This window comes from Microbacterium sp. W4I20 (assembly GCF_030816505.1).
Taxonomy (GTDB): Bacteria; Actinomycetota; Actinomycetes; order Actinomycetales; family Microbacteriaceae; genus Microbacterium.
Map to the genome: position 1 here is coordinate 2318510 of NZ_JAUSYB010000001.1, position 55268 is coordinate 2373777.

57 protein-coding genes and 4 pseudogenes (2 of these 61 running past the window's edge) are annotated in these 55268 nt (G+C 66.6%); 33 read left to right on the forward strand and 28 right to left on the reverse strand.

Features of this window, described 5'->3' with window-relative positions; genetic code table 11:
- From QFZ21_RS11270 to QFZ21_RS11290, 5 genes and pseudogenes are all read left to right on the forward strand, one after another.
- On the forward strand, positions 1 to 1764 hold the 3' portion of the coding sequence (locus tag QFZ21_RS11270; protein ID WP_307377891.1) for an McrB family protein. It extends 432 nt beyond the left edge of the window; 1764 of the gene's 2196 nt are visible here — the last part of the coding sequence; its start codon lies off the left edge, out of view; it ends in the stop codon at positions 1762 to 1764.
- On the forward strand, positions 1761 to 2969 hold the full coding sequence (locus tag QFZ21_RS11275; RefSeq protein WP_307377892.1) for an McrC family protein: 1209 nt from the start codon (positions 1761 to 1763) through the stop codon (positions 2967 to 2969). Before QFZ21_RS11270 ends, QFZ21_RS11275 begins: the two co-directional genes overlap by 4 nt.
- A 26-nt stretch (positions 2970 to 2995) precedes the next feature.
- Positions 2996 to 3409, forward strand: a pseudogene (locus tag QFZ21_RS11280) (SulP family inorganic anion transporter); the annotation flags it as partial.
- Between the two features lie 218 nt (positions 3410 to 3627).
- Entirely contained in the window at positions 3628 to 6348 is a 2721-nt protein-coding gene (locus QFZ21_RS11285) for a DNA methyltransferase (protein ID WP_307377894.1), read from the forward strand.
- 120 nt (positions 6349 to 6468) lie between these two features.
- Entirely contained in the window at positions 6469 to 7530 is a 1062-nt protein-coding gene (locus QFZ21_RS11290; protein ID WP_307377896.1) for a pentapeptide repeat-containing protein, read from the forward strand.
- Between the two features lie 83 nt (positions 7531 to 7613).
- Here QFZ21_RS11290 and QFZ21_RS11295 read toward each other — a convergent pair whose 3' ends face one another.
- On the reverse strand, positions 7614 to 8216 hold the full coding sequence (locus QFZ21_RS11295) for a MerR family transcriptional regulator (protein WP_307377898.1): 603 nt from the start codon (positions 8214 to 8216) through the stop codon (positions 7614 to 7616).
- A gap of 70 nt (positions 8217 to 8286) precedes the next feature.
- Between QFZ21_RS11295 and QFZ21_RS11300 the strand changes: the two genes are divergently transcribed.
- Positions 8287 to 8811, forward strand: coding sequence for a DUF4188 domain-containing protein (locus tag QFZ21_RS11300; protein ID WP_307377900.1), 525 nt, complete (start codon positions 8287 to 8289; stop codon positions 8809 to 8811).
- 610 nt (positions 8812 to 9421) lie between these two features.
- On the opposite strand, the gene QFZ21_RS11305 is transcribed toward QFZ21_RS11300, so the two are convergent.
- Complete coding sequence (locus QFZ21_RS11305; protein ID WP_307377902.1) at positions 9422 to 10402, reverse strand: aldo/keto reductase; 981 nt, start codon at positions 10400 to 10402, stop codon at positions 9422 to 9424.
- Positions 10399 to 10842: a MerR family transcriptional regulator gene (locus QFZ21_RS11310; protein ID WP_307377904.1), complete on the reverse strand. Its 444-nt coding sequence runs from the start codon at positions 10840 to 10842 to the stop codon at positions 10399 to 10401. The genes QFZ21_RS11305 and QFZ21_RS11310 overlap by 4 nt, the downstream gene beginning before the upstream one ends.
- 152 nt (positions 10843 to 10994) lie before the next feature.
- Here QFZ21_RS11310 and QFZ21_RS11315 point away from each other — a divergent pair, with 152 nt between their 5' ends.
- From QFZ21_RS11315 to QFZ21_RS11325, 3 genes are all read left to right on the forward strand, one after another.
- Positions 10995 to 11966 (forward strand): hypothetical protein, encoded by a 972-nt coding sequence (locus QFZ21_RS11315; RefSeq protein WP_307377905.1) that lies wholly within the window; start codon positions 10995 to 10997, stop codon positions 11964 to 11966.
- Positions 11963 to 12307, forward strand: a complete 345-nt coding sequence (locus QFZ21_RS11320; RefSeq protein ID WP_307377907.1) for a hypothetical protein — start codon at positions 11963 to 11965, stop codon at positions 12305 to 12307. The genes QFZ21_RS11315 and QFZ21_RS11320 overlap by 4 nt, the downstream gene beginning before the upstream one ends.
- Positions 12308 to 12471: 164 nt before the next feature.
- A complete protein-coding gene (locus tag QFZ21_RS11325; protein ID WP_307377909.1) occupies positions 12472 to 12729 on the forward strand; it encodes a hypothetical protein in 258 nt (85 codons plus the stop codon).
- A 9-nt stretch (positions 12730 to 12738) separates the two neighbouring features.
- Here QFZ21_RS11325 and QFZ21_RS11330 read toward each other — a convergent pair whose 3' ends face one another.
- Positions 12739 to 13617, reverse strand: coding sequence for an NAD(P)H-binding protein (locus tag QFZ21_RS11330; RefSeq protein ID WP_307377911.1), 879 nt, complete (start codon positions 13615 to 13617; stop codon positions 12739 to 12741).
- An 82-nt stretch (positions 13618 to 13699) separates the two neighbouring features.
- Here QFZ21_RS11330 and QFZ21_RS11335 point away from each other — a divergent pair, with 82 nt between their 5' ends.
- Positions 13700 to 14410: a YafY family protein gene (locus QFZ21_RS11335; protein ID WP_307377914.1), complete on the forward strand. Its 711-nt coding sequence runs from the start codon at positions 13700 to 13702 to the stop codon at positions 14408 to 14410.
- 15 nt (positions 14411 to 14425) lie between these two features.
- On the opposite strand, the gene QFZ21_RS11340 is transcribed toward QFZ21_RS11335, so the two are convergent.
- Both QFZ21_RS11340 and QFZ21_RS11345 read right to left on the reverse strand, forming a co-directional pair.
- Complete coding sequence (locus QFZ21_RS11340) at positions 14426 to 14755, reverse strand: hypothetical protein (RefSeq protein ID WP_307377915.1); 330 nt, start codon at positions 14753 to 14755, stop codon at positions 14426 to 14428.
- Positions 14756 to 14840: 85 nt separating this feature from the next.
- Positions 14841 to 15374, reverse strand: a complete 534-nt coding sequence (locus QFZ21_RS11345) for a 2'-5' RNA ligase family protein (protein ID WP_307377916.1) — start codon at positions 15372 to 15374, stop codon at positions 14841 to 14843.
- A gap of 119 nt (positions 15375 to 15493) precedes the next feature.
- Here QFZ21_RS11345 and QFZ21_RS11350 point away from each other — a divergent pair, with 119 nt between their 5' ends.
- Positions 15494 to 16426, forward strand: coding sequence for an ABC transporter permease (locus QFZ21_RS11350; RefSeq protein ID WP_307377918.1), 933 nt, complete (start codon positions 15494 to 15496; stop codon positions 16424 to 16426).
- Between the two features lie 19 nt (positions 16427 to 16445).
- On the opposite strand, the gene QFZ21_RS11355 is transcribed toward QFZ21_RS11350, so the two are convergent.
- Positions 16446 to 16721, reverse strand: coding sequence for a hypothetical protein (locus QFZ21_RS11355; RefSeq protein ID WP_307377920.1), 276 nt, complete (start codon positions 16719 to 16721; stop codon positions 16446 to 16448).
- Positions 16722 to 16797: 76 nt separating this feature from the next.
- On the opposite strand from QFZ21_RS11355, the gene QFZ21_RS11360 reads away from it, so the two are divergent.
- From QFZ21_RS11360 to QFZ21_RS11375, 4 genes and pseudogenes are all read left to right on the forward strand, one after another.
- Entirely contained in the window at positions 16798 to 17226 is a 429-nt protein-coding gene (locus tag QFZ21_RS11360; protein WP_307377922.1) for a polynucleotide kinase, read from the forward strand.
- A 4-nt stretch (positions 17227 to 17230) separates the two neighbouring features.
- On the forward strand, positions 17231 to 18268 hold the full coding sequence (locus QFZ21_RS11365) for an AraC family transcriptional regulator (protein ID WP_307377923.1): 1038 nt from the start codon (positions 17231 to 17233) through the stop codon (positions 18266 to 18268).
- Positions 18154 to 18721 (forward strand): annotated as a pseudogene (locus QFZ21_RS11370) (dihydrofolate reductase family protein). Before QFZ21_RS11365 ends, QFZ21_RS11370 begins: the two are co-directional and overlap by 115 nt.
- Positions 18722 to 18916: 195 nt before the next feature.
- Complete coding sequence (locus QFZ21_RS11375; protein WP_307377925.1) at positions 18917 to 20077, forward strand: Cmx/CmrA family chloramphenicol efflux MFS transporter; 1161 nt, start codon at positions 18917 to 18919, stop codon at positions 20075 to 20077.
- A 9-nt stretch (positions 20078 to 20086) separates the two neighbouring features.
- On the opposite strand, the gene QFZ21_RS11380 is transcribed toward QFZ21_RS11375, so the two are convergent.
- From QFZ21_RS11380 to QFZ21_RS11390, 3 genes are all read right to left on the reverse strand, one after another.
- Positions 20087 to 20569 carry a hypothetical protein gene (locus tag QFZ21_RS11380; protein ID WP_307377926.1) on the reverse strand — a complete coding sequence of 161 codons (483 nt, stop codon included), beginning with the start codon at positions 20567 to 20569 and terminating at the stop codon, positions 20087 to 20089.
- A gap of 73 nt (positions 20570 to 20642) precedes the next feature.
- The gene (locus QFZ21_RS11385; RefSeq protein ID WP_307377928.1) at positions 20643 to 20930 is read right to left on the reverse strand and encodes a hypothetical protein; all 288 of its coding nucleotides are present in this window, start codon (positions 20928 to 20930) and stop codon (positions 20643 to 20645) included.
- A gap of 145 nt (positions 20931 to 21075) precedes the next feature.
- Positions 21076 to 21759, reverse strand: a complete 684-nt coding sequence (locus QFZ21_RS11390; protein WP_307377930.1) for an SDR family oxidoreductase — start codon at positions 21757 to 21759, stop codon at positions 21076 to 21078.
- A 93-nt stretch (positions 21760 to 21852) separates the two neighbouring features.
- Between QFZ21_RS11390 and QFZ21_RS11395 the strand changes: the two genes are divergently transcribed.
- Entirely contained in the window at positions 21853 to 22506 is a 654-nt protein-coding gene (locus tag QFZ21_RS11395) for a TetR/AcrR family transcriptional regulator (RefSeq protein WP_307377932.1), read from the forward strand.
- Entirely contained in the window at positions 22503 to 23150 is a 648-nt protein-coding gene (locus tag QFZ21_RS11400; protein WP_307377933.1) for a hypothetical protein, read from the forward strand. Before QFZ21_RS11395 ends, QFZ21_RS11400 begins: the two co-directional genes overlap by 4 nt.
- A gap of 67 nt (positions 23151 to 23217) precedes the next feature.
- Here the strand turns inward: QFZ21_RS11400 and QFZ21_RS11405 are convergent, their stop codons facing one another.
- Entirely contained in the window at positions 23218 to 23748 is a 531-nt protein-coding gene (locus tag QFZ21_RS11405; protein WP_307377935.1) for a TetR/AcrR family transcriptional regulator, read from the reverse strand.
- 123 nt (positions 23749 to 23871) lie between these two features.
- Here QFZ21_RS11405 and QFZ21_RS11410 point away from each other — a divergent pair, with 123 nt between their 5' ends.
- The 3 genes from QFZ21_RS11410 (at position 23872) to QFZ21_RS11420 (ending at position 25839) form a co-directional block, all read left to right on the forward strand.
- Positions 23872 to 24873 (forward strand): SDR family NAD(P)-dependent oxidoreductase, encoded by a 1002-nt coding sequence (locus QFZ21_RS11410; protein WP_307377937.1) that lies wholly within the window; start codon positions 23872 to 23874, stop codon positions 24871 to 24873.
- 23 nt (positions 24874 to 24896) lie between these two features.
- Positions 24897 to 25322 carry an N-acetyltransferase gene (locus tag QFZ21_RS11415; RefSeq protein ID WP_307377938.1) on the forward strand — a complete coding sequence of 142 codons (426 nt, stop codon included), beginning with the start codon at positions 24897 to 24899 and terminating at the stop codon, positions 25320 to 25322.
- A gap of 130 nt (positions 25323 to 25452) precedes the next feature.
- On the forward strand, positions 25453 to 25839 hold the full coding sequence (locus QFZ21_RS11420) for a VOC family protein (RefSeq protein WP_307377940.1): 387 nt from the start codon (positions 25453 to 25455) through the stop codon (positions 25837 to 25839).
- Positions 25840 to 25842: 3 nt separating this feature from the next.
- Here the strand turns inward: QFZ21_RS11420 and QFZ21_RS11425 are convergent, their stop codons facing one another.
- Positions 25843 to 25968 carry a hypothetical protein gene (locus tag QFZ21_RS11425; protein ID WP_307377942.1) on the reverse strand — a complete coding sequence of 42 codons (126 nt, stop codon included), beginning with the start codon at positions 25966 to 25968 and terminating at the stop codon, positions 25843 to 25845.
- Between the two features lie 137 nt (positions 25969 to 26105).
- On the opposite strand from QFZ21_RS11425, the pseudogene QFZ21_RS21075 reads away from it, so the two are divergent.
- Together QFZ21_RS21075 and QFZ21_RS11430 are read left to right on the forward strand one after the other, a co-directional pair.
- Positions 26106 to 26204, forward strand: a pseudogene (locus tag QFZ21_RS21075) (DUF2599 domain-containing protein); the annotation flags it as partial.
- Positions 26205 to 26212: 8 nt separating this feature from the next.
- Positions 26213 to 26422 carry a hypothetical protein gene (locus QFZ21_RS11430; RefSeq protein ID WP_307377943.1) on the forward strand — a complete coding sequence of 70 codons (210 nt, stop codon included), beginning with the start codon at positions 26213 to 26215 and terminating at the stop codon, positions 26420 to 26422.
- Positions 26423 to 26563: 141 nt separating this feature from the next.
- Here QFZ21_RS11430 and QFZ21_RS11435 read toward each other — a convergent pair whose 3' ends face one another.
- Entirely contained in the window at positions 26564 to 27025 is a 462-nt protein-coding gene (locus QFZ21_RS11435; protein WP_307377944.1) for a hemerythrin domain-containing protein, read from the reverse strand.
- Positions 27026 to 27145: 120 nt separating this feature from the next.
- Positions 27146 to 27412, reverse strand: a complete 267-nt coding sequence (locus tag QFZ21_RS11440; RefSeq protein ID WP_307377945.1) for a hypothetical protein — start codon at positions 27410 to 27412, stop codon at positions 27146 to 27148.
- A 191-nt stretch (positions 27413 to 27603) separates the two neighbouring features.
- Between QFZ21_RS11440 and QFZ21_RS11445 the strand changes: the two genes are divergently transcribed.
- The 6 genes from QFZ21_RS11445 (at position 27604) to QFZ21_RS11470 (ending at position 34527) form a co-directional block, all read left to right on the forward strand.
- Positions 27604 to 28404, forward strand: coding sequence for a hypothetical protein (locus QFZ21_RS11445; protein ID WP_307377947.1), 801 nt, complete (start codon positions 27604 to 27606; stop codon positions 28402 to 28404).
- Positions 28405 to 28779: 375 nt separating this feature from the next.
- On the forward strand, positions 28780 to 30105 hold the full coding sequence (locus QFZ21_RS11450; RefSeq protein ID WP_307377948.1) for a glycoside hydrolase family 125 protein: 1326 nt from the start codon (positions 28780 to 28782) through the stop codon (positions 30103 to 30105).
- A complete protein-coding gene (locus tag QFZ21_RS11455) occupies positions 30102 to 31055 on the forward strand; it encodes a carbohydrate ABC transporter permease (RefSeq protein ID WP_307377949.1) in 954 nt (317 codons plus the stop codon). The genes QFZ21_RS11450 and QFZ21_RS11455 overlap by 4 nt, the downstream gene beginning before the upstream one ends.
- Positions 31055 to 32008: a carbohydrate ABC transporter permease gene (locus tag QFZ21_RS11460; protein ID WP_307377951.1), complete on the forward strand. Its 954-nt coding sequence runs from the start codon at positions 31055 to 31057 to the stop codon at positions 32006 to 32008. Before QFZ21_RS11455 ends, QFZ21_RS11460 begins: the two co-directional genes overlap by 1 nt.
- 40 nt (positions 32009 to 32048) lie before the next feature.
- Positions 32049 to 33305 carry an ABC transporter substrate-binding protein gene (locus QFZ21_RS11465; protein WP_307377952.1) on the forward strand — a complete coding sequence of 419 codons (1257 nt, stop codon included), beginning with the start codon at positions 32049 to 32051 and terminating at the stop codon, positions 33303 to 33305.
- Between the two features lie 112 nt (positions 33306 to 33417).
- Entirely contained in the window at positions 33418 to 34527 is a 1110-nt protein-coding gene (locus QFZ21_RS11470) for a glycoside hydrolase family 76 protein (RefSeq protein ID WP_307377954.1), read from the forward strand.
- Between the two features lie 381 nt (positions 34528 to 34908).
- Here the strand turns inward: QFZ21_RS11470 and QFZ21_RS11475 are convergent, their stop codons facing one another.
- The 6 genes from QFZ21_RS11475 to QFZ21_RS11500 all read right to left on the reverse strand — a co-directional run bounded on the left by QFZ21_RS11475 (position 34909) and on the right by QFZ21_RS11500 (position 43417).
- Positions 34909 to 36018, reverse strand: a complete 1110-nt coding sequence (locus QFZ21_RS11475; RefSeq protein ID WP_307377955.1) for a GntR family transcriptional regulator — start codon at positions 36016 to 36018, stop codon at positions 34909 to 34911.
- An 82-nt stretch (positions 36019 to 36100) separates the two neighbouring features.
- A complete protein-coding gene (locus QFZ21_RS11480) occupies positions 36101 to 39214 on the reverse strand; it encodes a glycoside hydrolase family 38 C-terminal domain-containing protein (RefSeq protein ID WP_307377956.1) in 3114 nt (1037 codons plus the stop codon).
- Entirely contained in the window at positions 39211 to 40230 is a 1020-nt protein-coding gene (locus QFZ21_RS11485; RefSeq protein WP_307377957.1) for an ROK family protein, read from the reverse strand. The genes QFZ21_RS11480 and QFZ21_RS11485 overlap by 4 nt, the downstream gene beginning before the upstream one ends.
- A gap of 36 nt (positions 40231 to 40266) precedes the next feature.
- Positions 40267 to 41088, reverse strand: coding sequence for a carbohydrate ABC transporter permease (locus QFZ21_RS11490; protein WP_307377958.1), 822 nt, complete (start codon positions 41086 to 41088; stop codon positions 40267 to 40269).
- Positions 41085 to 42014, reverse strand: a complete 930-nt coding sequence (locus tag QFZ21_RS11495) for a carbohydrate ABC transporter permease (protein WP_307377960.1) — start codon at positions 42012 to 42014, stop codon at positions 41085 to 41087. The genes QFZ21_RS11490 and QFZ21_RS11495 overlap by 4 nt, the downstream gene beginning before the upstream one ends.
- Positions 42011 to 43417, reverse strand: coding sequence for an ABC transporter substrate-binding protein (locus QFZ21_RS11500; RefSeq protein ID WP_373426015.1), 1407 nt, complete (start codon positions 43415 to 43417; stop codon positions 42011 to 42013). The genes QFZ21_RS11495 and QFZ21_RS11500 overlap by 4 nt, the downstream gene beginning before the upstream one ends.
- A gap of 84 nt (positions 43418 to 43501) precedes the next feature.
- Here QFZ21_RS11500 and QFZ21_RS21080 point away from each other — a divergent pair.
- The 4 genes and pseudogenes from QFZ21_RS21080 to QFZ21_RS11515 form a co-directional block, all read left to right on the forward strand.
- Positions 43502 to 43921: pseudogene (locus QFZ21_RS21080) on the forward strand (LacI family DNA-binding transcriptional regulator); the annotation flags it as partial.
- Between the two features lie 100 nt (positions 43922 to 44021).
- Positions 44022 to 44453 carry a substrate-binding domain-containing protein gene (locus QFZ21_RS11505; protein WP_307377964.1) on the forward strand — a complete coding sequence of 144 codons (432 nt, stop codon included), beginning with the start codon at positions 44022 to 44024 and terminating at the stop codon, positions 44451 to 44453.
- 110 nt (positions 44454 to 44563) lie between these two features.
- On the forward strand, positions 44564 to 46342 hold the full coding sequence (locus tag QFZ21_RS11510) for a class I mannose-6-phosphate isomerase (RefSeq protein ID WP_307377966.1): 1779 nt from the start codon (positions 44564 to 44566) through the stop codon (positions 46340 to 46342).
- Positions 46343 to 46434: 92 nt separating this feature from the next.
- Complete coding sequence (locus tag QFZ21_RS11515) at positions 46435 to 47649, forward strand: glycoside hydrolase family 76 protein (RefSeq protein ID WP_307377967.1); 1215 nt, start codon at positions 46435 to 46437, stop codon at positions 47647 to 47649.
- 170 nt (positions 47650 to 47819) lie between these two features.
- Here the strand turns inward: QFZ21_RS11515 and gnd are convergent, their stop codons facing one another.
- From gnd to QFZ21_RS11550, 7 genes are all read right to left on the reverse strand, one after another.
- Complete coding sequence (gnd, locus tag QFZ21_RS11520) at positions 47820 to 48881, reverse strand: phosphogluconate dehydrogenase (NAD(+)-dependent, decarboxylating) (protein WP_307377969.1); 1062 nt, start codon at positions 48879 to 48881, stop codon at positions 47820 to 47822.
- 145 nt (positions 48882 to 49026) lie between these two features.
- The gene (locus QFZ21_RS11525; protein WP_307377971.1) at positions 49027 to 49650 is read right to left on the reverse strand and encodes a dihydrofolate reductase family protein; all 624 of its coding nucleotides are present in this window, start codon (positions 49648 to 49650) and stop codon (positions 49027 to 49029) included.
- Complete coding sequence (locus QFZ21_RS11530) at positions 49647 to 50138, reverse strand: SRPBCC domain-containing protein (protein ID WP_307377972.1); 492 nt, start codon at positions 50136 to 50138, stop codon at positions 49647 to 49649. Before QFZ21_RS11530 ends, QFZ21_RS11525 begins: the two co-directional genes overlap by 4 nt.
- Entirely contained in the window at positions 50135 to 50470 is a 336-nt protein-coding gene (locus tag QFZ21_RS11535; RefSeq protein WP_307377974.1) for a helix-turn-helix transcriptional regulator, read from the reverse strand. The genes QFZ21_RS11530 and QFZ21_RS11535 overlap by 4 nt, the downstream gene beginning before the upstream one ends.
- A gap of 46 nt (positions 50471 to 50516) precedes the next feature.
- A complete protein-coding gene (locus QFZ21_RS11540) occupies positions 50517 to 51239 on the reverse strand; it encodes a 3-keto-5-aminohexanoate cleavage protein (RefSeq protein WP_307377977.1) in 723 nt (240 codons plus the stop codon).
- A 44-nt stretch (positions 51240 to 51283) separates the two neighbouring features.
- Positions 51284 to 51511: a hypothetical protein gene (locus tag QFZ21_RS11545; protein ID WP_307377982.1), complete on the reverse strand. Its 228-nt coding sequence runs from the start codon at positions 51509 to 51511 to the stop codon at positions 51284 to 51286.
- Positions 51512 to 51608: 97 nt separating this feature from the next.
- Positions 51609 to 52805, reverse strand: a complete 1197-nt coding sequence (locus QFZ21_RS11550; RefSeq protein ID WP_307377984.1) for a MalY/PatB family protein — start codon at positions 52803 to 52805, stop codon at positions 51609 to 51611.
- A 234-nt stretch (positions 52806 to 53039) separates the two neighbouring features.
- Here QFZ21_RS11550 and QFZ21_RS11555 point away from each other — a divergent pair, with 234 nt between their 5' ends.
- Positions 53040 to 54458 carry a serine/threonine-protein kinase gene (locus tag QFZ21_RS11555; protein WP_307377986.1) on the forward strand — a complete coding sequence of 473 codons (1419 nt, stop codon included), beginning with the start codon at positions 53040 to 53042 and terminating at the stop codon, positions 54456 to 54458.
- Between the two features lie 103 nt (positions 54459 to 54561).
- Here the strand turns inward: QFZ21_RS11555 and QFZ21_RS11560 are convergent, their stop codons facing one another.
- Positions 54562 to 55268, reverse strand: partial view of an NAD-dependent succinate-semialdehyde dehydrogenase gene (locus QFZ21_RS11560; RefSeq protein ID WP_307377988.1) — the 3' portion only. Its footprint extends 658 nt past the window's final position; 707 of the gene's 1365 nt are visible here — the last part of the coding sequence; its start codon lies off the right edge, out of view; it ends in the stop codon at positions 54562 to 54564.

A 55268-nucleotide genomic window follows, 5' to 3' on the forward strand; every position in this document is an offset into this window, starting at 1 on the left:
CTGTCAGAGCGCTGGGTCAGCACCGACCCTGCTCAACGAAAACTACTAGCGGCCGCCGACGTGATCGTCCAAGAAGGATTCCGAAAGGGCCTCTCCGCTTTCGCCCCCGGCCGAGAGGTGTGGACGCCCAACAACATCCGCGAGCTGCACGAACTCTGGACCACCGCAGAGAAGACGGACGGCAAGGGCTTCACGGGTAACCTCACATTGCAATTCGCACACGCAACCGACGATCAGCGCCTCCTGATGGCCGAGGTGATCGCACTTCAACTGTTGCCGATCGGCTGGATCATCGGACATGCGAAGAAGCGAGAGCGTGTGCAGTCCCTACTCGACAGCATGTCTCATCCAGTCGAGATTCCGCGCCTCTTCGACGAGGCGTTTGGCGGTGGCGCCTTCAACCCCGGGCAAGGGATGCAGACTCACATCAACAACGCGATCACGATCATCCTTGACCTCCTTCTCGCGTGGAGCGCGCTCTCGGAGGATCAGCAGCAAGAGGCCCTCGACGAACCGTTGAAGTGGCGCGAACTCGTTGTGGGTGACAAATCCGGCTTCCCCACGCAGCGCTACGCACTTCTCTACTTGGTGCATCCAGGATTCTTCGGGCCCATCGTCTCTGCCGACCACCGTCAGCGCATTCGCCAGACTTTTGTTGGCGAGATCGGCGGTGAGTTCTCTGAGGACCCGGATGCCGACTTGCAGCGGATCCAGATCGCGCTGCAGGTGAAGGAACGCAAGCCTGTCAACTTCTACGACGAGCCGCTGCGAAGCCGCTGGTTGACCAGCGACGACAAGAGTCCGAGTGAAGAGCTGCAGCAGGAAACGAGTGATGAAGTCCTTCACGACGGAGACCCACGAGGCTTCGTACCGAGCCACGTGAACCTGGCCGGGCTGGAGTCTGCGACCCATCTCGACGCCGCCTGGCTCGGCAGGATCGTAAGTGCGCTGCATCGTCGTGGACAGGTCATCCTCTACGGACCGCCGGGGACGGGCAAGACCTATGTGGCGCGCGCTCTCGCGGATGAGCTGGCTAAGCCAGGGAGTGTGGTGAAGCGGATCCAATTCCACCCGTCATACACCTATGAAGACTTCTTCGCCGGCTACCGACCAGTGACGGATGCCGCGGGGCAGCTGTCATTCTCACTGGCGCGCGGCCCGCTCCGCGAGATCGCGGATGAGGCACGAAAGAACCCGGACGTCCCGCATGTCCTGATGATCGATGAGATCAATCGGGCGAACCTCAGCAAGGTGTTCGGCGAGCTGTATTACCTGCTCGAGTACCGAAACGACGCCATCGACGTCCTCTATGCAGGGTCGGGAGATGATGGCGGCAAGTCCTTCACCCTGCCGGCGAACGTCCTGATTATCGGCACGATGAACACAGCCGACCGGTCGATCGCACTGCTGGACTCGGCGATGCGCCGCCGATTCTCGTTCTTCGAGCTCCACCCCGATGTGGAGCCGGTGAAGGATATTCTCGTGCGCTGGTCTAAGAAGCACCCGCAGAGCTTGCCGGTGGCCGCGCTGTTCAATCGCCTGAACGCGAGCATTCGCGACCGTGAAGATCGCATCGGCCCCAGCCATCTCCTGCATCACCGCGACCTGAGCAAAGACGACCTGCGCGCGGTATGGGAGGAGAGCATTCTGCCTTTACTCGAAGAGCGGCACGTCGGGACCGGGGTCGACGTGCACGTGAAGTACGGCCTCGATGCGCTACTCGCGGTCGAGAGCGAAACGTCAGATTCTCCCTCGGCGTCATGACCTCCTCGGCCACCGTGCCGCGGGTCGTGGACATCGCTGAGAAGGGCGAGTCGCTGGTCTCCTTGACCGCGTCGCAGGCCGCGCAGCTTCAGGAACTGAAGTGGTGTCGGGTCTCGCCAACGCTCGATTCCAGTATCTGGCGAGTCACAGACGTCACCCGCGTCGGTGTTGTGGCGCTCGACGATGTGAGGCTGATCGTTCGTCCGAAGACGCCGCTTCGCAGTCTGATCTACATGGCCTCATACTCAGGGCTGCAAGCTGACATGAGTGATTCGTCTTTTTCGTATGAGGCGGATCACGAACTGCCGTCGGCCTTGGCAGCGGCTTTCGTCCGCGCTGTCTCGACAGCTACGAATCGCGGGCTACTCAAGGGGTATGTTCCCATCGAAGAGACCGGTACGGTGATCCGCGGGCGATGGGACATTGCTCGCCAGCTGAAGACTCGGCCCGGTATTCCTGTGCCCGTCGAACTCACTTACGACGACTACACGGAGGATGTCGCTGAGAACCGAGTTTTGAAGGCTGCGACGCGTGCGCTCGTTCGCTTGGAGCAGTTGCCGCCGACAGTCGTGAACGAGCTCGGACCGCTACTTGGTCTGTTCTCTGACGTATCTGACCTACGCGGGCGTGCTCCGGTAATCGCGGAATCGAGATTGAATGCACACTATCAGCCGGCACTTCGCCTCGCGCGCTGGATCCTCGAAGCGACATCGTGGGCCCACCGAGAGGGCAAGAATACGGGCTCGACGTTCCTGCTGAACGTTGCCAGAGTGTTCGAAGACTTCGTCGGACACGTGTTCCAGGCAACGCTTAGGTCGGACGGCTTCGAGGTCGATCTGCAAGTGTCCGACTGGCGGCTCGACATCGACGGGAAGATCCGGATGCGGCCAGACATCGTGATCTCCCGCTCTGGTCACGTAATCGCAGTCGCGGATACGAAGTACAAGGTGTGGGGCGAGAGCGATGGGTCGCCACCGAATGCGGACGTATACCAAGGGCTGGCGTACGCGGTGACGGCAGGGGTTCCTGAAGTGCACCTTCTGTACGTATCCGGGGATGTGCTGCCGCGACGATACGAGATCGCGACGACCGGCACGACGGTGGTGGCGCATGCTTTGGACGTGAGCGGGAGACCGCAGGAGTTGGTGGAGCGGGTGAGGCAACTCGGCGCAGCGCTCGTGACTGCATCTCACTCGGCACGCTGACTCGACTGAAGTCGCGGTTGACCCAAATCGCGTCGCTGCTTACCGCGAAGCTCGTCGACGAGATCACCGACACCCACTCGCGCAAGGGACGCGAGGCGTGGGCGCAGGGAGTGTCGAACGTGCTGTCGGGGATCTTCGGCGGCATGGGCGGCTGCGCGGTGATCGGTCAGACGATGATTAACGTGAAGGCGTCCGGCGCACGCACCCGTATCTCGACGTTCTGTGCCGGGATCTTCCTGTTTCTGCTCGTCGTGTTCGGTGACTTCGTCGGGACGATCCCGATGGCAGCGCTGGTGGCCGTGATGATCATGGTCGCGATCGGCGCGTTCGACTGGCACAGCGTGCGTCCGTCGACGTTGAAGCGGATGCCGAAGAGCGAGACGTTCGTGATGGTCTCGACGGTCGTGCTGGTGCTGCTGACGCACAACCTGGTGCCAGGATCGGGTCGACGGTCGCACTGGGCTTCCCGGCGGAGCTCCTCTGGTAGGCGCCACCTTCCACGGTAGCCGCAGTCGGGCCCAACCCTTTGCCCGGCCCCGTTTGCAGCCGTCGACGCTAGGCGGGGCAAGCCGAGGGGTGAACCGCTGCGCCACCTGCGGCCCAAAATGGCACAGGCTAGGAGAACCCTCGCTGCGGCGCGAAACACTACGCTAGAGCCGTGACGCGCCCCACCTGGAATGAGATCACCGCTCGCGCCGCTCGCTTCGCGGCAGATTGGAAAGACGAGTGGTACGAAAAAGGTGAAGCCCAATCGTTCTGGACCGAACTCCTCGCCGTGTTCGGAATCGACCGCCGGCGCGCGGGAGGATACTTCGAGTACGCCGTGAAGTTGGCCGGGAATAGGCATGGCTACGTCGACATGTTCCTACCTGGGAAGCTCTTGGTCGAGCAAAAGAGTGCAGGCCGTGATCTCGGAGCGGCTCAGACACAAGCATTGGGGTACCTCGACGGTGTCCCTGATATCGATCTGCCAATCGCGATTGTGGCCAGCGACTTCCAGACATTCCAGTTACTCGACTTGGATTCGCGACAGGTTTGGTCGTTCCGACTGGAAGAACTAGCTGAGCACGTTCGGCTCTTCGGGTTTCTCGTCGACGAGGCTGCCCGCATGCCGGAGGAACAATCTCCAGTCAACAGAGACGCAGCCGAACGAATGGCCGCGCTCCACGAAGCGCTATACGAATCAGGGTTCACCGGACGTCGCCTCGAACTATTCCTCATGCGGCTCGTGTTCTGCCAGTTTGCCGATGACGCCAATATCTTCGAAAAGGGTGAATTTGAGGCCTATCTTCAGAACCGTACTTCTTATGACGGATCAGATCTTGGCCCGAGACTTTCGAAACTTTTCGAGGTTCTAAACACGCCACCCGAAGAGCGGTCCACGATGCTCGACGAAGATCTCAAGGTATTCCCATACATCAATGGTGGCCTCTTTTCTGAAACGACAACGGTGCCTGATTTTGACTCCAGCCTGCGTCACCAACTCCTACTGACGTGCCGGCCGGATTGGTCGAAGGTATCGCCAGCGATTTTCGGATCTATGTTTCAAGGGGTGATGGATGTAAATGAGCGACACAGCATCGGAGCACATTACACAAGTGAAGAAAACATACTCCGACTGATACAGCCTCTCTTTTTGGATAGCCTCTACGCCGAGTATGAAGCGATACCCAAGAACAAGAACCGCATCAAGGCGCTGAACCAACTACACGACAAAATTGCGAGACTTGGCTTCCTCGACCCAGCGTGCGGTTGCGGGAACTTCTTGGTGATCGCCTATCGAGAGCTCCGAAAACTCGAACATCGAATCGTCGCCGACATCCAGGGCGACCGTGTGATACTGACTGATGTCGGGGACCTTCTCAAGGTACGCGTCGAGCAGTTCAGTGGTATCGAACTTCTCGAATTTCCGGCCATGATCGCCCGGACTGCGCTGTGGCTTACCGATCATCAGATGAATCTCGAAGCTTCACATCGGTTCGGCCGACACTACTCGCGAATTCCACTAACAGACGGCGCTCACATCGTTCGGGGAAATGCGCTCACTCTTGATTGGCAAGAGGCGCGTTCACCCGAAAACACTGACTATATCCTCGGTAACCCTCCGTTTCTTGGTTCGAGATCAATGAGCGTTGAGCAAAAGTCGGAGCTCAGGACGGTTGGCTCAGATATACGCGAGTCTGGCTTTCTAGACTTCGTCGCCGCCTGGTATATCCTGGCCGGCAGATTTGCTGACCTCAATCCGAACATCGAGATCGGATTCGTATCCACTAACTCGATCGCGCAAGGCGAGCAACCGGGCATATTTTGGCCTCCCCTGTTTGCGGATGGCTTCCACATCAACTTCGCTCACCAGACGTTCGTGTGGACCAACGAAGCCCGCGGAGTGGCGCACGTCCACTGCGTCATCATTGGGTTTTCGCAAAAGGATCGGCCACAAAAGGAAATATATTCGTACGAGGGAAAACGGGGGGAGCCAATTCTCGAAGTTGTCGACAAGATCAGCCCTTATCTAGTGCGGGGAACCGAAATCGTCGTCCGAAATAGGCAGACTCAGATCAGCGATCGAAAGCTGATGTCTTTCGGGAACATGCCAGCTGACGGAGGAAACCTTCTTCTAACTCCGGAAGAGCGCGACGAGCTGATCCGTGCCGATCCCGCGGCCGAACGCTGGATCCTTCCTTACGTTGGCGCAAGAGAGTTCATCAGCGGACAGGAGCGGTACTGTCTTTGGCTCGACGGGATCTCGGCTACCGAACTTCGTGGGATGCCTCAGATCTATCAACGCGTCGCCGCCGTGCGGAAGGTTCGCGAGAAGTCCGCTAGGCCGCGTCTCGCAGACACCCCCCATCTGTTCGCTCAAATTACGCAGCGACCGAACCGTCCATTTCTTCTAATTCCCGGCGTATCGTCGGAACGACGCAAGTATGTTCCTATGGGCTTTTATACCGGGGGCGTGATCGCGTCAAACGCATGTTTCGCATTGCACGACGCCTCACTCACTGATTTTGCCCTGCTAACTAGTCAGATGCATATGGATTGGTTGCGCGCCGTCGGAGGTCGACTCAAGAGCGACCTCCGCTATTCGAAGGACGTGGTATACAACAACTTCGTATTTCCGGACCTCCGACCGAGCGACGACGAACGGCTCACTAGCCTCGGTCAGGCCGTACTCGATCAGCGCGCGCAGCACCCGACTGAAACGATGGCCGCGCTCTATGACCCAATGGTGATGCCAATTGGGCTGGCGCGCGCGCACCAGGCACTTGATGCGTTCGTCGACCGTTTGTATGCGGAGAAGCCGTTCGAAGATTCTTCGTCTCGTGTGTCTTATCTGTTAGATCTGGTCGCGCGAGTCGACGCGAGCAAGGCAATCTGAATGTCTGTGTCGCCACTCGGCAGGCGTGCAGGCGAGCCCCGTCGTCGAGGTTCGTTGCGGTTCGTCCGAAGACATCAAGGTGCGCTCCTGTTATCGATGCTTTGCGCGTTTGCCGCTGGCATGTTGATTGTCATTTGGCTCGTCCCCCCGATGATGGCTGAGTATGACTCGCAGCCAATCGTTGGCAACCCGAAGGACATGGACGCCGTGAGCGCCGCTCGCCAAGCGCTGCTATGGATTGCCGGAGGGCTTATCGCGGTAGCAACACTAGTCTTTACCTACCGGCGTGATGCGATCGCGCAGAACAGCGCTGACCTGGATCGCGACGCGAACTACACGACTCGGTACACAGAGGCGATCAAACAGTTGGGCGACCTCAGTGTGCCGATTAAGCTTGGGGGCGTTTACGCCTTGGAGCGAGTAGCTCACGACTCCTCGCGAGACAGAGAAACAACATGCGCTGTGCTTGCAGCCTTCCTCCGGCACGAGTCTTCCGTTCAAGCCTTAAGATCAGGGACGGACTCGCGCCTCCCGGTTCACCTAGAGGCCGCTGCCGCGGTCCTTGGTCGGATCACGCAAAACCATGGTTTGGCCAGCGCCATGGTGATCGACCTGCGCGCCACTTACCTGCCGGGAGCAAACCTCGAGGCCGCAAATCTCGAGAAGGCCATGCTTAGCCAATCCGTCCTCGAGAGTGCGCTGCTATCGGCTGCTAACCTCGCCGGTGCACAATTTGACGGCGCTACGCTAGACGGCGCTGACCTCACTGGCGCCGTCCTGCATCGATCGGACCTATCGTTCGCGGTTATGCGCCGGATCATACTCGCCGATACCGTCGGTCACTCAGCGACGCTGTCTAATGCTGATCTCACGGACAGCATCCTGATTGGCGCTGATTTTTCAGGCTCGAACTTCGCCGGAGCTACCTTTGTCCGAGCTGATCTGACGCGCGCCTCTTTCGTTGGTGCTAGTTTTCATGATGCAAATCTGAGTGGGGCCGACCTACAGGGTGCCGATTTTTCGAACGCCGACCTAAGCGGTTGCGTCTTCGACGATGCCATTTTGTCGGACGAGACTAAGTGGCCGAGCGGCTTCGATGTGGATGCCAGCAAATCCGAATTGCCAGACAACTCTGCGTACGAGGCGGAGTGGGACGATGACTTCCACGACAAGCTGGCTTGACCGGTATACGTTGTGTCGATCAGTGCTTCACTTTGCGTATCACTTAATACGCAACGCTCTTGACGTGCGAGGTTAAAGATCCTCTACGCGAACGTCTCCCCCGAGCTAACCTGCTGCGCCACTCGCCGCAACGCCAACAACAACGGCTCCACCAGCACCGACCCCAGCACGACGTACCGCACCGCAGCCTCCGCGGATTCCGTCGGTACCCCGGCGATCTCGGCATCTGCGATCCGTCGCATACTCGCGAGGTATTCCGCCATCGCCGCATCCGGCACGACGAACCCTGCGTTCTCCAACCCCTGCAGCGCCCGGGCCACCGCGCTCAGCACCGCCGGATCACACATCCCCGGCTTCCACCCGAGCCCTTCGACGAGCCGCTCGGCCTTGGTCAGATCGAGCGCTTCATCCACCGGTGGAGTGATCGCCGCGTGCGCCGTTCCCAGCAGGTCGTGCGGCCTCTCCGGCGGATCATCCAGCGTCGCCAGCACCCGCCGCGTCTCGGCGATACTCACCCCCGCATCAAGCAGCGCCCGGATCACCCGCAGCCGCTCCACGTGCTTCTCGCCGTAGGCAGCCTGAGTCGGCGCGCTGCGCTCACCCTCGGGTAGCAACCCTTCGCGCAGGTAGTACTTGATCGTCGGCACGGTCACGCCCGTCTGGGCTGACAGTTCGGAAATTCTCATGGCCACCTCTTGACTTCGATAGTAGCGCTATCCATTATGGATAGTAGAACTATCCAACCAAGGAGACATCATGTCGAGAGTCATCAAGGGACGCATGACGCATCGCCACGAGGGCGAGCTCGTCGTGTTCCACATCGGGATGCAGATCAACCGCTGGTGGCGACCCGACCTGTGGCTGCCGACCTTCTTCGCCATGCCACCGATGCTCCGCGAACTGTCCACTGACCCCGACTCGGGCATGCTCGGCTACCAGCTGCTGTTCGGATCCGGCGGACCCTACGTCGTGCAGTACTGGTCGTCCGTCGACAAGCTCTACGCCTACGCGTCCAGCCCGTCGCAGGAGCATCGCCCCGCCTGGACCCGCTTCAACAAGATGGCGCGCAAGGCTCCAGGAGCGGTCGGCATCTGGCACGAGACCTTTCTCGTCGACCGCGCCGAGAGTGTTTACGTGTCGACCAAGCCGATGGGGTTGCCGAAGGCCACGGAGATGGTCGAGGTGGGGAAGCGGCAGGACCGGGCACAGGCGCGGTTCGCGGAGGGGCGGAGCGACCCTCGCCAGAAGGCCTCAGTGACTGACGAACGCGGCGGGATCTGAGTTCGGACCCACTGATTGCCGAGCGGCGGAAGGCGGAGCTCTCAGCCCAAGTCCTCATCGTGTCTTCCCTCGGCCCGTCATGCGGGAGCACGACCACCGACCCTTGACCGCTCGAGGTTGCTGCTGGAAGAATAGGCCTTGCAATCCAACTCACAGGAGGAATCATCTCGAAGCAATTCTGTAATTGACGCCATTTGACCGACACCCGGGAAGTACCTGGGCGGTTGGCGTTGGAGTTTGCTATGCGAGATGTACTGCCCCTCCTTGCGGAGGTCCTTCCTTCAGCCCCTTGGGCAATCGTTGCAGTGATGATTACGCGAACGCTCGTGATTCATCTTCGAGCGCACCTGCTGATCGAAGGACTGATCCAAGAGGTTCGACTCAGCCTTGCGGTCCGACGCCTTCGGGCCAATGGTGGAAAGCCTAAGCACATCCGTCGGCTGATCGAAGAAGATCAGAAGCGTCGTGATCGGCCCTCGGGCTAAAGGCTCCGTCGACGATCCGGTCGCGGCCGACCTTATCTCCGACGTCCCACTCTCCAGATGAGCCCATGCGTGCGTCCAGCAGCAGCTCGCGATGCTAAACACGCTTCCCTCTCATCGACCGTGCATTACCGGTCCACCCCCACCCCCACATCGATCCCATCCCGCGACCCCACGACCTCCGCCACCGGCACAGCATCCGCCAACCGCATCCGCTCCTCATCGCTCAACGAGATCTCGGCCGCCCCCGCATTCTCGTCCAGCCGAGCCCTCCTCCGCGTCCCCGGAATCGGCACCACGCCTTCCGACAGCACCCACGCGAGCGCCACCTGAGCGATCGTCGCCCCGCGCTCCCGCGCTACCTCCTCGACCCGCTCTACCAGCCGACGGTTCGCCGCGAAGGCCTCGGGTTGGAAGCGCGGCAGTCCGCGCCGAGCATCCTCGGGCGCCAGCTCGTCCAGCGAACGGATGCCCGACGTCAGCGTCCCACGCCCGAGCGGAGAGAACGCCACCACGCCGATGCCGAGCTCATCCGCAGTCGCCTTCTCGTCGTTGTGCAGCATGTCTCGGGCGAAGAGCGAGAACTCCGACTGCACCGCCCCGATCGGATGCACCGCGTGCGCCCGCCGCAGCGTGGGACCCGACGCCTCGGACAGCCCGATGTGCCGCACCTTACCCTCGCGCACGAGGTCGGCCAGCGCGCCGACGCTCTCCTCGATCGGCACGTTCGGATCGACCCGGTGCAGGTAGTAGAGGTCGATCACGTCCATCCCGAGGTGCCGCAGCGACCGCTCGCACGCCCGCCGGATGTACTCCGGACTGCCGTTGCGTCCGTGGACCGTGCCGTCGTCATCCGTCTCGGCCGACGCCTTCGTCGCGATCGTGATCTCGTCGCGCCGGGAGCCGAGCGCCCGCCCGATGAGCTTCTCGTTCTCGAACGGACCGTACGCCTCCGCGGTGTCGATGAACGTCACACCGATGTCGACCGCGTGCTGCAGGGTGGCGATCGCCTCCGCCTCGTCGGTCGGACCGTAGAAGGCGCTCATGCCCATCGCTCCGAGTCCGATCGATGAGACGGCGAGTCCGTCGCCGAGTGCCGAGTGCTTCATGAGTCCTCTCCTTCTGCGCGAGCTTCCTGCCCGCGCGACGCGACCACCTCGCGGTACGCGTCGATCTTGGTGTCCAATGCTTCGAGGTGCCGGCGCGTGCGCTCCATCTCTTCGAGCACGCGCTCGCGATGCGCCTGCAGGATGCTGAGCCTCCCGCCCTCCGTGCCCTCCTCGCGCGACAGGTCGGCGAGCGCCCGCATGTCGGCAACCGACATCCCCGTCGCGCGGAGCATTAGTAGCCCGCCGATCCAGGCCAAGTCGTGCTCGTCGTAGCGCCGGCGTCCGGAGACATCGCGGGGCGTCGGATCGAGCATCAACCCCTCACGCTCATAGAAGCGGAGGGTCGAGATCTTCAGTCCGGTGGCGTGCGCGACCTCACCGATTGTGAGGCCCTGCGGCGGCACGTCGACGTCGAGCGGGGGAAGGGTGATTCCGTCCATGGGTACAGCTTGCGACCTGAAGTGCGGTGCAGGTCAAGTGGGGGCGTGCGGGCGGGCAACGAGCACCCGTAGCCGAATATATTGCTTATGTCCTCATATGTGAGCTTTCATAGCCAAATGAATCAATCAAGCTCGAACAGGCGAGCGGATTCATGAACATCGAAGCCCTAACAGCAGCCCTCGTCGCACCGTCGGTGCCGCGGTGGCGGCCTACCGTAATCGGAAAGAGGAAGTACATGCCATCTCCAATCAGTCATACCTCTGCAAATCCGAACGCGTTCCTGCGTTTCGGTCGTCGCACGGTCGCCAGCACAGCCGCCGTGGCCACGATCATCGCGGGAAGCCTGCTGTGGGCAGGGCCTTCGGCCTACGCCGAGGAGGGCAGCGACGGAGTGACCGTGCAGGAAGCAGCCGTCGCTCTGGACAGCGTGAGCAGCGGGCTTGTGAAAGACGCAGTGGCGACTCAGGCCGGGCCGAGTGCAGAGACCACGCTTCAGGTCCAGGTGCCGGCGACAGCGTCGGAAGGCGTCTCCATGTCTGTGGGTGATTTCGAACTGAATATCTCCCTTCCGCATGCGACCACGGCAGACAGCGGGCAGCTTCTCGAGGATGGAACGACCGTTTACCCCTCCGATGGCGCGAGCAGCAATGCCGTCGTCCCCACAGCAGGCGGTGTCCAGCTGCTCTCGGTCCTCGAAGGCCGCGAGGCCTCGGAGAGCTATTCGTACGATCTGAACATCTCGAGCGGTCACCGGCTTGAGGCCACGGCGAACGGCGGCGCCCGGATCGTAGACGGACAGGGCACCGTGAAGGTCGAGTTCGAAGCGGCATGGGCCGAGGACGCGTCCGGAGCTGCCGTGCCCACGCATTACTCCGTCGAGGGGAACACGCTCACCCAGGTCGTGGAACACAAAGACCTGGACAATGTTTCCTATCCGATCGTGGCAGACCCGCTCCCCGTGGTCGTGTTCGTCGTCACCGGCCTAGCCTTGGTTGCCGTTGCGGCGCTCGCACTGGGCGTCGCGACGTGGCTAGTCGTCAGCTGGTGGAACACCTGCCAGGCGAGGGGCATGTACCCGGAGCTGTCCACCAGAAACGGCTTCACCGCCAGGTGCGTGCGATGAGCCAACCGCGCACCTTCAACGCCGGCGTCTCCGGAACTCCAAACGAGATCGCCGGGCGGCTCTTCATCATTGTTTGCTCCCTCGGGATAGCGATCGGAGTCGTCGCGACCGCTGGGATGCTGCTCGCGGCCAGCGCCTTCGCAACCGCCAGCACGTTCGTCGTCCCGCTCGTAGCCACATTCGAAGGCTTCCGCGACGCGGGGGGCACGAACGCGGTCACTGTCACCGGGTCCTGGACGATGACAGGTGTTGTGACGATCATCGGCGCGTTCCTCCTGTCATTCTTCCTACTTCGAAGCTCCGGATCATCGGCAGACAACAACGCGATCGTGGATCACTGACAGGAAAGGTGCCTGCAGAGCGAAGGGGCCAACTCTTAGTTGGCCCCTTCGTCGTGCGCGAAACTTCCCACAGCACACCGCCCCACTGCGCCTCGTTTACGCGCAAGGCCCGCGCGTCCGAGACCGCACCAGGAGGCGCATTCTCCTTAGTAAGGAACCCACGCATGGAAGTGAACCCACACTCCTACACGAACTCCTTCCGCAAACGGATGCGGATCCTGTTCTCGCCCCTACGCCTCGCACTCTTCATCGCCGCACTCGTCATCGCGATCGTCGGAAACGTGGTCTACATCAACAACGGCGCCGGGCCGGAATGGCTCGGCCCGGCATCGGTGATTCCGTTCTGGTCCTGCGTGATCGGGGTGTTCGTCACCGACATGAAGATGAGGCGGCTCGATCGAAAGCGCACCAACCCGCAGTGACGAATACGCTCACCGACCGGACACCACCCCCACGACTTCCTCCCGCACCCACCCACGCAGCCCGGTCGGCGTGGTCGTCGCGACGGTCCGCTCCTGCTCCGGCACGAACCCCTCGCGCATGCCGGTCGACATGCCGAGCACGGCATGCGCCATCGCCTCCGGCATCCCCGCCGCCCGCAGGCCGTCGAGCATCGCGGCATCCGACACCCGCTCGACGACGACGTGCCGCCCGAGCTCCTCCGTCAGGATCGCCCCGACCTCGGTCCACGTCAGATCCTCCGGTCCGTGCACGGCATGCACCCGGCGTCCACTCCACTCGCGGTTCAGCAGCGTCAGCGCCGCGACCTCGGCGATGTCGCGCGGAGCGACCCACGCCATCGGCGCATCCAACGGCAGAACCGTCGTCAGCCTGCCGGCCCGCAACGCCTCCACATCGAGGAGCAGGTTCGAGAAGAAGAACCCGCACCGCAGATGCGTGACGTCGATTCCGAGAGCATCCAGCGCCACCTCGGCCGCAGCGAGCCCATCGATCTCGCCGACACCGTGCCGTTTCTCGGCGCCGATGCTGCTCTGGAACACCACCCGTCCGATGCCGTTCTCGGTGACCGCCGCGACGAGCGCTTCGGTCGCCCGCGCATAGTCGGCCAGCGGATCCTCCGACATCACCGACGGATCCACCCAATACAGCGCGTCGACACCCTGCGTCGCCGCCACGACCTGCGCGGCATCCTGCGAATCCGCCTGCGCGACATCGACGTACTCGCGCAGCTCCGCATCGATGCTGTCGGGATTCCTGCTCAACAGCAGCGGACGGATGCCGGCGCGCACCAGCATCCGCGTCAGGTGGTGGCCGACATTGCCGTTCGGGGTGGTGATGGCGATGCGCATGATCGTCCTTTCGTCACGAATCCGAACACGCTAGACGCAGATGCGGCCGGATTCTGGCCGCATCTTGCGCGACTATGGAACCGTGGAATCGCCATCGAACCGCACCCTGCACCTGCTGTCGCTGCTCCAGACCGGCGGCGAATGGAACGTCGACGCCCTGGCCGACCGCCTCGAAGCCAGTCGCCGCACGGTCCGTCGCGATGCGCAACGACTCCGCGACCTCGGCTACGACGTGCGATCCCGCCCCGGTCCCGGAGCCGCGTACCGGCTGCATCCGAGCACGAAGATCCCGCCGCTGCTACTCGACGCCGACGAGGTCGCGACGATCATCACCGGCCTGCTGGTGCTCGAGACCTGGACGCCGGACGATCCCGCAGCATCCGTCGCCCGCGCGAAGCTCGAGCAGACCCTTCCCCCCGCCCTTCGCCGGCGCGCGGCCGCCACGGCACTCTCGACACAGATCCTGCAGACCGACCCGGCACCGGTCGACTTCGCCCTCGTCGGAACCCTGTCGGATGCCGTCGCCCACAGCTCCCGCGTCGCCTTCGACTACACAGACCAGCACGGCCGAGAGACCCGACGCACCGTCGAGCCGTACCGGCACTTCCTGCGCCAGCGACAGTGGTACGTCGTCGCGTACGACGTCGACCGCGAGGACTGGAGGCTGTTCCGACTCGACCGGATGCGGGAGGCGCGGATGCTGCCCGGCGTGCACGCCGGACGGGAGTTTCCGTTCGACTCGATCGAAGGATGGTTGACGAGCGACTTCGGGCGGAGCGGAGGCGCGGGGTGAGCGTGTCGACGTCTCTCAACGACCCTCCTCGTCGATGACCTCAACGGCATTGCCCCACACCCAGCAGCGGAATCGCTGATCGACGGCGCGGAACTCGATGCCTGCCGCTTTCGGCGTGGACCGCACCAGGACGGCATCCACTCGGATCGATTCCGGGCCGAACCTCACCCATGCCCGCACGCGACGCTGCAGTCGATACGGGTACACCGTGAGCGGCTGGTCGGCCATGGCGAGCTCACGATCGGTCAGGGACTGCAGCGGTCCGTGCTTCGACGCGGCGACGATCGACTGCGCCTGCGACCGCAGATCGTAGTGCGCCGCCAGCGACGGACCGGGGTTCCCCATGCCGGCGTTCCTTTCTCCGGCCGAGGTGGTCAGCCTACGGCGAGGCACCGACGGACCGAGTGCGCGGGTCAGTCGCGGCTCTGGGTCAGGCGAAGGTCCCCAGATCTGTGACGGTCGCGGTCGTGGGGTCCCAGAGCCGCAGGCCCGTCGCGCGTCCGTGGATCTCACCTCCCACGTGCTCGAGCGCTGCCGGGAGGTCGACGACTCGCAGTCGGCGGGCGAGGGTGACGTGCGGGGTCCAGTTGCCCGGAGTCGTGTGCGGGGCATCGTCCCCGGTGCCGGCAACGGCGTGCACGGCCGCGTGGATGTCGAGGAGTTCGGCGGTCGGGACGATGCTGCGGGCCAGCACCCGGCGCTCGCCCGTGCCGAACAGCAGGGGTGCGCTGAGCGTGACCTCGATCGGCGAGCGCTGGAGGAGCGCGTGCGCGTCGAACGGGTCCAGCTCGGTACGCACGAGGAGGGTCACGTGGGGGCGGTTGCTCGTCGACGTGTGGTGAGCGAGGCTCGACACCCCGAGTGCGGCGAGCGCATCCCACTCGGCGCGGACAGCCGCCTCCGTTGCTCTATCGAGGAGCAACTCGATCGACAGGAAGGAGCGCTTCGGCTCGGGATCTCGCACGCTCCGATTATGTCGCCCTGAGTCTCAGCATCCGCCTCCCTGTCCTCATTCGTCGACAGTCGATTCCCAGCCTCGACCTCCTAGAGTGAGACGTCGCCGACAGCGGAGGAGCCCGTCAGTTGAGTCAGGACTTGTTCGCCGGCCTCCCGCGAACCGCCTTTCAGGAGCCGGGATCTTCCCGCGGCCTCATCGACGTCTTCCACTGGCGCTACCTGCTGCGCCTCCTCGTGCGCACGGGTGTGACGACCCGCTACCGTAACTCGGTGCTCGGATGGACCTGGTCGTACGTGCGGCCGGCGGCGCAGTTCCTGGTGTTCTGGATCGTCCTCGGAGTCTTCGTCGGCGCGGCCGGCGCGATCCCGAACTACGCGGTCTATCTCTTCTCGGGGATCGTCGTCATCAACCTGTTCTCCGAGGGGTTCAAGAACGCGACGACATCGATCGTCGGGAACGCCGCCCTGGTGCGAAAGGTCTTCCTCCCGCGGCAGCTGTTCGCCGTGTCCTCCGTGATCGTCGCGTTCGTGCACTTCCTCCCCCAGGTCGCCCTGCTGCTCATCGCGTGCCTGTTCCTTGGCTGGGTCACGCACACCACGCTTCTGTCGGTGCTGGCGATCTTCGCGGGCATCATCATCGTCCTGGTTTTCAGCCTCGGACTCGGACTGTTCTTCGGCGCGGTCAACGTGCGATTCCGTGACGCCGAGAACATCGTCGAGCTGATGCTGCTCCTCGCCACCTGGGCGTCGCCGGTGCTCTACTCCTGGACGATGGTGCAGACTGCGGTCGAGAAGACCCTCGAGTGGCCGTCGTGGATCGTCGACCTCTACCTGCTCAACCCGATCACCCAAGCGGTTGAGCTGTTCCACTACGCGTTCTGGCGTCCGGCATCCGAGGGCATGACGTCCGCCGCCGACTACTCCGGCGACGCCATGATCGCCCTGCCGCCGGGTCTGGCGTGGAACACGCTCTGGACGTTCCTGATCGCCGTCGCGACCCTGCTGGTCGGGCAGCTGGTGTTCCGTCGGCTCGAGGGGCGCTTCGCGCAAGACCTCTGAGATCGGCGGCGGCGGAACGTCAGCGCTTGGTCGTCACCATTGCCGCGGCGATGGCGGCCGCCGTCACCCCGAGGAGTCCGACAGCAAGCAGAGCAAGGCCGGCGGGCCAGACCGCGAGATAGGTCACTTCGAACTGGCCTTCGCCGATCGGTGTCCATTGCTCGACTGTCCCCGCGACGGTGAGAGACACACCCGTGATGAGGGCGATCACCGGAACCACCCACGCGATCGACCAGCACGTTCGACGGATGATCGCCTGACGACCGGGCTCGGATTCGGTCTCCACATCGATCATGAAAGCACACGCACGAGGACAAGTCGATATTTCGGTGATTGCGTTCCCCGCACCTCGAACCCACTACTCTCACACCATGCCCCGTGTCCTCCCGCGCGCCTGGATCTTCGACGTCGACGGCACCCTCGCGCTCATCGGCGACCGCTCTCCGTACGACATGCGGAACGTCTCGATCGATACCCCGCACCACCCGGTCGTCCTCGCCGCCCAGGCCTTCGCCGCCCACCCGGATGTCGATCAGCTCATCGTCGTCTCGGGCCGCGACGAGACCGCCCGCCGCGCGACGGAAGCGTGGCTGACGTTCAACGGCATCCCGTTCGACCGACTGCTGCTGCGCCGCAAGGGCGACCAGCGCGCCGACCACCTCGTCAAGGCCGAGATCTACGACGCCTACATCGCTCCGCACTTCGAGGTCATCGGTGTCGTCGACGACCGCCGCAGCGTGGTCGAGATGTGGCGTTCGCGCGGACTCGTCTGCTTCCAGGTCGCAGAAGGCGACTTCTGACGCCGTGGACTACGTATCCGTCGTCCCCCGGCCGCCTCTCGACGGACTGATCGACGACCTCTACTTCCTCGAGGGCGCACCGCCCTACCCGCGGCTCACCCTCCCGCCGATGCCCGGCTCGTTCCTCATCATCAACCTCGGGGATCCGTTCCGCATCCGCGCCGGCGAAGAGACCGCAGCATCCGATTGCGCCGACGGCTGCGTCATCAGCACGCCCACCCGCGCCATCGAGTTCGGCTACCCGCCCTCGACCCGGTCGGTCGGAGTGCACTTCACGGCTTGGGGCCTTGCGCCGTTCCTCACGGTGTCGGCCGAAGAGTTGTGCGACCGTCCGATGACCATCGAACAGGTGTGGGGCCGCGACACCGCCATCGAACTCCACAAGCGATTGGATGCTGCCGCCGAACCACCCGCCATGCTCGAGATCCTCGAGCACGAACTGACGCGACGGCGACGCGACCTCCCCGGCCTCGACCTGGTTCGCGACGCGGCGAGCGCCATCATCGACACCCAGGGCGCCGTGCCGATCGGCGACCTGGCCGCGGCATCCAGCGTCAGCAGCACCCACCTCACCCAGCGCTTCAAGGAGATCGTCGGCGTCACCCCCAAGCGCTTCGCCCGCACCCGCCGCTTCGCCGCCACCCTGTTCGCCATCGACTTCGCTGCACCGATCGATTGGGCGGATGTCGCGACTCGCGCCGGCTACTTCGATCAGGCGCATTTCGGTCACGAGTTCCGGGCGTTCACCGGCCTCACCCCCCACCCGATACGTCGAGGTGAGGCAGCGGTTTCTGCGCGAGCATCCGGATCATGCTCTGGACAACTGGTCGCTGCCCACCGATTGATTTCTTACAAGATCGGCGCCGCGCGAACTTCTAGCCTGAGGGCATCCCGCAAGCAGAGGAGCATCCCATGGGCAAAGTGGTCATGTACGCATCGGTGTCGGTCGACGGCTTCATCGCCGACGAGAACGATCAGCCGGGACCGCTCTTCGACTGGTTGGTCAGCGGCGACGTACCGCTGGATGACAGCGGAGTGCTGAAGGTGTCGCAGACGTCGTTCGACTACATCCGCCCGTACTGGGACGAGATCGGCGTGACCATCGCCGGCCGCCACGTGTTCGACATGACCGACGGCTGGGACGGCGTGCCTCCCGGCGGAGTCGACCACGTCGTCGTGGTGTCGCACCCGGCCGAAGCCCGAGGGGTGGCATCCGGATGCTCCGTACCACTTCGTCGCTGGAGTCGAGGCAGCGGTGGCAAAGGCGCGGGAGCTCGCGGGCGACCGGACCGTCGAAGTCGCGGCCGGCGATATCGGCGGTCAGGCGTTCGCCGCGGGACTGGTCGACGAGGTGCGGATGGACGTGGTGCCCGTCGTCCTCGGGTCGGGCAGGCGGTTCTTCGGGGCGGTGGACGGACAGCGGATGCTGAACGACGCGGTCGACGTCATCCAGGGCGAGCGGGTGCTGCACCTGCGGTATCTCGTGACGCGGTGATCCGTACCCAGCGGTAGAGTCGACCCCATGTCGAGTCCTGAGTCAGACAGGTCAGGGGCTGCCGGTCACACCGCCAGCCCCCGGATCCGCTGAAGCCGACGTCCGCCTCCGCGCGGGCGTCGATCCGCCGTACTCGGGCGATGGCCGTGGTGATCAAGAAGCTCCCTTTCTTGACCTCTCACCTCGGAGTACTCGATGCCTTTCTCTCTCTATCTGCTTGCCCTGGCGGTCTTCGTCATGGGCACCTCGGAATTCATGCTCGCTGGACTACTGCCCGCCATCGCGAGCGACCTCGACGTCTCGGTCGGCACGGCGGGCCTGCTGACCTCGGCGTTCGCCGTCGGCATGGTCGTCGGCGCGCCTTTGATGGCGGCATTCGCCCGCCGCTGGCCGCCACGCCTCACGCTGATCGTCTGCCTGATCGTGTTCGCCGGATGCCACATCGTCGGAGCACTCACGCCGACGTTCTCGGTGCTGCTCGTCACCCGCGTGCTCAGCGCGCTCGCGAACGCGGGCTTCCTGGCCGTCGCGCTCACCACGGCCACCGCACTTGTCCCCGCCGACCGGAAGGGACGCGCACTTGCGGTGCTGTTGTCGGGCGCGACCATCGCCACCGTCGCCGGCGTTCCTGCGGGAGCGCTGTTCGGCACCGCGCTGGGATGGCGGTCGACGTTCTGGGCGATCGCGGCCCTCTGCGTTCCGGCCGTGATCGGGGTGCTGCGCGGGATTCCGCGTGCGCCTTCGCAGGCCGGGTTGGCGGGGCTTTCGTTGAGGCGAGAACTGCGCGAGCTGGGGTCGTCGCGGCTCCTCCTCGCTATGACCCTCGGAGCGTTGGTCAACGGCGGGACGTTCGCCGCGTTCACCTTCCTGGCACCGGTCGTCACGGATATCGCAGGACTGGATGCCGGATGGGTGTCGGTCGCGCTGGTGCTGTTCGGTGTCGGTTCGTTCCTGGGGGTGACGCTTGCGGGGCGGCTGTCGGATCGGCATCCCGGGCTCGTGCTCGGCATCGGTGGACCGCTGCTTCTCGCCGGCTGGGTTCTGACGGCGCTGGTCGCCGCGGAGCCTGCCGCGCTGCTGGCGCTGATCTTCGTGCAGGGAGTGCTGTCGTTCGGCGTCGGCAGCACCCTGATCGCGCGGGTGCTCTACGCAGCATCCGGTGCACCGACGATGGGCGGGTCGTATGCGACCGCCGCGTTGAACATCGGGGCTGCGGTCGGGCCGGTGCTCGGCGGGATCTGGCTGGGAGCCGGGCTCGTCGCGCCGGTGTGGGTGGCGGCCGGGATGACGGGGGTGGCGCTGGTGGTCGCGGCGGTGTTCCGGCGCGCGGTCGTGGGATCGAGCGGGGGTCGGTAGCGCGACCCCCTACGAGGTGTGGTCGTCCTTCGACCGCACCTCGATGTGCGGGTCGCCGATGCGGGTGAAGAGCACGAGCATCCAGTCGATCCAGGTGCCGTCAGGCTGGCGCATCTCCCACCGGGCGCGCATCTGGCCGCCGCCCTCGAACGTCAGGGTCGCGCGGATCCCTTCGCCCTCGTTGCGATACCGGCCCTCGGAATCGAACCGACCGATCGCCCGCTCGACCGTGCCGTCGGCGTTGAAGGAGGTCTGATCGAACTCCGTCGAAGAACCCTCGCGTGGAGTGAAGATCTCGATGGCCTCCTTCCGACCGCCGAAGATCTCGACATCCACCCGGTGCACCATCTGGCGTTCCCCCGGGAACCACTCGTAGATGTCGTGACCCGACCACTCCTCGCCCGCCTGCTCCCCGGCGAGCAGCCGACCCGCAGATCGCCACGTCCCGACAAGCCGACTCATCTTCTCGCGCAGTTCTTCGTCGTCGCTCATCACTCCAGGGAACCCCGAGAGAGGGTTGGGCGCAAGCACCTTCGGGGCGAGCGGATGCTGCGGTAGCGGCTTATTACTCCGCTTCGCGCGTTCGGCGCCAGGCCCGCAACCAGGCGAAGCGGCCCTCGGTGAGGTTCGATCCGGCGAGGAATGCGAGCAGACCGATCAGGAGCCCGGCGCCGAAGTCGGCACTCGCCGCAGAACTCAGTTCACCATCCGACTGGAGGTTCACCAGCACAGCAAAGAGCAGCAGCACGGGGACACACGCGAGCACGGTCCCGAGCTTCGGACCGACCCAGCCGACAACGAGTCCGTACGCGAACAGCGCGATACCGATGACGAGGAAGATCATCTCGCGCACCCCTCACATCTCCGGATCGAAGCCACCGCGACCTGAAAGCTGCGGCACCTGCCGAACCCATGCAAGCACACATATGAGGACGCCCGCAGTATTCTGCGCGACGATCAGTCCGGACTCACCCCGCGCCTCTCCGGGAACCTCGGCTCTAGGCGAACGTCCGCACGCTGCTCCGCTCCCGGAACATCGTCCACAGTCGCTCAGCGACGTCAGCGGGGTCGATGGCGTCCGGCCCCGAATACGGAGAGCCCTTCACCGCACGGGTGATGACTATCTCGCCGACGTACACGTCGTCGCCGCGGAGCCTCTCAGCCAGGAGCCCGACGAGTTTGGACTTCGCGGCGCACTCCAGTGCAACGCCGTCGCCACCGAACGAGACAGCGCCGCGATCGATCTCCTCGCCGGACACCCCGAGGCCGCCGTTGACCACGAGCACCGCTGCATCCGAAGCAGACCGCAGGTCGTCGACGCTCGCCTGCACGAGTGCGGCCAACCCGCCCACCCCGATCGAGAACACCCGCTCGATCTGCTCGGGCGGGTCGGTGAGTACATCCGACACCTCGACGTGGCGGTATGCCGTGAGCGCGAGCGCCGAGATCGGTCCGAGTTCCGACCGCACGGCGGCGACGACGGCGGGCACCGAGTCGACGTCCGAGACATCGCCGACGAACGCGCGAGCCTCGACGCCCTGGGCAGCGAGGAGCTCGACTCCGGCGCCCAGTCGCTCCTCGCTCCGCCCCACGAGTGCGATAGTCCAGCCTTGCCCGCCGAAACGCGCGGCGATCGAATGGGCGTTTCCTGGGCCGTACCCGGCCAGAAGAAGAAGAGGCATGATTCGTGTTCCTGTCGAAGGATGAAGGGTGGGATTGTCGAAACAGCTAAACGGATATGGAACCTCCGTATCCGGTTAAGGTAGCATGCTCCTATGGCCCCCGACACCGTCTCTCCTATCCGTCGATCCCGAGCGGACGCCGAGCGCAATCGGCGCACCATCCTCGACGCAGCCACTCGTGTCTTCGCCGAGCATGGTCCCCGCGCCACCCTCAATGACGTCGCGCGGGAAGCATCCGTGGGCATCGGAACCGTGTACCGCAAGTACCCCGACAAGGAGGCGCTGCTCGACGCCCTATTCGACGACAAGATCGGCGCGATCCTCCAGGTCGTGCGCGCTGCGGCGGCGATCGAAGATGCCGGCGAGGCCTTCCGCACCTACCTCGGGGGCATCATCGAGCTGCACGCTGGCGACCGCAGCCTCGCGACCGTCCTCTTCGGCCCCGGACGCTACGAGCGCCTGGCAGGGGATCGGTTCACGGAGCTGGCCACGACGGCCGACGCACTCATCGACGCGGCAGTCGCCGCAGGGGAGCTGCGCGACGGCTTCACCCGGCAGGACACGACCGTGCTCGCCGTCATGGTCGCCTCCGTCGCCGGCGCCACCCGCGACGCCGACCCGTCCGCGTGGCGGCGATACAGCGAGTTCGTGGTCGACGGCACGCGCGGGAGGGCGAATCCCGCAGCGATCACCCATCCGCCGCTGCCCTTCGCCGAGACGGCACGCGCGCTGGGCGGGATGCTGTGAGCACCCTCGAGCAGGTCCACCCGCGGCTCTACACGACCCCGACCGCACCGCTGCCGTTCCTCGCCGGTGTGGTCGTGCGCTCGTTCCTCCTCGAGCGCGAGGCGGGCAACGTGCTCGTGTACAACTCCCCCGGCATCGACGCGGCACACGAGGAGATCACTCGACTGAGTGCACCCGAACGCCTGCTGATCAACCACTGGCACGAGGCCACCTATCCGGCGCCGCGCCTGGAGGTTCCGACATGGGTGCATATCGCCGACAAGGCTCGAACAGCAGGCACGCTCGCCGTTGCGGGAACCTTCGACGGCCGCGAGCGCATCGACGACGATCTGGAAATCATCCCGACCTCCGGGCACACCGCCGGCACCACGACGTTCCTCTGGGACAGCGGCCAGCACCGTTTCCTGTTCGTCGGCGACTCCCTCTGGCGTCACAGAGGACGCTGGCAGGTCGTGCTCCTCGGCGAGAGCCTGCGCGCGGAGTACCTCGCCTCCCTCCGGCTGCTCCTCAACCTCGACTTCGACGTTCTCGTGCCGTGGGGGACGGATGCCGGCGACCCGGCCACCTTCCCGATGACACGATCCGACGCTCGGCGCGAGATCGAGGAGCTCATCCGTCGCGTGGAGTCCGGTGCGGATGAGTGAGTTCGGTCGAGACGCGGTCTGAACGGCGAGGGATCTCGGCGCGCGGGCGGTTCTTCCCGTGCGTCACTCAGCTCCCGGGAACCACGATCCCCCGCAGCAGCACACCCACTGTCGCATCCACCCGCTCGTCCCCAAGCGGACGCCCGAGCAGCGCGGCGTAGCTCGCCATGGCGACGAACTGGTCCGCGATGGCGGCAGCATCCGCATCCGCCCTCACATCGCCGGCGTCGACGGCGAGCGCCATCCGCGACGACACCCACTCGCGGATCGGCGCCGCCAGCTTCTCATTCAGAGCGAGCCCGAGTTCGGGATCGGATGCCGTGATCACGATCAGCGCCCGCGCGATCGCGACTCCGTCGGCATCCGCCAGCGATGCGCTCATCGCGGAGAACCAGGAGCGCAGATCGGCGGCGAGGTCGGACGTGAAGGGCACGGCGACATCCGCGCCCGGCAGTCCTCCCTCGAGCAGCGCCTCACCGAGGATCGCGGCCTTCGACGGCCACCACCGGTAGATCGTCTGCTTCGAGACCTCGGCCTCGGCGGCGAGTCCCTCGATCGTCACTGCCTCGTATCCGCCGGTCGTCAGAGCAGCACGCATCGCGTCGAGCACAGACTGGCGAGCTTTTTCACTGCGAGGACGAGGCACCATCCGAGCGTACTCAGGCGTACACTCGATCATAAGTAGACGCACCGTTGCGAAACTCGAACAAGGAGAACGAGCATGGCCCTCACCGCACACTCCACCATCGGCGACTGGCTGGACGACCCGACCGGCGGGCCGCTCATCCGCAGCCTCTTCGAGAAGACCGGCGCCGACCCCTCGCTGCTCACCCCGGTGCTCGGCCTGCCGCTGCAGCAGCTCGTCGCGATGAGCCAGGGCGCGATGCCGCAGTCGATCGTCGACGACCTGGTGCGCGCGGCCAACGGCGGCGAGATCCCGGAGGACGCGGAGGACAGCGGGTGGACCGAGAAGCCCACCGCGGGCCGCTTCGCCGGCAAGACCGTGATCGTAACCGGCGCAGCATCCGGAATCGGCAAGGCCACGGCATCCCGCATCGCGCGCGAGGGCGGTCGCGTGATCGCCAGCGACATCGCCGCAGAGAAGCTCGACGCGCTGAAGGCTTCGTTGCCGGATGCTGACATCGTCACGGTCCCCGGCGACCTCACGAAGCAGGATGCGATCGACGCCGTCCTCGCGGCCGCGGGCGACCGCATCGACGGCCTCGCGAACGTCGCCGGCATCAACGACGACTTCTCCCCCGCGGGCGAGACGACGGATGCTGTCTGGGATCGGGTCATCGCGATCAACCTCACCGCTCCGTTCAAGCTCATGCGCGCGGTGCTGCCGGTGATGGAGGCGGCGGGCCGCGGGGCGATCCTCAACGTGTCGAGCGAGGCGGGCCTGCGCGGCAACGCCTCGGGCAACGCCTACACGGCGAGCAAGCACGGCATCATCGGCGTGACCAAGTCGGCGGCGTTCATGTACGGCCCGAAGGGCATCCGCGTGAACTCGGTCGCGCCGGGCGGCGTGGCCACCGGCATCCCGATGCCTCCGAACATGTCGGAGTACGGATCGGGCCGGCTGGCCCCGTTCCAGCAGGCGATCCCGACGGTCGCGACGGCGGAGCACTTGGCCGCGTCGATCACGTTCCTGCTGTCGGATGACGCGGTGAACATCAACGGGGCCGTGCTCGCGAGCGATGGGGGCTGGTCGGTGCAGTAGAGCGCTGGCCTAGTCTGAACCGCATGGTTCGGATCACTGAGGTTTTCACCGCCGACAACGACGCTCTCACCGCACTGAACCGACTGTTGCCTCAGCTCTCCTCAACAGCGAAATCGTTGGAGATCGGCGACCTCGAGGACATCATCGCCGCAGACACGACCCTGTTCCTGGCATATGTGGACGAGGTCGCCGTCGGCACGCTCTCGCTGATCTTCTATCGCACGCCCTCGGGGCTGCGGTCACGAATCGAGGATGTCGTCGTCGACGAATCCGCGCGCGGTCACGGCGTCGGACGGGCGCTGACTCGAGCGGCGGTCGAGTCTGCTCGCGGACGCGAAGCACGCGGGATCGATCTCACGTCGCGTCCGTCGCGCGTCGCCGCGAACGAGCTCTACAAGTCGGAAGGCTTCGAGCTGCGAGAATCGGCGACGTACCGGCTTTCGCTTTAGGCCGGGACGGATGCTGGATCAGAAACGCACCTCCCCCCGGCAGCTGAGCCGCATTTCTGACCCACGCTGACGTCGACCGGCACAGCGCAAGGGGGTGTCTGACTCGATAACGGCTTCCTAGACTCGCCGCATGCTCGCCATCGTCTCGATCGTCATCCGCGTGAACGACCTCGCCGCACAGGCAGAGTTCTGGAAGGCCGCTCTCGACTACATCGAGCGCGATCCGGCCGACGACGACTGGATCGTCCTCAAGCCGCGCTACGCCGACGCCCCCTGCATCGCGCTTGACGCGCACCACTCCGAGCGAGTGCTGCCGCCGCGCATCCATCTCGATATCTATGCCGAGGACCAGGCCGCCGAAGTCCGCCGGCTGGCCGAGCTCGGCGCCCGCCAGGTGCACTGGGACGGCCGCCCCGACGACGCCGACTACGTGATCATGGAAGACCCCGAGGGCAACCGCTTCTGCATCGTCGACCGGCCGCACTGGCCGGGCTGGCAGCGCATCCCTACCCGCTGAGCGTCACAGCGGCCCGAGCACCCTGCCCGGATCGGCATCCAGCTCCAGCGTCTCGAGCACCGACAGCAGCTGCCGTTCCTCGTATCGGGAGTGGCTCTCCATGATCGCCGCGATTGCGCCGCGGTTCATCGAAGACGCCTGCTCGCCTTGCATGAAGAGTGTGGCGAGACAAATCGACTCATCGCGCAAAAGCATCCCCGACTGTGCCGAAATATTGCTGACGAAGCCCAAGCTGACTAGCTTGAGCAGACGTTCAGCTTCGATGCCATGTGGACATCGCTCCGTTCAAGACGCCGTGGAACCTCGACTCCTGGCGGCCGAACGTGAGCTACAGCGATACTCTGGCCGCGGCATGCAACCCCTAGGAGCGACAGTGAAGAAGCGCACCCGAGCCGTGATGCTCAGCATCGGAGTCATCGGGGCCGCTGTCATCGTCCTGGCGATCGCTTTGGCAATTGTCGAGGGGTATGTTTCGGACGCGACACACCGTGTCGGCAGTCTTGCGCCATATGCCTTGATGTTCCTGGTCGGAGCGTGCATAGCCCTTCTTGGATTCGGCAGCCTCCTTTTCCGTCGCGAGTGATTACGATTCGCGGCGCTAGGTTTCCGCTGGCGCCGCGGTGCCGCTCCGCTGACGATCGCCGCCGCGCCTGCACAGAACCGCTTCTGCATCGTCGATCGGCCGCATTGGCCCGGCTGGCAGCGCATCCCCGCCCGCTGACCGTCACAGCGGCCCGAGCACCCTGCCCGGATCGGCATCCAGTTCCAGCGTCTCGAGCACCGACAGCAGCTGTCGTTCCTCGTACCGGAAGTGGCTCTCCATGATCGCCGCGATGCCCTCCAGATGCCGCGCCAACTCGTCCGTCCCGGCCGACGAATCGACGGCGAGCTGCAGCCCGCCGATCAGGTGTCCGATCATCGAATGATCCTGCTCGAGCTTGCGCAGTGTGTCCCGCAATTCCGGATGCTCCGCGGCGATCGCCGGGAACAGCTCGCGATCCTCGCCCTCGTGATGTCCGGTCAGCGCCGCGCAGAAGCCATGGCAGAACAGCAGCAGGTCACGCCCCGGCGGCTCGCCGGACGCGGCGGCTTCCTGCGCGATCAGCAGTGCGTTGCGCAGGCGCTCGTGCACACTCCGCAGTTCCCTGCTCCAGGCGACGAGCCTGATCTTCTCGCCCTCAGTCACGCGAGGGCGAAGGGGTCGACGTGTTCATCGTCGTGCTCCTTCGGATCCCACGCCTCCATGTCTGACACAGCCTGCCACCGACACGCGACGCTCCCGAGAAACTAGCACGACCCGACGACGTCAGCGAGGGAGCTCATCTTCGTCCTCGTTTTCGTCGGGGACCACGTACCACTGGAACTTCTCCCGCGCCCGGCGGTTGTTCAGATACCAGAGCAGCCATATCGACAAGGCGATGACCCCGCTGCCGCCCGCGATGAACGGCCAACCCTCATCCGAGCTCGGCGACAGGGCAGCCAGGCCGTAGATCAGGACCACGGCGCCGCCGAGGAGCGTCCACGCCGGCATCGCGATCCGAACGAAGATCAGACCGAGACGATGGAACCACATGATCAGCCCCGGATCCGACCGCGGGACGGCGCGGCAACCCGCGGGACGGATGCTTCGATCATGGGAACACGCTGACACATCGACGCCCGGTCTTGATCGCGCCCGCACGGGGAGTCATGATTGCCAGACGCGAACGCCCACGTCTGCTGCTTCTCGGATCGCGTGTCGGCATCACCGATTGCGAGTTCCTCATGAAGATCCGCACTGCCATCGCGACCTCCGTCGTCGCGAGCGTGCTCACGGTCGGGGCGCTCTCCGGATGCTCGGCATCCGACACACCGGACGCGAGCGAGACCGAAACCGTCCTCATCGACCAGGTCTCGCTTGACGTCGCCACCACCACGCCCGACGACGCCGCCTTCGATCAGGCGATGACCTACCTCGAGGCCCGGCTGAGCACGGTCGACGCCGTCTGGTGGGACGAGCAGCTGAGCGAAGCCCTGCCGAACGTGAAGTTCTCTGTGGATGGCGCATCCGCGCGACCGGCCTATGCCGCTGCCGTCGAGGGAACGGTCGTCGCCGTATCCGAGGAAGCGAGCTACCGCTCCTCGATCGACGACGACGTCTTCAGCATCGAGGAACTTCCGTTCGACTCGTCTAAGGCGCAGTGGCGGGTGATGGTTCTGACGCTGCAGGTCGCGGATGACTTCGGCACGGCCGGCGAGCTGCCCGAGCGGATCGAGTTCGGCATCTCGATCAGCCCGGACTTCGATCCCGAGGTCATCCGGCGAGGGTTCGAGGGCCGGCACATCTTCGCGATCCTCGAGGAGCGGGACGACATTTCTGCCGGCGACGTGCAGTACAGCATCGGGCGGGCGCAGACTCTCATCGGCTCGATCGACGCGGACGGAACCTTCTCGTTCCCGGCCCTCGGCGAAGCGGAGAGCCAGTACCTGGACGGGCTGACGACGCTCGACGCGGTGCGGGATGCTGCAGCCGAGGCGCCCACGATCGTCGAGCTCACGGCACTCGGGACCCGCCCGGGCGGTTAGGCGGCGGCCGGGGGCGCGCTTCGTCTCGCTCCGCTCGCTCAGCAACCGGGGTGCCGGCGAGGCGCGCTTCGTCTCGCTCCGCTCGCTCAGCGGCCGGGGCGGCAGCATCCGTCCCGATCTGCGCACGGTGTCCCGATTCGCTCAGCGTTCGCCTGAATCGGTGTGCGAATCGGGACAGGGTACGCAGATCGGGACGGGACACCCCACCCCCGACCCAATTACATATACTTATTCCTCGTCACCAGACCCCGTATTCCCGCTCGCCCCAACCAGCATCCATATATTTAAAGATATAAATAGACTTATTCCGGATTCCGTCCTACACTCGGTCTCGTCGCCCAACGCGGGGCGGCCAGAACCAGACCGAGGAGCATCGTGGCTCAGACCCATTCGGCCTTCATCCAGTCCGTCGTGGAGCGCGTGCGCGAACGCACCGACGAGGCCACCACCGAGATGTTCGCGCGCTGCTTCGAGAACACCCTCGGCACCACGCTCCGCGAGATGCCCGACGGCACGCTCTTCATGCTCACGGGCGATATCCCCGCGATGTGGCTCCGCGACTCGACCGCGCAACTCGCCCCCTACCTGCACTTCGCCGCCGAAGACCAGACGATCAGCGACATGATCGCCGCGGTCTCGCGCCGGCAGATCGAGTACGTGCTGCTCGACCCCTACGCCAACGCGTTCAACTCCGAGGCGAACGGCGCCGGCCACCAGAGCGACCGCACGGACCAGTCGCCCTGGGTGTGGGAGCGCAAGTACGAGGTCGACTCGCTCTGCTACCCGATCCAGCTCGCCCACGACCTCTGGACCCTCACCGGACGCGCCGACCACCTCGGCGACTCCTTCGCCCGCGCGGCCCGCACGATCATCGCCCTCTGGCGCACCGAGCAGAACCACGAGACCGAGTCGACCTACCGCTTCGAGCGCTTCGACTGCCCGCCCAGCGACACCCTCGTGCGCGACGGACGCGGCAGCGAGACCGCCCCCACCGGCCTCACCTGGTCGGCCTTCCGCCCCAGCGACGACGCCTGCGAGTTCGGCTACAACGTGCCGGGCAACATGTTCGCGGCCGTCGAGCTGCAGCACATCGAGACCATCGCCACCGAGGTCCTGGGCGACGACGACCTCGCGGCGAGCGCCCGCGCGCTCCGCGCCGACATCCAGCGCGGCATCGCCGACCACACGGTCGTCTCGACCCCCTCCGGCGAAGACGCCTACGCCTACGAGGTCGACGGACGCGGCGGCATCCTGCTCCTCGACGACGCCAACGTGCCGAGCCTGCTCTCGATGCCGATGTTCGGATGGTGCCGCACCGACGATCCGCTCTACCTCGCGACCCGCGCCTTCGTGCTGAGCACTGAGAACCCGACCTTCTTCGCCGGCTCGCTCGCCTCGGGAACCGACTCGAGCGGACTCGGCAGCCCGCACACCCCCACCGGCCACGTCTGGCCGATCGGCCTCTGCATCGAGGGCCTCACCACCGACGATCCCGCCGAGAAGGACCGCATCCGTCGCCTTCTTCTCGAGACGGATGCCGGCACCGGCCTCATGCACGAATCGTTCCTGGTGACCGACCCCACGACCTTCACCCGCGAATGGTTCTCCTGGGCGAACGCGATGTTCTGCGAACTCGTGCTCGACATCACCGGGTTGCGAACGCTCGAGCGGGCTCCCCTCACGGAAGCGCGACCGGCATGAGCGCCCCGACGCTCGAGCGTCCGGCATCCGACGCCTCGCAGACGGATGCCGCGAAGCCGGGCCGCGCCCGCAAGTCACGCAACCCGTCGGCTCGCCAGATGACCTGGAACGCCTGGCTGTTCCTGCTCGTGCCGGGCGTGCTGTTCGTCGTCTTCATGGCGTTGCCGATCGTGATGGCCCTGGTGATCAGCTTCACCGACTACGCGATCGTGGGCGACTTTGAGTGGCTCGGACTCGAGAACTACTTCCAGATCGCGGTCGACCCGTTCTTCTGGATCGCGCTCCGCAACACCGCGTACTACACAATCCTCTACGTGCCGGCGGGGCTACTCGTCGCCCTCGGCACCGCCCTGCTGCTGAACCGGCGGCACCGCGCGGTGCGCCTGTTCCGCACCTTCTTCTACATCCCCGTCGTCGCCTCGACCGTCGCCACCGCCACGATCTGGTTCTGGATGCTGAACCCGCAGAACGGCCTCCTCAACGTGGTGCTCGGCTGGTTCGGCATCGACGGACCCGCCTGGCTGTACGAGTCGCAGTGGGCGATGATCGCCATCGTCATGATGAGCGTCTGGGCCGGCTTCGGCGCCAACATGATCATCTTCCTCGCCGGACTCCAGGGCGTGCCGAACGACCTCTACGAAGCGTCTCGCCTCGACGGCGCGAACGCGTGGCAGCAGTTCCGCTACGTGACCCTGCCGTCGCTGACCCGCACGACGTTCCTCGTCTCGACGCTGCTCATCATCGGAGCGTTCCAGGTGTTCGACCAGGCCTACGTGCTGACCAAGGGCGGCCCCGGCAACTCGACCGTCACGATGGTCTACTACATCTACAACAAGGGCTTCGGCGCGCTCGAGATGGGCTACGCGTCGGCGCTGTCGTTCGTCCTGTTCCTCATCATCCTCGTGTTCAGCCTGCTGAATGCGCGCCTCACGAACAGGAGGAACAGCTGATGACGAACACCCTCAACGGCGGCCGTGCCGTGGAGACCGCGCTCGCGGCATCCGCTCCTCTCGCTCCCCTCCCGACGCAGCGCAAGAAGACGACGAAGCAGAAGATCGCGACCGCCGGCTGGTACATCGGCGTCGTGCTGATCAGCATCGTCACGATCGCGCCGCTGGTCTGGACGATCTCGACCTCGCTGAAGCCGGCGACCGAGATCCTCTCCGGCGCGCTCAACCTGATCCCGGCGAACCCGACCATCGAGAACTACCTGCAGGTGTTCGAGGAGGTGCCGTTCGGGCGCTACTTCGTGAACTCGCTCGTGCTCGGCATCGGCGGCGCCGCGACCAACATCTTCTTCGGCGCCCTCGGCGGGTACGCGCTGGCGAAGCTGCGGTTCAAGGGGCGCGCCGCGGTGTTCGCGGTGTTCCTGTCGTCGCTCATGATCCCGGGCATCATCACGATGATCCCGTCGTTCCTGATCCTGCGCTCGATCCCCTTCGCCGGCGGCAACGACGTCTTCGGCCAGGGCGGGCTCGGCCTCATCAACACCTACTGGGCCGTGATCATCCCCGGGGCCGCGGGAGCCTTCGCCGTCTTCTTCATGAAGCAGTTCTTCGAGACGCTGCCCGACGAGCTCGGCGAGGCCGCCCGCATCGACGGCGCGAGCGAGTTCCGCATCTTCGCGATCATCTACTTCCCGCTCGCGAAGGCCGGACTCGCGGTGCTCGGCATCATCAGCTTCCAGGCCGGATGGAACAACTTCCTCTGGCCGCTGATCGTGCTCAACAGCCAGGACATGATGACCGTCCAGGTCGGACTCGCCTCGTTCGTCAACAACTACGAGACCGCGTACGGCCCCCTCATGGCCGGCACCGTCGTCGCCAGCCTGCCTGTGCTGCTCGTGTTCCTCTTCGCGCAGCGCTACATCATCGAGGGCGTCGCGCACGTCGGCTCGAAATGACCTTTCTCGCTTTACCCACCCCCTCACCAAGGAGAGTTCGATGAAGAAACACCTGCGAGTACTGAGCGTCGTCGCCACCGCGACGCTCGCCGTCACCGTGGCCGGCTGCGCCTCGGGCGGCTCCGGCGACGGCGGATCCGGCGACGGACCCGAGCCCGTCGTCATGTGGGGATCCTGGTCGGGCGACCAGGTCGACCAGCTCGAAGAGCAGGCCGCGCGGTTCAACGAATCCCAGGACGACTACGAAGTCTCGTACGTCCCCCAGGAGCTCGTCGAGGAGAAGCTGCTCACCGCCCTCGCCGGCGGCCAGGTTCCCGACGTCGTGCTCTGGGACAGGTACCAGACCTCGCTCTACGCCCCCAAGGGCGCGCTCGCCCCGATCGACGATTTCGTGAAGGAGGATGCCGTCGACACGAGCATCTTCTACGAGCCGGCGCTCGGCGAGATGGAGGTCGACGACAAGCTCTACGGCCTGCCGTTGCTCGTCGACAACCGGTCCTTGCTCTACAACAAGACACTGCTGGCGGATGCCGGCGTCGAGGCGCCGACGAACTGGGATGAGCTGAAGAGCGCCGCCGAGAAGCTCGCGGTGTCGGACGGCGGCAAGCTCGCCCAGGCCGGCCTCGACCTCAGCGACCCGGGCCTGTTCAACATGTACCTCGCCCAGGCCGGCGGACAGCTGCTCAACGACGACCAGACCAAGACCGCGTTCAACAGCCCCGAGGGTCTCGAAGTGCTGCAGTTCTGGCAGAGCCTGCTCGACGCCGACGTGTACGAGCAGGGCTTCGGCGACACCGGTGACTCCTTCGCCGAGAGCAAGACGGCCATGAAGCTCGACGGGCCGTGGGCGCTGTCGACGCTCGACAAGGTCGACGGGCTCGACTACGGCGTCGTGCAGCCTCCGACCGGGCCGAACGGTGACCAGGGTGCCTACATGGGCGGCTTCGGGCTCGTCATCCCCGAGGGCGCGAAGAACGCCGAGGGTGCCTGGGAGTTCATGAAGTGGTGGACGACCGAGGCCGAGAACGGCGTGGCCTTCGGTGAGATCGCGGGCTGGATTCCCGCGAACATCGAAGCGGCCAACGACCCGTACTTCACCGAGGACGAGCACTACGCGGCGTTCATCGAGGCGATGAACTACGCCCAGACACGGCCGAACGTGCAGGGCTTCTCCGACGTCGAGGGCAAGGCGCTCGTCCCGGCTCTCGAGCGCTTCCTGTCCGGGGAGATCTCGGCGAAGCAGGCGCTGAAGGATGCTCAGGAGCAGGGCGACCAGATCCTCGAGCAGAACCGCTGAGGCGCAGCATCCTCCTGCTTTCGAATCGCGCAACTGGGGTCTATTCCGGCCCGGAAACACCCAGTTGCGCGATTCGAAACCCGATTTGCCCCCAGACACAGGAAAGCGAATCATGACCAGCACCACCGCAGAGACGTGGTCGGCCCGCGCCGACACCGCGCAGCAGAGCCTCGACCACTTCTTCCGCGTCGGCGGCAGCCAGTACCTCGCGAACAGCCACCCGCACGACCGTGGCAACACCGAGGTGTTCAACTACTGGTGGCTCGCGCACGTGATCGACGCCCGCACCGACGCGTGGGAGCGCACCGGCGACCCGGCCTGGCGCTCGCTCGCGGTCGTGGCTCGCGACAACATCGTCGAGCGCAACGACGGACAGCTCTTCAACGACTACTTCGACGACATGCTCTGGTTCGCGTTGGCACTCGAGCGGGTGCATGCGGCGACCGGTGAGCGTTCTTTCCTTGACGAGGCCATCGCGATCTGGGACCACGTGATCGCCGAGGGCTGGAACGAGACCCTCGGGTGGAGCCTCGCCTGGCGCAAGCAGCAGCTCGCGTACAAGAACACTCCGGCGAACGGTCCGCTCGTGATCCTCGGGGTGCGGCTGAGTCGGCGGGACTCGACCCGCGACTACCTCGGTGTCGCGCGGGCGGCCTTCGACTGGCTCACGGCGAACCTCGTCGGACCGGACGGCTTCGTCGAAGACGGCATCAACCGCGAGGGCGACGGGGCGGTCGACACGCAGTGGCGGTTCACGTACAACCAGGGGCTGTATGTCGGGGCGGCGGTCGAGCTGTTCCTTGCTACGGGGGATCGCTCCTTCCTGGAGCGCGCGGTGCAGACGGCGGTCACCGCGGTGCGGTCGTTGAGCAACGGCGTCGTGTTCCCCGACGAGGGCGACGGCGGCGACGAAGGCCTCTTCAAGGGTGTGTACTACCGGTATCTGGGCGAGTTGCTCGGCGTGCTCGCGGCGGATTCGTTCGCGGCCGAGCGCGCCGAGCTCGAAGCCTTCTTGCGGGCCGGCACGGATGCCCTGTGGGAGAACGGACTCGTCGACGGGCGGCTGCGGCCGGGGAACGACTGGTCGAAGGGTCCGGTGGAGTGGATCCCCTACTCGACCATGGTCAGCGCGATCTTCGCGGTCGAGCAGCGGGCGCGGTTGGAAGCCCGGGAGGCCGATGTTGCAGCCGATGCGGCGGTGGGGGAGCGCGTCGCGGGCTGAGATTCGGTGCAGGCGATCCGCCCGTGGGCTTCGGCCCGCGGGCGGATCTGTGTGTTTCGGGGCGCGGGCTGCCGCGGGCGGCGTGCACAACTCCTCCAGAACGCCCGGGTTCGCCTCCGAATTGGGGCCTTCGGGCTGGTTCGGGAAGATTCTGGAGGAGTTGTGCACGGCCGGACGCCGGCCCCCGGGCCCGGGACGCGGTGCGCGCGTCGGTCGAGGCTGCCGCGGGCGGCGTGCACAACTCAGCCAGAACGGCCGGGTTCGCCTCCGAATCGGGGGGGTTCGGGCCGGTTTCGGCAGATTCTTGCTGAGTTGTGCACGGTCGGACGCCGAGACCCGAGCCCGCACCGACACCGGCACCTGCCGCCGAAGCCGCGCCGGCTACGCCCGCGGCGCCACCGACGAGGCCCCGACCACGAGCTCGACCGGCAGCACGACCTTCTCGACGGCATGCGCCGCGGCGATCTGCCGCCGCACCGACTCGATCGCCTTCTCGCCCAGGTCGTGCTGCGCCTGACGGATGTGGGTATACCGGAACATCCGCGAGTCGAAGAACGCGTCCGGGTGGTCGAAGCACACGATCGAGACGTCGGCAGGCACCTCGAGCCCGAGCCGGTCGCACGCCTCGCGCAGCATGAGTGCGATGTTGTACTCCGCGACGACGTAGCCGGTGATGTCGGGATGCTGCTCCACGAACTCGACGAGCCGCTCGATGTCCTGCTCGGCGGTGTCGGAGCTTCCGGGAACGGTCGAGCCGATCGTCCGCAGCTCGGCCCGGTTCTCGAGCGGCAGGTGGTTCATGGCGTGCGCGTGGATGTACCCGCCGCGCCGGTCGTCGCTCGACGACACGTGACTGGTCGAGCTGACGAAACCGATCGTCTGGTGTCCGAGTTCGAGCAGGTGCTCGGTGGCCGCGCGGCCGCCGGCCGCGTTGTCGGAGCACACGGCCGAGACCGGGATGCCGTCGAAGATGCGGTCGAGGATCACGACGGGGAACTTCTTCGCGACCAGCTCCAGCGCCGCCGGCGGAATGTACTCCGACGAGCTCGGGAGCAGGATGAGGCCGTCGACCCCGGCGTCGACGAGGGCGCGGATGCAGGCGTCCTCCTCGTCCAGGTCGCCGCCGGAGCGCTTGAGCACGACGTGCGCGTCGGCCCCGGCCGCCGCGAGGACACCCTCGATGATCTTGTTGCCGAAGCTGTCGTCGAAGCTCGTGATCACGCAGCCGATGAGCGTAGCGTCGCGCGCGGGCTCGGCGGTCACGCGCACGGTGGCCGCGGTCGGCGTCGCACTCGTGACGACCGTGCCGATGCGCGGCCGGCGCATGATCATGCCGTCGCTGCGCAGCAGTTCGAGCGCCCGCTTCACCGTGATCGGGCTGACCTCGAACTGCTTCGACAGCTCGGCCTCCGACGGCAGCTTCTCGCCGACGCCGTAGGTCCCCTGCGAGATCGACTCGCGCAGCGCTTCATAGACTCGCTTGTAGAGCACGTCGATCCGATCGCAGTAACCAATAGATATATTTAATCTACAGGCGCGAGGTCACCGCGGCAACGCACGAACCGCAACGGATTCAGCGGGGAAGACGGACCTCCACGCCGGCCGTCTCGAACGGCGCCAGCTCGACGCTGATCGCTCCCGACTCCACTCCGAGCTCGCCGACCGGATCGCCCAGCAGTGTGGTGCGCCGCGCAGCATCCGCTCCCTCGACCCGGATACGCAGGGTCACGGGCTCGTCCGCGAACGACTGCAGCCGCAGGCGCGACCAGCCGTCCTCCTCGCCCGCCCCGACGCCGATCAGCGCGACCCGCTCATCATCCAGCCCCAGGAACGACGCCTCGGCCGCCGTCTCCCCTCGGCCCGCGGCCGGGATCGCCAGGAGCGGCCGCGCCACCGCGGATGCCGTCTGCACGGCGAGCGCCGGAACACTCTGACCCGCGTTCGCCCGCACACCAACGGCGTAGCCGAACGTCGCCGTGAACCCCTGCTCGATCGGGAAGTTGGTGTCCCAGACGTTGTTGTGGAACCACGAGTACACGGTGGCCGGCTCGTGCGGCGACGTGCTGGCAGGGAACGGCGAGTACGGCAGCGCGATCGATCCGGTCTGCACCAGCGGCGCATCCTTGGTCGCCCAGGCGACAGCATCCGCACCGTCGGCGACGCTCACCCAGTTGCGGATCGCCCGCATGTGCTGCGGAGCCCCGGGGACGTGTGAGATGCCGTCGCCGGTGACCCCGCCCGAGACCTCGAACCGCACGGTCGGGTCGGCGGCGGCGAACGGGAACGCGAAGTATCCGCTCTCCTTCACCCGCGTGACCGGCTTCGCCACCCGGTTCTCGATCAGCAGCGTCGGGTCGCCGTGGCGCAGCCGCAGGGTGACCTGCACCGAGTCGACACCGTCGGCCACGTACTCGTAGACGAGTCGCTGCTCGACCGCGTCATCGACCCGCTCGACCACGATCGACGGCCGGGCCTCGGTGCGCGACGCCAGCAGCTCCAGCCGCGGCGAGACCGACAGCTTGTTCGCCAGGTGGTTCACCCCGGCGCCCGAGCTCCCGTACGTGTCGTAGATGTAGCCGTTGAAGCCGGCGGCGGATTCGGTGTTCACCCAGTCCCGTCCGGTCGCCTTCTCGACGAGCGAGCGGATGACCGACCGGCGGTCGTCGACCTCGACCCGCAGGTGCTCGTTCTCGAGCACCAGGAGGTCTTCGCGCGCGCCCGACTGCAGCGAGTGCGCGACCGTGGTCTGCGGGGTGTCGTCCGCGGCGACCAGGTCGAACCGGATCCAGCCGACCTCCGGAGCATCGGAGACCGGGAAGGTGATCCAGCGGCCCGACTCGCGGTGCAGCGAATTGCCCTGGGCCTCGATCGTGTGCGGCACGACGGCATCCGTGCGCGCATCCCGCACCACGAAGTGCGCGTCGAGCGGCACGTGGGATTCCTTCACCAGCACCCGGGCCACCGACGACCGTGCGTGACCGGCGACGTTGACGACGACGTAGCTGGCGAGGGCGGATGCCGCGGGCGCGACGGCCTGAGCGAGATGATGCAGCGCGTGCTCGGTCGCATCGACCGTGCGCTGGTGCGCGGCGATCGCGTGGCCGACCTTCCACTGCCACTGCCGCTCACCGGAGTCATAGCCCTCGTCGCCGTGCGTCCAGGAGTTGCTCGCGCCCCAGGTGTGCTCGTTGAACATCGAGATCGCGTCATACGCGGCGCGCGCGTCGGTCCCCTCGGACGCGACGGACTCGCCGCCGCTCCAGCGCGACAGCTGCGAGATCGACCGGGCGACGGGGGCGGCGACCTGCGCCTCGCGGGCGAGAGCGAGCGGCACGGCGCCGGATCCGACGCCCTCCACCCACCAGTCGCCCCAGTCGCCCTCGAACGTGACGAGCTCGTCGCCGTACTTGGCCTCGGCCTCGGCGAAGAAGTCCTCGTTGCGCGACACCCGCAGCTTCGGGAAGTCCCAGGTCTCGTTCCATCGCCGCACCTGCTCGGAGAGGAGCAGTCGGGCCGGACCGTTGTCACCCATGAAGCCCTGCGTGCGCACGTGCAGCACGTCCCACGGGTAGGGCTCGCGGCCCGGGTCCTCCTCGCCGTGGGCGCCGAACACCCCGGGAGGGAACGGGTAGCCCTTCGTGGCCAGCGCCGTCAGATACGCGGGGAACAGCGTCTCGAGCGTCTCGAACGACTCGGTGAACCCGACCATCGGACCCTCGATGTACGCGAGACCGTGCGGGCTGTCGGTCATCCACACGAGCACCGACTTGCCCGCCGGCGACTGCCAGCGGAACAGCCGCGGGTTGTCGAGACCGCCGTTGCGGTGCGGCTCGGACCGGCCTGCCCAGTTGTGCGCCACCGCCAGGTACCGCACCCCGAGGTCGGACAGCGCGTCGGGCAGACCGGCGACCTGTCCGGGCACGTCGGTCTGCATGGCACTGGCGAACGAGATGCCGTGCTCATCGCGGATGCGGCGTGCCGAGGCCAGCAGTTCGTGCAGCTCGTCGGTCGAGCAGGTGTCGGTGTGGAGATTGTAGGGCATCGCGCTCAGGCCGATCGAACCCTCCTTCACGAGGCGGACGAGTTCGTCGATCTCGCCCTTGGTGCGGTTGCCCTCCCAGTCCGAGAAGGCCCAGAGCGCCTCCGCGTTCCAGCGGAAGCGGGACGCCTCCGGCCAGTCCTGCGTCTGGTGGATGAGGTCGACGGCCGAGTCCAGGTACGAGCGCTGGTTCGCGATGACCGCGGCCTGCGGGTCGGTGTAGCCGAAGTCGAAGTGCGAATGGTGCACGACGTGCACGCTCCAGGGGCGGACGACGTCGAGTTCGGCGGCCACCGACTCGTCGCCGAGCTCGGCGATGCGGACCTCGACGGTCGTCGGCGCCTCGAACGCGGGCACCAGCACCCGCACGGAACCGGCCGGCGCATCCGCCCGGCCGACGTTCACCTGGGCGCCGTCGGCATCGACGAGCGCGACGGCGAGCGCCGCGGCATCCGCTTCTCGAGGGCCCTCGACGACGATGCGTACGCTGCGCGCGTTGCGTCCATCGACCTGCTTCTGCAGCGGTTCCGGGATCACCCGCACGGTGTGCTCGCCGATACGGCCGACGGCGGCCGTCGCGCGTTCGATGAGCCCGGCGCGCGCCTCTTCGGCGGTCCAGGGGCTGGCGGAGATGAGGGACGGTTTCATCGGTGATCACTCCTGAGTGAATCGGGGGCTGAGTCGGGGGATGAGTCGAGGGATGAGTCGGGGGAATGGAGCCAGTGCGCCGCGCCGAGGATCGGGGCGTCGTCGAGCAGGGTGGAGGGAAGGATCTCGAGGGATGCCGGTGCGCGGCCGCCCGGCATACCTTCGGCGATGCCGCGGGTGAGGCCGGTGACGAGCACCGGCCAGGAGCGCGCCATCGATCCGCCGATGGTGAGGCGGGTGGCGCGGAACGAGTGCAGCCAGGGCGCGAGAGTGGCGCCGAGTGCGGCCATCGCGCGATCGAGCACCTCGGCGGCGACGGGGTCTCCCCCGGCGGCATCCGCTGCGATCTCCTTCACGGAGGCCGTTCGGCCGGTGCGCCGCGCGAACTCCGCGACGATGGCGCGCGTCGAGACCGTGTCCTCCAGCGGCCGGCCGTCGAACTCGAGCAGATACGCCCAGCCGTTCGAGGGCACCTCCGCGCCGTCGTCGACGACGCGTCCGCGATCGAGGAAGCTCGATCCGACACCGGTGCCGAGGGTGATGCACACGTGACGATCGGCGCGGGTGGACGACCCGAACGCCCACTCGCCGACCCCGTAGGCGGCGGCGTCATTGACGAATCGGATGCTGTCGCCATCGACCCCCAGCCGCGATGCGAGCCCCTCCCGGATCGACACCCCGCGCAGCGCCTCGAACTTGCCGACCGCGTCGAAGCGTCCGACGCCGGCCGCGTAGTCGAACGGTCCCGGCATCGCGACGACCCACCCGACGTGTGCCGCCCCGTCGTCGGCGCCGGGCAGCGACCCGAGCCGCACGGCCGGCGCGGCGATCGCGTCGAGCAGTGCGTCCGCCGACGCGGCGGGGTCGAGGGGCACCGCGTCGGCATCGCGCACGGCGCCGCCACCCTCGGCATCCAGTACGACGGATGCCGCCGTGGCGTGGCTGCCGCCCACGTCGAGGACCCGCACCGCGGCTCGTTCCGCCGCGTCAGCGGTCGTCACGCGCTTTTCGATCACAGAGAGCACCTTCGCATGTCCGTCGGGCGGCGGCAGTCAGTACTGTCCCAGAGCGAGCCCGCGCTGGAAGTACTTCTGGGTCGGCCCGAACAGCAGAGCCGTCGGGATCGAGACGAGCAGCGCAGCGGTGAGCAGCACCGTGAAGGCAGATCCGCCGCCCTGCACCGACTGCAGCGCCTGCAGCAGCGGCATCACGGGCCGGGTCTCGGAGCTCTGCGTGAGGATGAGCGCGAGCAGGAAGTCGTTCCACACCCACGTCGCCTGCAGGATGAACACCACGACCAGGGCGCTGCGCGACATCGGCAGGTAGATCTGCGTGAAGATGCGCCACGGCTTCGCGCCGTCGACGACCGCGGCCTCGAAGACCGACTCGGCGATCCCGGCGAAGAAGTTGCGCATCACGAACGCCGAGAACGGCAGGCACACGACCGAGTAGATGAGGATCATGCCGACCGCCGTGTCGAACAGGCCGACCTGCGAGTAGGCGGCGAACAGCGGGATCACCATCAGCTGCAGCGGGAAAACCGTGCCGCAGAAGATCACGAAGAACCAGAAGAACCCGTGCTTCAGCTTGAGCGCGATGACCGCGTAGCCGACGGCGGCACCGAGGATCACGGCGATGACCGGCGCGACGATCGCGTAGATGAGAGTGATGAAGAGACCGGACGGCACGTCGGTGGTCGTGAAGACGTCGACGATGTTCTGCACGAGGGCCGGGAAGTTGCCCGGTTCCCAGAGGCGCGAGCCCGAGTACTCGGATGTGAGCTTGCTCGAGTTGGCGAGCAGCAGGTAGATGGGGAGCAGCCAGAGGATGCCCATCAGGCCGAGGATGCCGTAGCGGAGGATCTTGGAGATCATGCGCGGCGCGCTCCCTTCGTCTTGGGTGCGGCATCCATCTTCGGCGCGGCCTCGCCGAGCGACAGCTGGCGGCGCAGGTAGATCACGGATGCGGCGACGGTGATCACGGTGAGGAAGATCGCGACGGCCGACCCCATCCCGTACTCGTTGTTCAGGAACGTCTCGCGGTACATCGTCACGCCGAGCGTCTCGGACACGCGGTTCGGGCCGCCCTGGGTCATCGACTGCACGATGTCGAACGTCTTCAGGCTGTTCACGATCGACAGCCCGACGACGATCGTCGTGGTCGGACGCAGCAGCGGCCACACCATCGACGTGAACAGGCGGAACCCGCCGGCGCCGTCGACCTTCGCGGCCTCCAGCGGCTCCTTGGGGATCGACTGCAGCCCGACCGTGAACAGGAGGGCGTTGACGCCGACTCCCTGCCAGGAGGCGGCGAGGATCATCACGATCGTGTTCAGCGGAGCATCCTGCAGCCAGCGCAGCTCGGAGCCGGGCAGATTCAGGAAGGCGAGCGCCTGCGACAGCGCCCCACCGTTCTGCAGCACGAACGAGAAGATCACACCGACCGCGACGCCGGAGAGGGCGTACGGAATGAGGAAGGGCACGCGCAGCCAGGCCGCGCCCGGCAGTCCGTAGGCGAGGTACGCGACGAGCAGACCGAGGCCGACCGGCACGAGGAGCGTGCCGAGCACCCACGCCAGGGTGTTCACGATCGACAGCGCGATCGCGGGATCCTGGAACATCTCGGCGTAGTTGGCCAGCCCGATCCACTCCGGGTCACCGAGTCCGTCGTACTCCGTGAAGCTGAGGTAGACGGTGTACAGCACCGGGATGTGCAGCGCGAGCACGACCACCGCGACGCCCGGGCCCATGAAGGCCCAGGCGTCGCGCTGACGCGCGGAGCGGACCGGAGTCCGGCTCAATGCTCGCTCCAGTACTCATCGGCGACCTTCTGGATGCCCTCGAGGTACGGCATCGGGTCGCCCGGGTTCGTCATGAATCCGGTGAACTCATCGAGCGACGCGGTGAGGATCGGCGCGGGAGCCGCCTCGTAGTACCGCAGGTAGAAGACGTACTTCGGGTCGGTGTACTCCTCGCCGATCTTCTGGAACTCCTCGGTCGCGGCGGTCGCCTTCGGGTTGAAGGGCAGGTTGCCCTGCTGCTCCGACCAGGCGGTCTGCGCGGTCGAGCCCATCCACCACTCCGAGTACTTCAGGCCGAGGTCGCGCTGCGCCGACTTCTCCGGCACGCAGACGGGGGCGGTCTCGGTCGCGACCGGGATGTCCTCCTGGTCGGGGTTCACGTTCGGGATCGGGAACACGCCCCAGTCCTTCCCGCTCTCGAGGCCCACGGTGTCGAGGGTGCTCGAGTACCAGGTGCCGAACGGGATCATCGCGACTTCCTGATCCTTGATCTGGGTCTCGGCGGGGGTCTTGGAGCCGGGATCGGTGAAGTAGCCCTTCTCCTTCATGTCGAGCCAGGTGTTCATGACCTCGACGATCTCGGGGTCGGTGAACTTCGCCTTGCCGGAGACGAGGTCGTTGTAGAGCTCGACGTCCGTGCCCGCGGTCAGGATCTGGAACCAGACGAAAGCCCAGGGGTTGCCGCCGGAGTTCCAGAACGGTGCGATCCCCGCGTCGACGAGCTTGTCGGAGACGGTCATCATCTCGTCCCACGTGGTCGGCACGTCGAGGCCCAGATCGGCGAAGGTGCGCTTGTCGTAATACATCACCCAGTCGTCGACGCTGATGGGGGTGCAGTACTGGGCGCCGTCGATCGTGTAGAGATCCTTGACCGACTCGCTGACGTCGCCGTCGGCGACCGCCTTCTCCCAGATGTCGGTCGTCTCGGCGACGAGGCCCTCGGCCACCAGCTCTTCGAGCGAAGCGCCGGTGTGCCAGGTGAAGAGCCCCGGCGCCTTGTTCGAGCGGAAGGACTGCTTGATGAAGGCCTGGAACGCGTTCTGGTCGGCGTAGAACTTCGGGTCCAGCGCGACCTCGAGGTCGTCTTCCGAGACGGCGGAGAACTTCTTGAAGTCCCAGCTCTTGTCGGTGACGAAGTTCAGGTCGGTGTCCGAGGCGGGCGACGAGCCGGCACAGCCCGCGGCGGATGCCACGATCGCCAGGGCCGCCGCTGCGGCGGCTGCTTTACGTGAGAACTTCACGCGGAACTCCTTTGTTCGGAATGACGAGGGGGGAGATCCGATCGGTGTTCGATCGGTCTTGGTATCGTTATCAGAATCGGACTGTAACACGATGCCGAACCGCAGGGCAAGACTCGCGGTCGGCACGACACGCCGTCCGCGGCCCCCTGGGGCGGATACCATGACGGCATGTCCGACCGTCTCATCCACCGAGGTGCCGCTGCTCCGACGGTCCAGGATGTGGCGGCCGCGGCGGGCGTCTCGCCGATGACCGTCTCCCGCGTTCTCAACGGCGGACCGAACGTGCGACCCGAGAAGATCCAGGCGGTTCTCGAGGCTGCGGCCGCCCTCGGATACCGCCGGAACGAGAATGCGCGCAGCATCCGTCCGGGTCAGCGAACGGGCCTGCTCGGCGTGATCATCACCAACGTCGCGAACCCGTACTACGCCCAGGTGCAGCTCGGCGTCGAGGAGATCGTGTCCTCCGACGGCATGCGCCTGCTCGTGGGGAACAGCGGTGAGGACATCGAGCGCGAGCGCGCCCTCGTCAACGACTTCATCGGCCGCAAGGTCGACGGGCTGATCGTGGTTCCGGCCGGCGGCGACGTCACGCACCTTCAGGCGGCACGGGTCGCGGGCATCCCGCTCGCCCTGGCCTCCCGGCAGGTCGACGGGGTCGACGCCGACGTCGTCCTGGTCGACGACGAGGGCGGAGCCCGGGACGGCACGGCGCACCTGCTCGCCGAGGGACCACCGGCGCATCGCCTTCCTCGGCAACCGGTCGTCGGTGTTCACGAGCCGTCGACGCCAGCAGGGGTTCGAGCGCGCACACCGCGAGGCCGGCGTGGAGTTCGATCCCGTGCTGCTGCGCGCCGGTCAGAACGACGACGCCGCGGCGCACGACGTCACCCTCGAGCTGCTCGCCCTCCCCGACCCGCCCACCGCGATCTTCAGCGCGAACAACCGCAACACGGTCGGCGCGCTGCGCGCATTGGCGCAGCACCGCGAGTTGACCGACACCATGCGCATCGTCGCGTTCGACGACTTCGAGCTCTCCAGCCTCATGCCGTTCGCGCTGTCGGTCATCGAGCACGACCCGCGCGAGCTCGGCCGCACCGCGGCGCGGATGGTGATGGCGCGACTCGACTCCGCCCGCACCGCTGTCAGCGACGACGACGAGCCGCAGACGGTCGAACTGCCGACGCGCTTCCGACCCTGATCCGATCGACGGATGCGATCTGCGATGTCGTTGTGTACATTGATAACGATATCAGCGATGCGACCGAGCTCAGAGGTCGCGTGCGGATCGACAATGAAAGGCTGCATGCGATGCCCCTCCCCTCCGGTCGCGACGGCGAACGAACGATCTCGGCCTACGACCGCAGCCCCGCGATCGAGCTCCCCCCGGGCGAGGAGATCCGCCGGGGCGACGCACTGGCGAAGGCGCTGACGGATGCCGCGGCCGCACACGGTCCGCGCGCGGTGATCGCCGTCGACACGTATCCCGGCGCCGAAGTTCCGGCGTTGATCGCCCAGCTGCAGAGCGCGCTCCCCGACTTCACGGTGATCGACGTGGAGCGCGCCGCACACCCGGCCGCACACCTGGACGAGGCCTTCCGCGCCACCCTCACCGACGACCGGGTGTTCGGCGTGATGTCGCACGCGACCATCGACGCGTTCTACGACCCGGCGGCGGTCGCTGCGCTCCGTGGCGAGGTCCAGGAGCGGGCGGGCCGCACGCTCCTGGTCGGATGGGGAGCCACGCGAATCGCGGATGCCGACGTCGTCGTGCTCGGCGAGATGGCGCGGTGGGAGATCCAGCTCCGCTATCGGCGGGGGATGCCGAACTGGCATGCCGGCAACGACGACGAAGACCCGCTCCGCAAGATCAAGCGGGGCTACTTCCTCGAGTGGCGGGCCGCCGATCGACACAAGCGCCCGCTGTTCGACACCGCCGACTTCGTGCTCGATCTCAACGACGCCTCCGCGCCTGCGCTGATCTCCGGCGACGGGTTCCGGGGTGCTCTCGCCGCCGCGCCCTCGCGGCCGTTCCGCGTCGTGCCGTACTTCGACCCTGGGGTCTGGGGCGGCCAGTGGATGAAGCAGGTCTGCGGCCTCGACGACGCCTCGCCGAACTACGCCTGGTCGTTCGACGGGGTGCCCGAGGAGAACAGCCTGCTGCTCTCGGACGGCGCCTCCGTCTTCCAGATCCCGTCGATCGACCTGGTGTTCGCGCATCCGCGCGAGCTCCTCGGCGAGCGCACGTTCGCGCGGTTCGGCGCTGAGTTCCCGATCCGCTTCGATCTGCTCGACACGATGGAGGGCGGCAACCTCTCGCTGCAGGTGCATCCGCTCACCGACTACATCCGTGACCGCTTCGGAATGGCGTACACACAGGACGAGAGTTACTACCTGCTGGATGCCGGCGACGACGCGGTCGTGTACCTCGGGCTGAAGACCGGGGTCGACCGCGAGCGCCTGACGAACGATCTGTCCCGCGCCCAGGCGGGCGAGATCTCGTTCCCCGCCGACGAGTACGTGAACACGTTCCCTGCGAAGAAGCACGACCACTTCGCGATTCCCGCGGGCACCGTGCACTGCTCCGGGCGCAACTCGATGGTGCTCGAGATCTCGGCGACCCCGTATCTGTTCACGTTCAAGATGTGGGATTGGGACCGCGTGGGGCTCGACGGCACGCCCCGGCCGATCCATCTCGACCACGCGCTGGCCAACATCCAGTGGGACCGCGACACCGAGTGGACGACCGAGAACCTGGTCGATCAGGTCGAGGCGCTCGGCGCCGGGGATGGGTGGCGCGAGGAGCGCACCGGCCTCCACGAGCTGGAGTTCATCGAGGTGCGCAGGCACTGGTTCACCGACCGCGTTCCCCATCAGACGAACGGCACGGTGAACGTGCTCAACCTCGTGGAGGGTGCGGAAGCGGTGGTGGAATCGCCGACCGGATCGTTCGCGCCGTTCGTCGTGCACTACGCCGAGACCTTCATCGTTCCGGCCGCCGTCGGCGCCTACACGATCCGCCCCCACGGCCCCGCCGTCGGCACGGAATGCGCGACCGTGAAGGCGTCCGTCCGAGGCACCGCGGTCTGACGGGATCACCCCCGAGGGGTTGACGTCGGGGTTGTTTCTGGGTCACCCTGGAATTGTTGGTAACGATATCAACCACGAAGACAGGATGAACGATGACGTTGACCTCACCCCTTCACAGACGCTCGAAACTCGGCGGCACGATCGCACTCGCGACCGTCACGGTGCTGCTGGCGAGCGCGGCGACGCCCGCGCAGGCAGCATCCCCCTCCCCGGCGGAGACATGGTCCGAGAGGGCCGTCGTCAGCTACGACGCCCTGCAGGATCACCTCTACCTCGGCGCCGCCGGACACCAGCTGTACAAGCTCAACACCGGCGACGAGGTGAACCCCTACTCGTACCTCTGGGAGTACCGCGAGGCCAGTCAGGCCACCGCCGACCTGCAGGGTGTGCGCGGCATCGGCGGCGCCTACGCCAACGTCACCCGACAGCGCATCGCCAACTTCGAGCTGTACTACAACGTGCGCGAGGGCGGTCGGGCCGGCTACGAGTCCTACCTGCCCGCGCCGCTCGGCACCGGCGGCGACGTGTTCTACGACGACAACTCGATCATCGGACTGACCGACGTGCGGCAGTTCCGCAAGACGGGTGACCCGGCCTACCTCGAGAAGGCCGAGCACGCCTTCGACATCGTGGTCCGGGGATGGAACACCGATGCCACCCTCGAGTGCCCGGGCGGAATGGACTGGGTCGATCGCCCCGACAACGCGGACCGCGGCGCCAACATCACCGGACTCGCCGCACAGCTCGCCGCGCACCTCTACGAGCAGACCGGCCAGGCGGACTACCTGACGTGGAGCAAGAAGCTCTACAACTGGAACAACAAGTGCCTCAAGACATCGACCGGGCTCTACGCCAACAGCATCAACGACGCCGGCGAGGTCAACCCGACGCTCTGGACCTACAACTCCGGAGCGATGATCGCGACGGCGACCATCCTCTACCGCGCCACGGATGATGCGAAGTACCTCCAGCAGGCGAAGGCCGCAGCGCGAGCCTCCCTGAAGTACTGGACCGCGGAGAACAGGTTGCAGCAGCAGCCGGCCATCTTCAACGCGTTCTACTTCCGCGATCTGCTCCTGCTGGACTCCGTCAGCCACGATCCCTCGTACCGCGCGGCCGTGGAGCAGTACGCCCAGCTGATCTGGGACACGAACCGCGATCCCGAGACCGGGCTGTTCCACTTCCAGCCGTCCGGCGGCGGCGACTACAACCCGTCGCGGCCCGCCGCGACACTCGACCAGTCCGGCGTCATCCAGATCTTCGCGATCCTGGCCTGGGACCGGCGCGACCTCGGCAACATCAGCTAGCCGGGGTGCTGAGCGTCACGATCTGCGGAGGTGTTCACGATGCGCGGAGCTTTCTCCTGGATTGCTCCGCGGATCGTGACACTCTCCGCAGATCGTGACGCGCTTCGTCTCGCTCCGCTCGCTCAGCAACCGGGGTGACCGGTCCTGCCGCTCAGCAAACGGGCTGGCTCTCAGCTGTCGCCGGACTCCGCCCGCCGGCTCCCGGCCTCGAGCACGTCGCCGGCCGGCAGCTCCTGGTGGCCGCCGAACTGCAGCCGCATGGCCGAGAGCACCTGGTTGGCGAAGTGGTCCTCGCCGCGAGACGCGAAGCGCTCGAAGAGGGATGCTGCGAGCACCGGCACCGGCACACCCACGTCGACCGCGGCCTTGACCGTCCAGCGGCCCTCGCCCGAGTCCGACACGCGTCCGGCCAGGCCGTCGAGCGTCGGGTTCTCGGTCAGCGCCGCGGCCGTGAGGTCGAGCAGCCACGACGAGACGACCGAGCCGCGGCGCCACAGCTCCGACACCTTGGCCGTGTCGATCGGGAACTGGTAGAACTCCGGCTCTTCGAGCGGGGCGATCTCGGCGGAGTGCTGCGCCTCGCGAATACCGGCATCCGCGTTGTCGAGCAGGTTGAGGCCCTCGGCGAGCGCGGCCATGATCCCGTACTCGATGCCGTTGTGCACCATCTTCACGAAGTGTCCGGCGCCCGAGGGGCCGCAGTGCAGGTACCCCTGCTCCTCCGGCGCGAAGTCGCCGGTGCGTCCGGGGGTGCGCTCGATCTCGCCGGGGCCCGGCGCGACGGTGCGGAAGATCGGCTCGAGGCGCTGCACCGCAGCATCCGGTCCGCCGACCATCAGGCAGTAACCACGGTCGAGGCCGAAGACGCCGCCGCTGGTGCCGACGTCGATGTAGTCGAGGCCCTGCTCGCGGAAGGCTGCCGCCCGGCGCACGTCGTCGCGGTAGTTGGAGTTGCCGCCGTCGATGAGTGTGTCGCCGGGCTCGAGCACGGCTGCGACGTCGTCGGCGACCTTCCCCGTGAGCGACGCGGGCACCATCATCCACACGGCGCGCGGCGCCTGCAGCTTCGCGGCCAGGTCGGCCATGCTGTCGGCACCCACCGCGCCCTCCGCGACCAGCGCCTGCACGGCATCCGGATTCACGTCGTAGACCACGCATTCGTGACCATCGCGCATCAGCCTGCGAACGATGTTCGCACCCATCCGTCCGAGTCCGACCATCGCCAGTTGCATTGCTCTCCTCCGGATGCTTCCGTGACCGACCGATGGCCGGCGGCGCGGGGAATGCGCACCTGGAGGCGATGCTACGCCTCCAGGCCGTCGAAGAACTCGCGAAGCTCCCCCGGCAACGCCTCCGGCTGCTGAAACGCGGGAGATGTCACGGCAGGGCGGGGCTGCCCTCGTAGTCGGCGCGCGGCGCAGCGCCCGTCGTCTCGTACTCCAGCAGAAGCAGACCTGCCGGGGTGGAATCGTGAGATACCAGGCGAAGCCCGGCATCCGTCATCGGCTGGGGGAACAGCCGCCGTCCGTCGCCGATGATCACAGGCGCCACCGCCAGGCGGACGACGTCGACCACTCCCGCGGAGAGCAGCGATGCCGCCAGCCGGGAGCTCCCGTGGATCTGCAGTTCACCGCCTGGTCGGCTGCGAAGGGACCTGACCGCCTCAGCCGGGTCGCCGGTGAGCACGGTGGTCGGATTCCAGGATCCTTGCGTGAGTGTGCTGGTCACCACGTACTTCGGGAGGGCATTCATGCGAGCGGTGAACGGGTCGGGCTCCGGGATGTTCGGCCAGTCTCGTGCGAACGCCTCGTAGGTGCGACGCCCGAGCAGGAGGCCGTCGGCGAGATCGAGCCAATCGGATGCCGCCTGCACGAAGGCCTCGTCAAGATAGGGCACGAACCATCCGCCGCGCTCGAAGTCGTCGGTGCGGTCTTCCTCGGCGGAGCCCGGACCCTGACTGACGCCGTCGAGTGTGACGAACTGCGTGACGGAGACTCTCAAGTCCCCGCATCCTTCTCGACGAGCTCTGCCAGCGCGGCGGTCACCGACCCCCAGCCGTCGAAGAAGCCGAGCTCGTGGTGGTGCTCGCGGGTGGCGGCGTCGCCGTGCCGCACGACGATCCGGTAGTCGGTGCCGTCGGGATGATCGCCGAGGATGATCTCCGCCGTCAACGCCACCGGCTCTGGTGTGGCCGGTCGCCAGGTGCTGGTCACGGCGTTGGTGAAGACCAGCCGCCGTCCCTCCTCGACGACCAGGAAGACCGCGTCGATGTGCGGCACGAACTCTTCGCCGTCTTCGCTCATGCGGGTGACGAACGCGCCACCGGGGCGCACGTCGAGCTGGTCGACCCGGCTGACCATCGGCGCCGGAATCCACCACTTCTCGAGGCGTGTGGGGTCGGTCCAGGCCCGCCAGACGTCGGCGGGCGCGGCATGAATCACCCGCTCGAGTGTGAGGTCGAGGGTGGGGTCGATGGCGGCGCTGTTCATGACTTCTCCTGCGGGTCGGTGAGGAACTGTTCGAGGCGGTCGGTACGGCCTTCCCACAACCGGCGCTGCTCGGCGAGCCAGCCATCCAGGAGGTCGAGCCGCTCGCGGTTGAGGGTGCAGGTGCGCACGCGTCCGGACTTGGCGGTGCGGATCAGCCCGCTGGACTCCAGCGTGCGAACGTGCTTCATGAACGACGGCAGCGTGATCGGGAACGGACGCGCGAGCTCGCCGACGCTCACCGGTCCGCGCCCGAGACGGCGGATGACCTCACGTCTGGTCGGATCCGAGAGCGCGATGAAGACCTCGTCCAGCGGCTGAGAATGGTTAGCCATGCGGAACAGTGTCGCACACACTGTGCCTAGAGGCAAAGTATCCGGTTCAGCGCCCGCTCATCAGCCGGACGGCGGCCCGCACCAGCGCGGCGTTGTCGGATGCCGGTCGCCCGTCGGGCAGCGTCAGGGCGTCCTCGAGTCCGACCCGCGCATCGCACCCCAGCTCGACGGCGAGTTCGAAGGCAGGCCATGCCGAGGCTTCTTCGCCGTGGAGCAGGATCGGGATGCTCGGCTCTTCCGCGGCGACGTGCGCGATCAGCCCCTCGGCGTGGGCGCGCACCACCTCGGCAGCCTCATCGGGCAGCTCGATGAGCACGCGCAGGCAGCTGCTGCGCTCCGGTGATCGTCGCCAGGCCTCGAGACCCGATGCATCCCAGATGCCGGCTTCGACGCCGACGCCCTTCGTGCGCAGGAGCGCGGCGACCTCGTCGGCCCCGGCCTCATGCCAGTTGACGGATGCGTAGTCGGGAAGCTCGGTCCATGCCGAGATCGCGGCGAGACGGCGCTCGACGTCGGGCTCGGTCCAGGCTCCGGTCGTGACACCGACGGGCACATCCGGGCAGGCGGTGCGCATCGCCCGCATCCAGCGAGCGACATCATCGGCCGCCACGCTGTCATGACCACGATCGTCCTTCGGGTGCACATGGATCTCGTGCGCTCCCGCTCCGACGGCGCGCGCTGCGTCATCGGCGACGACCGTGGGGTCGATACTCAACCACGGATGCTGCGCCACATCGCGGGCTCCGTTGACGCATGCCTGCAGGAGCATGCCCCTCTTCGAGGCTTGGTCGGGTAGCCCTGCTGGCGCGCCCATCAACCGATCAGATCACGCGGGTGACGCTCGAACGCGTGGGCATCCGCCGATGGTCCTTCTTCCGCGCGGACAGTGTGCGCAACCTGACGTGCGGTTGCCGCCCCGCGCCCGACCTTGACGGCTTCCGCCTCGGTCATGAAGCTGCTGCCGAGAGTGATCGACTCGCCCTCGATGCGGTTGAACCAGATCCCGTCGCGCTGGAAAGTCTCGATGTCGCCTGCGGCCATGCCGGTGTCCCTTCTCTCGCGTTCCTTTCTACGCGAGGTCGCAGACACCTGAGAGCCCCTTGACAGAGCAATCCCGTGCCGCCGAGATGCCCCTGCGTCAGCGACCGCGGCGAGTGCGCAGCAGGGCCGCGCCCATGGACTCGAGCGCATCGGCCAGGATCGGTCGCGGGGTGGCGAAGACGACGCGCACGAAGCCCTCGTACCCCTTTCCGAGGAGTTTGCCGTCGGTGAGCACGACCCCTGCCTGGTCACGGAAGAAGGCGGCCGGCGGGCCATCGATCTCGAGCGCGCTGGTGTCGATCCAACCGATGTACGTCGCCTCGGGCACCCGGAATACGGCGCCGGGCAGCTGCGCCTCGACAAGCTCCGCGAGGGTGCGGCGCGAGCCGTCGAGATAGTCGCTGACGCCGGTGAGCCAGGGGCGGCCATGCCGGTACGCGGCCGTCGACGCGACGACCCCGAGCGTGGCGGCCCCGTGCTGCACGGCGAAGCCGAACCTCTTGTAGAGCTCCTGATCGGCGTCGTTCGAGGTGATCAGCTGCGCCGTCTTGAGCCCCGGGATGTTCCACGCCTTCGACGCACTCGTGCCGGTGATGGTGTGCGCCGCGGTCGCCTCCGACACCGACGCGTAGGGCACGAACGGCCGGCCGTCGTAGCGCAGCGGCGCGTGGATCTCGTCAGCGAACACCCGTCCGCCGTGCCGTTCCACGATCTCGGCGATCGCCTCGAGTTCCGCGCGCTCGATGATCGTGCCGGTCGGGTTGTGCGGATTGCAGAGCACGAGAGTTCGTGCACCGGCGGCGAAGGCCTCGTCGATGCGCTGCAGGTCGTGCTGCCACCGGCCGTCGACCTCGACGCCGGGCACCTCGACGACCGGATGACCGATCGCCGGGAGATATGTCAGGAACGGCATGTATGCCGGGGTCGGCACGATCACCGCCGATCCCGCGGGCGCGTACTCCTGCACTGCCACGCCGAGCACCGCCATCACATCGGAGACCGGATGCACGCGCTCGGGGTCGATCGTCCAGTCGTACTCGTCGGCCATCCACGCAGCCGTCGCCTCTCCGAGCTCGCTCGCGACGAACGGCGACAGGTAGCCGAGGTTCTCCTCGTCGATCGCCCGGTGCATGGCCTCGGCGACCTCGGGCGCGATTCCGAAGTCCATCTCGGCGACCCAGGCGCCGATCCGCCCGGGATGGAGACTCCACTTGCGGCTCTGCGGGCGGTCGAGGTGCACGCGCGAGCGGGAGTCGAACGGATGCGGCGAGAGCGGCGGACAGTCCTCGGTCATCTGCCCCAACCTACGGATCATTCCGCCCGCGCGCACACCCCGTTTCGATCCGTGACGCCGTTCTCACTGACCGCTCCGGTGGCACTTCCTGCGGGTTGACGAGCTCCGAACCCGCACGAAGTGCCACGGGAGCGGAATGTCAAGGGCGGTGACCGGCGTCTGGGGGACGCGATAGCGTCGCCGGATGCTTGACCCGAATGCACTGATCCGGCGCGCCCCCGCGGGGGCTCAGCGATGACGCTCGAAGTCGTGTCGCCGACCGAGGCCCTGCTCGACGGTCGCTACCTGCTGCAGGGCCCCGTCGGGAAGGGTGGCATGGCGACCGTCTACCGCGCCGAGGACACGCACCTCGGCCGCACCGTCGCGATCAAGATGATCCACGAGGGCGAGAACGCGTTCGGTTCGACCGACCGCGCGCACACCGAGAAGACGCTCCTGGCCTCGCTGAGCCACCCCTCCCTCGTGACGCTCTTCGACGCGCAGCTCGAGCCGAAGCGACCGCAGTATCTCGTGATGGAGCTCGTCGACGGCCCGACCCTCGCGGAGCGCATGGCGACCGGCCCGATCCCCGCGGGCCAGCTCGCCGGCATCGCGCGGGACCTGGCCGAAGGACTCGCCGCGGTCCACTCCGCGGGCATCGTGCACCGCGACGTGAAGCCCTCGAACGTGCTCCTGGCGCCTCGGAGTTCTCGAAGCGGCAGCGCCTGGACCGCAAAGCTCGCCGACTTCGGCATCGCGTACACGCTCGGCGACTCGCGACTGACCTCGCCCGGCATGGTGCTCGGCACGTTGACCTACATGGCCCCCGAGCAGCTCACCGACGCCGATCCCGGCACCCCGGTCGACGTCTTCGCCCTCGGACTCGTGCTCATCGAGGCCCTCACCGGCGAACCCGCCTACCCCGTCCTCGGAACCGGTCGGGCGGCGGCGATCGCGCGAGTGGGAACACCGCCTTCCATCCCCGACTCCGTCGATGCGGACTGGCGGAGCCTGCTCGAGCGGATGACGCGCCTCGAGCCCGCCGAGCGACCGACTGCCCACGAGGTCGCCCGAACAGCCCGCTACCTCGCCCGCGACACGGGCCGGCACGATGCGCCGCTCCTCGCGGCCGGAGCAGGGGCGGATGCTGCAGGCGCTGATCCTGCGGGCACGGGCACGGATGCTGCGGCGGCGGGTGCTGCGGCGGCGGGTGCTGCGGCCGCGCATGCCGGCGCGGATGCTGCGGCCGAACCGGTCTCCCCGGCGCAGCCTTCACGCCGGGACACCATGGTGCAGCCGACCGCGCCGACGACGGGTGCCACCGCCATCATGGCTGTCGGCCCCCCGGCATCCGCTTCCTCAACCCGACGTCATCGCGTGCTGATCGGTGCCGCGGCGCTCGTGGTCGCCGGCATCGTCGCCGTCGGAGCATCCGCTCTCATCCCGCCCGCAGAGGCCGCGGCCCGAACGGCGGAGACCGTCGCGGTGCGGACCACGCCCATCGAGCCGTCGACCGAGCCGGCGGACACGACTCCGGTGACCGACGAGCAACCGGCCGTCGAGCCCGCCACGAATCAGGGCAACCAGGGCAAGTCCGACAAGGCGAAGCCCGACAAGGCGAAGCCCGACAAACCCAAACCCGACAAGCCGAAGTCCGACAAGAAGCCCAAGTAGCCCCCGTCTCCCGCCGCTCCCGTGGCAGTTCCTGCGGGTTCAACGGCTGTGAACCCACATCAACTGCCACGGGAGTGAAGGGTCACCCCACGGGAGCGAAGAGCTACGCCGTGCGGATGAGCTTCTTGTTCACGAACTCGTCGGCACCGAGGAATCCAAGCTCGCGCCCGATCCCGCTGCGCTTGACCCCGCCGAACGGCAGTTCCGGGCTGTCGGCGAGCACCAGGTTGACGTAGACCATGCCGGCTTCGATGAGGTCGGCCACCCGCTCGGCCTGCTCCGCATCGGTCGTGAACAGGTACGAGCCGAGGCCGAATCCGGTGCCGTTGGCGATGCGCACGGCATCCGCCTCATCCGCCGCCCGATAGACCGCTGCCACCGGGCCGAAGAACTCCTCGCCCCACGCCGCCATGTCCTCGGTGACGTCGGTCAGCACCGTCGGCTCGAAGAACGCGCCGTTCCGGCCGCCGCCGAGCGCGACCGTCGCGCCCTCGGAGACCGCGCGCGCGACCTGCTTCTCGAGCCCTTCCGCGGCCCCCTCGGAGGAGAGCGGGCCGAGCACGGCGTCGTCCGCGAGGGGCTCGACCGCTGAGTGCGCGCCCATCCGCTCCACGAACTTCGACAGGAACTCCTCATACAGGTCGTCGGCGATGATGAAGCGCTTCGCGCCGTTGCAGGACTGCCCGCTGTTGTCGAGCCGCGCGTCGACGGCCGACTGCACGGCGCCGTCCAGGTCGTCGGTCGAGAGCAGGATGAACGGATCGGACCCGCCGAGCTCCAGCACGACCTTCTTGAGGTGCCGCCCGGCGA

What these genes read in the sequence shown, in the direction of transcription:
- QFZ21_RS11460 (WP_307377951.1), top strand. Translation starts at nt 31,055, where the DNA reads ATGACGAACACCCTCAACGGCGGCCGTGCCGTGGAGACCGCGCTCGCG.
- QFZ21_RS11515 (WP_307377967.1), top strand. Translation starts at nt 46,435, where the DNA reads ATGACGTTGACCTCACCCCTTCACAGACGCTCGAAACTCGGCGGCACG.
- QFZ21_RS11405 (WP_307377935.1), bottom strand. Translation starts at nt 23,748, where the DNA reads ATGCGTGCTGCTCTGACGACCGGCGGATACGAGGCAGTGACGATCGAG.
- QFZ21_RS11380 (WP_307377926.1), bottom strand. Translation starts at nt 20,569, where the DNA reads ATGAGCGACGACGAAGAACTGCGCGAGAAGATGAGTCGGCTTGTCGGG.
- QFZ21_RS11500 (WP_373426015.1), bottom strand. Translation starts at nt 43,417, where the DNA reads ATGGTATCCGCCCCAGGGGGCCGCGGACGGCGTGTCGTGCCGACCGCG.
- QFZ21_RS11305 (WP_307377902.1), bottom strand. Translation starts at nt 10,402, where the DNA reads ATGAAGCACTCGGCACTCGGCGACGGACTCGCCGTCTCATCGATCGGA.
- QFZ21_RS11330 (WP_307377911.1), bottom strand. Translation starts at nt 13,617, where the DNA reads ATGCGCATCGCCATCACCACCCCGAACGGCAATGTCGGCCACCACCTG.
- QFZ21_RS11445 (WP_307377947.1), top strand. Translation starts at nt 27,604, where the DNA reads ATGAAGATCCGCACTGCCATCGCGACCTCCGTCGTCGCGAGCGTGCTC.
- QFZ21_RS11340 (WP_307377915.1), bottom strand. Translation starts at nt 14,755, where the DNA reads ATGGGGAACCCCGGTCCGTCGCTGGCGGCGCACTACGATCTGCGGTCG.
- QFZ21_RS11310 (WP_307377904.1), bottom strand. Translation starts at nt 10,842, where the DNA reads ATGGACGGAATCACCCTTCCCCCGCTCGACGTCGACGTGCCGCCGCAG.
- QFZ21_RS11455 (WP_307377949.1), top strand. Translation starts at nt 30,102, where the DNA reads ATGAGCGCCCCGACGCTCGAGCGTCCGGCATCCGACGCCTCGCAGACG.
- QFZ21_RS11375 (WP_307377925.1), top strand. Translation starts at nt 18,917, where the DNA reads ATGCCTTTCTCTCTCTATCTGCTTGCCCTGGCGGTCTTCGTCATGGGC.
- QFZ21_RS11325 (WP_307377909.1), top strand. Translation starts at nt 12,472, where the DNA reads ATGGAAGTGAACCCACACTCCTACACGAACTCCTTCCGCAAACGGATG.
- QFZ21_RS11320 (WP_307377907.1), top strand. Translation starts at nt 11,963, where the DNA reads ATGAGCCAACCGCGCACCTTCAACGCCGGCGTCTCCGGAACTCCAAAC.
- QFZ21_RS11545 (WP_307377982.1), bottom strand. Translation starts at nt 51,511, where the DNA reads ATGGCCGCAGGCGACATCGAGACTTTCCAGCGCGACGGGATCTGGTTC.
- QFZ21_RS11420 (WP_307377940.1), top strand. Translation starts at nt 25,453, where the DNA reads ATGCTCGCCATCGTCTCGATCGTCATCCGCGTGAACGACCTCGCCGCA.
- QFZ21_RS11410 (WP_307377937.1), top strand. Translation starts at nt 23,872, where the DNA reads ATGGCCCTCACCGCACACTCCACCATCGGCGACTGGCTGGACGACCCG.
- QFZ21_RS11425 (WP_307377942.1), bottom strand. Translation starts at nt 25,968, where the DNA reads ATGAACCGCGGCGCAATCGCGGCGATCATGGAGAGCCACTCCCGATAC.
- QFZ21_RS11555 (WP_307377986.1), top strand. Translation starts at nt 53,040, where the DNA reads ATGACGCTCGAAGTCGTGTCGCCGACCGAGGCCCTGCTCGACGGTCGC.
- QFZ21_RS11550 (WP_307377984.1), bottom strand. Translation starts at nt 52,805, where the DNA reads ATGACCGAGGACTGTCCGCCGCTCTCGCCGCATCCGTTCGACTCCCGC.
- QFZ21_RS11540 (WP_307377977.1), bottom strand. Translation starts at nt 51,239, where the DNA reads ATGCTCCTGCAGGCATGCGTCAACGGAGCCCGCGATGTGGCGCAGCAT.
- QFZ21_RS11395 (WP_307377932.1), top strand. Translation starts at nt 21,853, where the DNA reads ATGGCCCCCGACACCGTCTCTCCTATCCGTCGATCCCGAGCGGACGCC.
- QFZ21_RS11300 (WP_307377900.1), top strand. Translation starts at nt 8,287, where the DNA reads ATGTCGAGAGTCATCAAGGGACGCATGACGCATCGCCACGAGGGCGAG.
- QFZ21_RS11470 (WP_307377954.1), top strand. Translation starts at nt 33,418, where the DNA reads ATGACCAGCACCACCGCAGAGACGTGGTCGGCCCGCGCCGACACCGCG.
- QFZ21_RS11440 (WP_307377945.1), bottom strand. Translation starts at nt 27,412, where the DNA reads ATGTGGTTCCATCGTCTCGGTCTGATCTTCGTTCGGATCGCGATGCCG.
- QFZ21_RS11390 (WP_307377930.1), bottom strand. Translation starts at nt 21,759, where the DNA reads ATGCCTCTTCTTCTTCTGGCCGGGTACGGCCCAGGAAACGCCCATTCG.
- QFZ21_RS11295 (WP_307377898.1), bottom strand. Translation starts at nt 8,216, where the DNA reads ATGAGAATTTCCGAACTGTCAGCCCAGACGGGCGTGACCGTGCCGACG.
- QFZ21_RS11315 (WP_307377905.1), top strand. Translation starts at nt 10,995, where the DNA reads ATGAACATCGAAGCCCTAACAGCAGCCCTCGTCGCACCGTCGGTGCCG.
- QFZ21_RS11360 (WP_307377922.1), top strand. Translation starts at nt 16,798, where the DNA reads ATGCCCCGTGTCCTCCCGCGCGCCTGGATCTTCGACGTCGACGGCACC.
- QFZ21_RS11530 (WP_307377972.1), bottom strand. Translation starts at nt 50,138, where the DNA reads ATGAACAGCGCCGCCATCGACCCCACCCTCGACCTCACACTCGAGCGG.
- QFZ21_RS11275 (WP_307377892.1), top strand. Translation starts at nt 1,761, where the DNA reads ATGACCTCCTCGGCCACCGTGCCGCGGGTCGTGGACATCGCTGAGAAG.
- QFZ21_RS11465 (WP_307377952.1), top strand. Translation starts at nt 32,049, where the DNA reads ATGAAGAAACACCTGCGAGTACTGAGCGTCGTCGCCACCGCGACGCTC.
- QFZ21_RS11355 (WP_307377920.1), bottom strand. Translation starts at nt 16,721, where the DNA reads ATGATCGATGTGGAGACCGAATCCGAGCCCGGTCGTCAGGCGATCATC.
- gnd (WP_307377969.1), bottom strand. Translation starts at nt 48,881, where the DNA reads ATGCAACTGGCGATGGTCGGACTCGGACGGATGGGTGCGAACATCGTT.
- QFZ21_RS11415 (WP_307377938.1), top strand. Translation starts at nt 24,897, where the DNA reads ATGGTTCGGATCACTGAGGTTTTCACCGCCGACAACGACGCTCTCACC.
- QFZ21_RS11290 (WP_307377896.1), top strand. Translation starts at nt 6,469, where the DNA reads ATGTTGATTGTCATTTGGCTCGTCCCCCCGATGATGGCTGAGTATGAC.
- QFZ21_RS11535 (WP_307377974.1), bottom strand. Translation starts at nt 50,470, where the DNA reads ATGGCTAACCATTCTCAGCCGCTGGACGAGGTCTTCATCGCGCTCTCG.
- QFZ21_RS11480 (WP_307377956.1), bottom strand. Translation starts at nt 39,214, where the DNA reads ATGAAACCGTCCCTCATCTCCGCCAGCCCCTGGACCGCCGAAGAGGCG.
- QFZ21_RS11490 (WP_307377958.1), bottom strand. Translation starts at nt 41,088, where the DNA reads ATGATCTCCAAGATCCTCCGCTACGGCATCCTCGGCCTGATGGGCATC.
- QFZ21_RS11510 (WP_307377966.1), top strand. Translation starts at nt 44,564, where the DNA reads ATGCCCCTCCCCTCCGGTCGCGACGGCGAACGAACGATCTCGGCCTAC.